The following is a 57,671-nucleotide window of genomic DNA, read 5'->3' on the forward strand; positions in this document are numbered from 1 at the left end:
GGATTCCGTCGGCTTCTTCCCCGACGGCCGCCCCCGCTTCGGCGCTGCGACCAAGGACGGGGAGGTGCCCGGTGGTCGCCAGACGCACGAGGCCACGTCCGCCCAGGCCCACGCCCCCGTGAGCGCGCCCGAGGCCTCGGCCCCTGCAACGAACAGCCCCGAGAGCGCGGCGTCCGCACATGAGGACGCCCCGGCCTCGTCCCCCGAAAAGGACCAGACCGAGGCGTAACCTCAGCGTCTTCGCGCGGCTCAGCGGGACTGAACGCGCGCGATCCACTCCTCGACGTCGGCGATCGTACGCGGAATGTCCTCGGAGATGCGCGTGACGGTGCCGTCGGCGTTCACGACGACGTCGTCCTCGATGCGCACGCCGATGCCCCGGTATTCCTCGGGGATCAGCAGGTCGTCGGCGCGGAAGTACAGGCCCGGCTCGATCGTGAAGACCATGCCCGGCTCCAGCAGCGCGCCCTGGTAGAGCTCCGCGCGCGCCTTCGCACAGTCGTGCACGTCCAGGCCCAGGTGGTGGCTGGTGCCGTGCGGCATCCAGCGACGGTGCTGCTGGCCCTCGGGTGCCAGGGACTCTTCCGGGGTGACGGGCAGGATGCCCCACTCATACAGGCGGGCGGCGATGACCTTCATGGCGGCGTCGTGCACGTCCTTGAAGCGGCAGCCCGGCTCGTTGGCGCGGGTCAGGGCGGCCTCGCAGGCGTCGAGGACGGCCTGGTAGACGCGGGCCTGGACCTCGGTGAAACGACCGTTGACGGGCAGTGTGCGCGTGATATCGGCGGTGTAGAGGGAGTCGACCTCGACGCCGGCGTCGACGAGCACCAGGTCGCCCTCGCGGACCGTTCCGTCGTTGTCGATCCAGTGCAGGGTGTTCGCGTGGTTGCCCGAGGCCGCGATGGTCTCGTATCCCTCGCCGTTGCCCTCCTCGCGGGCGACCGCTCGGAATGCGCCCTCGATGACGCGCTCGCCGCGGCGGTGACCCACGGCGCGGGGCAGGACGCGGATGATGTCCTCGAAGCCGGCCTTGGTGACCTCGACCGCGCGGATCATTTCCTCAAGCTCGAAGGCATCCTTGATGAGGCGAATCTCCGAGAGATGTTCTTCGAGGGCCTCGTCCTCCTTGCGCGCATCCTCTCCCGCGGGCAGCGAAGCCTGCGTGCGCACCTCGTTGACCATCGCCTCGACGTTGGCGTCGACGCCGCGCACGATGCGCAGCTGCACGGTCCCGGCGTCCTTTGCCAGCACGTCGCGCAGCGTGTCGATGTGGCGGGTCTCCAGGCCGGTCTGCGCGCTCAGCTCTTCGAGCGAGGGGCGCGCGCCCACCCAGAATTCGCCGTAGCGGGCGTCCGCGTAAAACTCCTTGGAGGAACGCGAGGCGCGGGGCTTGAAGAAGAGCAGGGGAGTGTGGGTGCCGTCCTCGTTCGGCTCGAGCACCAGGACGGTGTCCGGCTCCTTCTCGCCGCCCAGGCCCGACAGGTGCGCGAAGGCGGAGTGCGCGCGGAAACGGTAGTCGCAGTCGTTGGAGCGGACCTTGTAGGGGCCTGCGGGTACGACGAGGCGCTCGCCCGGGAAGGGGGCGCCGGCCTTGAGCGTGCGGTCGTGCAGGAAGTCGGCAACGCGCTCACGTGCAGGCAGTTCGGAGGGGCGAGGCCCCCATCCGGTGCCGATGAAATCGCGGAATGCGGAGGACTGGGGCTGGCGGGAGCGGTTTTCGCCGCGATCGGCCATGGACTGGGAGGCTTCTTCACTCATGGTCACTATTCTACGGCTCATCGGCCCCTCGGGCGGGCCCGATGGTCATGACAAACCCCGGCCTCATGTCCCTGTGGCGCGCTTAGCGCCGGGAACGAGGCCGGGGCCGTGTCGGGTGGAAGAGGCTCAGTCCTGGAGGGTGAGCTCTCCGGCGATGGACAGATCCATCCAGCGCTTGAAGTCCGCGCCGCGCTTGCCCTGCGAGAGCAGGAAGACAGTCTTAGCGTAGAGGGCCTCGAGCGTCATGTCGTGCGCGCCGATCGCACCCAGTTGCGCGAGGGCGTTGCCGGCCTCGTAGTGGCCGAGCATGACCTCCGCCTGGTAGCACTGGGAGGCGACGATGATCGGAACCTCGGCCTGCGCGAGCTCGGCCAGGACGTCCACGAGCCCCGGCTCGGAGGCGGGGATGTTGCCCACGCCGAAGGTGCGCAGGATGAGGGCGTCCGGATGGGGCGTCGTCATGGCGCGCAGTCGCGCGGCGCTCATGCCGGGCACCACGTCGATAACGGCTACGTCCTGGCGCGTGTACGGGCTCGGATCCTGCCAGCCGGTGCCCGCGCTCGGGGCGCCGTACCAGCGCCACGGGGCGCCCGTGCGCGCCATGGGGGACACGGAGGGCGACTCGAAGCCGCGGAACGCCCACGACGAGGTCTTGGTGGCGCGGTTGCCGGCCAGGAGCTTATGCCCGAAGAACAGCATGACGCCTCGTGCGCGGTGCGAAATCGCGGCGCGCAGCGCGCCCGTGACGTTTGACGACGCATCCGAGCCGACGACGCCGAGCGGGTACTGGGAGCCGGTCAGGACGACCGGCTTGCCCATGCTCGCCAGCGAGTACGACAGGGCCGCAGCCGAGTAGGCCATCGTGTCCGTGCCGTGCAGGACCAGGAAGGCGTCCGCCTCGTCGGCGTGCGCGTTGATGTCGTCGATGATGGCCTGCCAGTCCTCGGGGGTAGCCTCCGAGGAGTCGATGAGCGGGTCCAGCGTCGACATCGTGATGTTCGAGGCCAGCTCGATGCCCTCCAGCTGGGAGCCGAACCACCCCTGCAGGTCCGCGCCGGGGCGCAGACCCTCGGGGGAGTCGACCATGCCGATGGTGCCACCGGCATACGTGACGTGAAGACGCACTGTTCGTCCTTTCTCAGTCGCCCGCCACCAGGGTTTCCTCGCCCTGCAGCGAGGCGGCGGCCTCGTCGGTCAGGTTACCGACGCGATCGCGCACGTAGTACCAGCCGGCGACCATGAGGACGACGACCACGGCGAAGAGCGCGAGGGTCCAACGGCCCGATTCGGAGGTCACGTTGGAGCCAACGACGACCGCGAAGAAGAGCAGCGCAAGGTAGTTGGTGTAGGGGGCGCCGGGCATGCGGAACTCCGGACGCTGTGCCTCGCCGCGCTTGACCTTGCGCAGGAACGCCAGGTGCGAGATGAGGATCATCGCCCAGGTGCCGGCGATGCCGATGCCCGCCAGGTCCATAACAATCTCGAATGCGTTCTTAGGGACAAGGGCATTGAGAACGACACCGAGCAGACCCAGCGACGCGGTGATGATGATGCCGCCGTAGGGGACGTGGTTCTTGTTGAGGCGAGCGGCGAAGCGCGGGCCCTCGCCCACGAGCGCCATCGAGCGCAGCGTGCGGCCGGTCGCGTACAGGCCGGCGTTGAGCGAGGACAGAGCGGCGGTCAGGACGACGACCTGGATGATGTCGCCCGCGTGGGGCACGCCGAGGCCGGAGAAGAAGGTCGTGAAGGGAGACTCATCCTTGGAGTAGGCGGTGTAGGGCAGCGCGAAGGCGAAGAGAACGACGGAGCCAACGTAGAAGAAGAAGATACGAACGACCATCGAGTTGATGGCCTTGGGCAGGATCTTGGCGGCGTCCTTCGCCTCGCCGGCTGCAACGCCCACCATCTCGGTGCCGCCGAAAGCGAAGACGACGCCCAGTGTGAGCGCGAAGACGGGGGCCAGGCCCTCAGGGAACCAGCCGCCGGACTCGGAGATGTTGTGGACGCCCGCGGTGTACTCGCCGACGTGAGCCTGGGTGATGATCGCCCAGATGGCGACGCCCATGAAGATGAGGATCGTCGCGACCTTGATCATCGCGAACCAGAATTCGGCCTCGCCGAAGGCCTTGACGCTCATCATGTTGAGGACAAAGACGAGTGCGAGCGCGATGAGGGCGATGACCCACTGGGGGACGCTCTCAAACATGTTCCAGTAGTGCATGTAGAGCGCCACGGCGGTGATGTCAGCCATGACGGTGACCGCCCAGTCCAGGAAGAAGAACCAGCCGGTGATGAACGCACCCTTTTCGCCCAGGAACTCGCGGGCGTAGGACACGAACGCGCCCGAGGAGGGGCGGCGCACCGCCAGCTCGCCGAGGGCTCGGACCATCAGGAACGCGAAGATGCCACACACCGCGTAGGCGAAGGCCAGTGCGGGGCCGCCCTGGGCCAGTCGACCGCCGGCACCCAGGAACAGGCCGGTGCCGATCGAACCGCCGATGGCGATCATCTGGATGTGTCGGTTTTTCAGAGCCTTGTTGTACCCGGCGTCTCCCGCGTCAGTCGCGGTGGACACCTGGGTCTGATCCTTGTCAGACACGTGTGTACTCCAATCGGTGTTGAGGGAGGCCAAATGGCCGTGTGATGCCAGTTTCCTACAGTCGACAGCTCGTCGCTGCAGGTGAGCGGTTAACCGAAAAGGGTGGTGTCGAGACGGGAGAACGTGCAGAAAACAGGGTCAAGACCGGTCAAAAATGGGGTTTTTGTGAGGCCTCCTGACGCGCGCGGGTGGTGTTCGTCCGCGCGGTTGTGTGATCGGATTAATGGGGTAGTCTCAAATGGTGAAGCGAATTGACCCCCACACTCATAGCGCGTATTCAGACGGGACGGATACGCCCGCGCAGCTCCTGTTTATTGCTGCTCAGGCCGGGCTGGATGCCATCGCGCTGACGGACCATGACACGACGACCGGATGGGACGAGGCCGCGGCCGCCGTTGCGGACACCGGCGTGAGCCTCATCCGGGGCGCTGAGATGTCGTGCTCGTCCTCGGGGATCACCGTGCACCTCCTGGCCTACCTCTTCGACCCGGCCAGCCCCAGCCTCGTCGATAATTTCCGACGCACGCGCGAGGACCGCGAGACGCGCGCCGCGCGCATGGTCGAAAACCTGTCGGCCGACTACCCGATTACGTTGGACGACGTGCTCGCCTTCGCGCCTGAGGGCGGCCCCGTGGGGCGCCCGCACATCGCGGACGCGCTCGTCGCTGCCGGCGCATTCCCCGACCGCAGTGCCGCCTTCGTCAAGGCCCTGCACCCGTCCGGCCCCTACTACGTGCACCACTGGGCGCCCGACCCGGTCGAGGCCGTGCGATGCGTGCGCGAGGCCGGGGGAGTGCCGGTCCTGGCCCATCCCCGAGCCCGTAAGCGCCAGCACCTGCTGCCCGAGGCAGTCATCGCCGACATGGCGGCGGCCGGCCTCTTCGGCATCGAGCGCGACCACCGCGACCACGCCCCCGAGGACCGCGCCGACGTCGAGCGCATCGCCCGCGAGTTGGGCCTGGCGATGTTCGGCTCCTCCGACTACCACGGGACGGGCAAGCCGAACCGTATCGGCGAAAACACGACGGACCCGCAGGTGATCGCCGAGGTCATCGCGCAGGGCGCCATCGAGGTGATCGAGCCGTGAGCCTCTTCGACGTCACACTCTTCGCGACTGCCTTCGCGACGCTGACGGTCATCATGGACCCCATCGGGACCGTGCCCGTCTTCCTGGGCCTCACCGCCCGATACTCCCAGCCCAAGCAGCGCCGCGCCGCCATCCAGGCCACCTCCGTCTCCTTCGGCGTCATCCTAACCTTCGCGATCCTGGGTGGGCAGATCCTGCGCCTCCTGCATATTTCGATGGAGGCCCTCCAGCTCTCCGGCGGCGTCCTGCTCTTCCTGGTCGCCATGGAACTCCTCATGGGCACTGATTCGTCCTCTCCTGACACGGGGGACGAGGGCGTGAACGTCGCGCTCGTCCCGCTGGGGACGCCGCTGCTCGCCGGCCCCGGCTCGATCGTCGCCGTCATGGTGGCCGTCGGACAGGCCGGCACGAACGTGGGGTCGTGGATCGCTGTCATCGTCGCCGTCGTGCTCGCGCACATCGTGATGTGGCTGACGATGCGCTTCTCACTCATGCTGTCCAGGATGCTCGGCCCCGGCGGCATCATGCTGCTGACAAAGATCTCCGGCCTGCTGCTGGCGGCCATTGCGACGCAGCTCATCATGGAGGGAATCTTCCAGTTCATTGCGACCGCCAAGCTCTCCTGACCTGGTTGTTCTCCCGCGCAGCGGAGCCGAACAAAGCCCCGCGAAAAAGTGGGGTGCGACTCGCCGATGCGTGATTTTCGAAAATCTGTGCGTAATGGTCAGGAAGTGTTGTAGGGTGGGTGAGAACGCCGTGACGCGACACGGCCCGCACTGGTCAGGGTCACGCATTCATCCCTCACCACAATTGTTCCAGGAGAAACAATGAAGAAGACGACCTCGTCTCTGTTCGCCGCCACCGCGGCGCTTGGTCTGATCGCCGCTTCGGCCGGCGTTGCTTTCGCCGCCGAGCCCGTCACCGATCCCTCGACCCCGGCCACCGAGGCCCCGGCCACCGAGGCCCCGTCCACCGAGACCCCCTCGACCCCGGCCCCCGAGGCACCCGCCGAAGAGACGCCCTCGACCCCGGCCCCCGAGCAGCCCTCGACCCCGGCCGACGACAACACCCCGGGCGACAACAACACCGGCGGCTCTTCTGAGACCCCTGCTGTCTCCGATGATTCTTCGGTCCCCGCCGCCGATCAGGGTGGCGCTGGCGCTGCCTCCGGCCCCGTCGGCACCACCGGCGTGACCACCCGCGGCCAGATCTCCACCGGCAACGGCCCGGCCCCCGTCTCCGCTCGTGGCGGCATCCGCAACACGAACGCCCCGGCCGGCACCCCCGCCGCCTCGAACCCGACGCTCGCCAACACCGGCTCCGTCGCTTCGATCGCCGCTGGCGCTGGCGTTATCGCGCTGGCCGGTGGCGTGACCCTGGTGGTTGCTCGCAAGCGCCACTGAGGCATTTTCGCCTGACAAGTAACGCGGGCCCGCTCGATCCGAGCGGGCCCGCGTTTTGTCTAGTTTGCGCAGATCACGTGATAGTTGTGCACGAACGTGCAGTTAAAAACCGCGAATTTGCACCGAAAAGTCATCGTTTCGCCTTGAAATGATGCGTGCATCACATGCACAATGGAACTACCGAAAGTCACCATGAATTGAGCCCTCATGATGAACCGGTGATGGGAAGTGGCACCACTCATCAAGAGCGGTGCCACTTTCCTGTTGATGCGTCCCTGCGGAGCGTGCCCCCCGCAGGGACGCGCCCTGCGGGGGATGGTCCGTCAGTGCTGACGGCGGCGCAGAGCCAGAGCTCCCAGGCCTGCCAGACCCGCCATGATGGCCGCTCCGGCCAGCATCGGGGTGTCAGCGCCCGTGCGAGCAAGGTTGCCGCTCGGGGTTGCGGACGGGGCGGGAGTGGGGGTCGTCGGCTCGGGCGTCGGGGAATCCGACGGCGCCGGCATGGTCGGCTCTTCGGTGGGAACCGTGCACTCGCTGTCCGTGCCGGTCAGCCAGTTGTGCAGGACGATCGGGGCCAGGACCGGGGAGTCCTTGAGGGTCTCGCCGGTCAGAATGCCGTTGATGTTGAAGGAGAAGCCGGAGTTGGCCGGCATGTGCTTGATCGTGACGGTGATGGTCTTGCCGTCCTCGCTGACCTTGATCTCGCCCAGGCCCTCGACGGTGTTCGTGAAGCCGTTACCCTGCAGCGCGCCAGCGCCGGGGTTGGAGATCGTGTTGATCGTGGAGGCGTCGAACTTCAGGCCCTGGACGGCCTTGATCGTCAGCGTCGCGTTGGTGAGGTCCTTGTGGGTGGCGCCGTACAGGCGCAGGGTGCGCGAGTCGCCGACCTTCGGGTCGGTACCGGTGGCGACGAACCAGCCGTCAGCGTTGGCCTCGCCCCACTTGGGCTCCTCAGAACCCCAGGAGCCCGCGTACTTGGAGCGCTCGTTGATGTCGCGCGAGTAGGGGCTCCACACGGTGCGGTCCACGGTCGTGGCCTGGCACTTGGTGAGTTCGGGGGTCTCGGGGGTGGGCAGGTCGCCGCACACCTGGCCGTCGGCCGGGAACTGGGCGCCGACCAGGTTGGCGGACGCGGTCGAGGACTCGGCGCCCTCGGGGAAGGTGCCCGTGAACTGGAAGACAGTGCCGGTGTTGGCGTCGAGGCCCTTGTTCAGCGTGATGGTCCAGATGTTCTTCGCGGCGTCGGTCAGAATGGCGGTGAAGTCACCGTCGTTCCACGTGTACTCGGCTTCACGAGGGCCCCAGGACTGCATGAAGGCGTTGAGGCCCGCGCGGGTCTCAAGCTTGCCGATGAACGTAGTGTCGGCCATGTCGTCGGGCAGGTCGACGGTGATCGTCGTGCCGGCGGCCAGCTTGTTCTTCGTGGCCACGGGGAAGCGCCAGTTCTGCATGGAACCGGCGATCCAGTGGTTGGCCTCGAACATACCCGGGGCCTTGTAGGTCTCGGTGTTGAAGTTCGTCGAGATCTTCGAGGTGTAGCCGTTGTTCGAGCCGGTGGCGATCGTGTTGACGGAGCCGTCGGCGTTACGGGTGATGTCGGCGGGGTTCACCAGCTCGGGGTGGTGGGCCAGGATGTCCGTGTCGAGGATCGCCGCGGCGGTCCAGTCGGCGCGGCAGGCGGTGGACTTGTCGCCGTTGGCGGTGCCGGGGCCCGTGGGCTGGTTTTCGTCGGAGGGCGAGGCCATGGCGGGGCCTGCGATCAGGGCGGTCGCGAGCGTGGCGCTCAGAGCCGTCGCGATGGTCAACCTATGCGTCAGTTTCATCGTATTCCTCGTGTTGAAGGTGATTCAGTCTCAAGAATACTGGCCGTGTGGACTATTGTTAGCCCGGTCAGCATTGGTTACATGAGAACCTTAGTCCATGAACACTGACCGTGTCTCACGTTTGCGAAAAATCATTGAGGGAGTATTTCGCAACTTGCTGCAGGTGGGGATTAGTTGTCGTTTGTAAATGCGCGCCAACCTGGGCCTTTAGTCATGGGTGGTAATTGACAGGTGGATTCCGTCACGTGGCCGGGGGTGGGGTTTCTCCCAGTGCTGTGTCAGAGCAGGGAATTGGGCCGTGTACTCGCTACCCTCTAGAGTTGAAGCCATCCCCGACCCGGGGCGCTCGCCCCCGCGGCGGGCACGGCGCAGTTACACAAAAGGAAATCGTATGACGCTGGATCTGACGCAGTCGCTGCCCTCTCACGTGCGCGCGACCTCTGGACGCCCCGTTGAAGATTCGACCCTGATGGAAGTGTGGCAGGGACTCTCCGCCGCAATCGTCGATCAGATCGCCGATAACTGGGCCGCCACCACGGAGCGTTACGCCAAGGGCCGTCAGGAACACTACTTCTCCGCCGAGTTCCTCATGGGTCGAGCCCTGCTCAACAACCTGTCGAACCTCGGCCTCGTCGAGAAGGCTCGCGAAGCCCTCGCCGCCTACGGCCTCGACCTCGGCCAGGTCCTCGAAGAGGAGCCGGATGCTGCCCTCGGTAACGGTGGCCTCGGCCGCCTCGCCGCCTGCTTCCTGGACTCCTGCGCCACCCTCGACCTGCCCGTGCGTGGCTACGGCATCCTGTACCGCTACGGCCTGTTCAAGCAGCTCTTCGACAACGGCTTCCAGACCGAGCACCCGGATCCGTGGATGGAAGAGGGCTACCCCTTCGTCATCCGCCGCGAAGAGCGCTCCCGCATCGTCTCCTACGCCGACCTGACCGTGCGCGCCGTCCCCTATGACATCGCGATCACCGGCTACGGCACCAAGAACGTGGGCACCCTGCGCCTGTGGAAGGCGGAGCCCATCGAGGAATTCGACTACGACGCCTTCAACTCCCAGCGCTTCACCGACGCCATCGTCGACCGTGAGCGCACCATGGACATCTCCCGCGTCCTGTACCCCAACGACACCACGTTCGAGGGCAAGGTCCTGCGCGTGCGCCAGCAGTACTTCTTCTGCTCCGCCTCCCTGCAGGAAATCGTCGCCAACTACGTGCGTCACCACGGCACCGACCTGACCGGCTTCGCCGAGTACAACGCCGTCCAGCTCAACGACACCCACCCGGTCCTCGCCATCCCCGAGCTCATGCGCATCCTCATGGACGAGCATGGCCTCGGCTGGGAAGAGGCCTGGAAGGTCGTCTCCAAGACCTTCGCCTACACGAACCACACGGTTCTGGCCGAGGCCCTCGAGACCTGGGATATCCACATCTTTGATCGCCTGTTCCCGCGCATCGCCGAGATCGTCCGCGAGATCGACCGTCGCTTCCGCATCGACATGGCCGAGCGCGGCCTCGACCAGGGCACCATCGACTACATGGCTCCTGTCGCCGGCAACACCGTGCGCATGGCTTGGATCGCCTGCTACGCGTCGTACTCCATCAACGGCGTCGCCGCGCTCCACACGGAGATCATCAAGCGCGACACCCTCAAGGAATGGCACGCCATCTGGCCCGAGCGCTTCAACAACAAGACCAACGGCGTGACCCCGCGCCGCTGGCTCAAGCAGTGCAACCCCCGCCTGGCCGCCCTCCTCGACGAGGTCACCGGCTCCGACGCGTGGGTCCGTGACCTCACCGAACTCTCCAAGTTCACCGAGGCCGGCACCGACGAGGTGCTCGAGCGCCTGGCCGAGATCAAGCACGCCAACAAGGTTGACTTCGCCGCGTGGGTCAAGGAGCGTGAGGGCGTCGAGATCGACCCCGACGCGATCTTCGACGTTCAGATCAAGCGTCTGCACGAGTACAAGCGTCAGCTGCTCAATGCCTTCTATGTCCTGGACCTGTACTTCCGCATGAAGGACGACCCGACGCTGGACACCCCCAACCGCGTGTTCATCTTCGGTGCGAAGGCTGCCCCCGGCTACATCCGCGCCAAGGCCATCATCAAGCTCATCAACGCCATCGCGGAGCTGGTGAACAACGACGAGGACATCAACGGCCGCATCAAGGTCGTCTTCGTCCACAACTACAACGTCTCGCCCGCCGAGCACATCATCCCCGCCGCCGACGTCTCCGAGCAGATCTCGATGGCCGGCAAGGAGGCCTCGGGCACGTCCAACATGAAGTTCATGATGAACGGCGCCCTCACTCTGGGCACCCTGGACGGCGCGAACGTTGAGATTCTCGAGGCCGTGGGCGACGAGAACGCCTACATCTTCGGCGCGACCGACGATGAGCTGCCCGAGCTGCGTCGCCACTACGACCCCCGTTGGCACTACGAGAACGTCCCCGGCCTCAAGCGCGTCATCGACGCCCTGACCGACGGCACGCTCGACGACTCCAACTCCGGCTGGTTCCACGACATCCGCCACTCGATCCTCGAGGGCGGCTACGACCCGGCCGACGTGTACTACGTCCTCGGTGACTTTGCCGCGTACCGCGAGACCAAGGACCGCATGGCCGCCGACTACCGCGACCAGAAGGCCTGGAACGCTCGCGTGTGGGCGAACATCTCCCGCTCCGGCCGTTTCTCCTCGGACCGCACGATCTCCGACTACGCTCGCGAGGTCTGGCACATCGAGGGTGAGCCGATCGACTGACGCATTCGCGTAGGGGAGGCCCGGAACCGCACGGTTCCGGGCCTCCCTTGTTGTGTCAAGGCGTGTGGGTGTATCACCATGCGACCCAACTGTATTAGTGGGTTGACACAGTTAGGTATCTGTGTCATTGTATTAGTGTATTAATACAGCAAGACAGGAGGGACGCGTCGATGCGCATCGATGACACCCGCCCCATCTGGATCCAGCTGGCCGACAGCTTCCGCGCCCGTATCACCGACGGCACGTGGAAGCCCGGCCAGAAGATCCCCTCCGTCCGCGACCTCGCCATCGAGGCCGGCACCAACCCCAACACCGTCCAGCGAGCCCTCGCCGCCCTCGACGACGAAGGACTGACCGTCCCCAAGCGGACAGCCGGACGGTATGTCGCCACCGACGACTCTGCGCTGCATGCCCTCCGCCAGGAGGACGCGCGCGCTGCGGCCGACGCCTTCATCCGCGCCTGCCGAGCCCTCGGCGTCGATGTTGAAGGTGCCCACGGCCTCGTCGATGAACGCTGGAACGCGGACCTGTAAACCAGGAGGACAACTCTCATGACCACCCAACCCACAGGCGCTGCCGCGGCCGGCCCCGGCCTCGTCGAGGTCACCGGCCTGACGAAGAGCTACCGCTCGACCCCCGCCCTGCGCGACTACAACCTGAGCCTCGAGTCTGGCCACATCGTCGGCCTCATGGGCCCCAACGGCTGCGGCAAGACCACGCTGCTCAAGATCCTCGCCGGAGTCCTCTCCGACTATCAGGGCACCGTCACCATCGACGGGCACGCGCCCGGCGTTGCCACTAAGGCGATCGTCTCCTATCTGCCCGACGCCGACTTCCTGAACACCGACTGGACCGCTGCGGACGCCATCCGCGTCTACTCCACGTTCTTTGCTGACTTCGACGCCGACAAGGCCGCCTCGATGATCAACTTCTTCGGACTGCCCACCGACCGCCGCCTCGGCGAGATGAGCAAGGGCATGGGGGAGAAGCTCCAGATCAGCCTCATCATGTCCCGGCGCGCCCGCGTGTACCTGCTCGACGAGCCCATCAGCGGCGTCGATCCGGCGACTCGTGACGTCATCCTCGACGGCATCCTGCGCGAGTTCGACCCGGCCTCGCTGCTCATCATGTCCACCCACCTCATTTCCGACATCGAGCATTTCGTCGACTACGCGCTCTTCATGAAGGACGGACAGGTCTTCCTGCAGGGCGACGCCGACGACCTGCGGGCCACCCACGGCGATTCCCTCGACGCCATCTTCCGGAAGGAGTACCGCTGATGTACGCCAAACTGCTTGCCTACGAAATCCGGTCGCGCGCCGTGGCGGACGCGCGCTCCTTCGGGGCGTTCATCGTCACTATTGCCGTCGCGTCGGGAATCGTTGCCGCGGGGCTGCCGGGGATCAGCGGCTCCACCGCTGTCCTCGCCTACGCCCTCTGTTCTCTCACGCCGGTCGCCTGCGCGATCGCAGCGATGGCCGACTACTGGAAGACCCTGTATGGGCAGCGCGGCTACTTCACGATGAGCCTGCCGATCTCCGGAAAGGTCATCTTCTGGGCAAAGAACACCCGCATCATGATTGAGTGCCTCCTGGCCCTCGTCCTGGCCGTCGGCGGAATCCTCGCCGTCGCTTCAGCCGCCGCGTGGAGCGACGGTATCAGCCTCGCCGAGTACACGGCCGGACCGCGTTCGCTCGTGGCCGGAGTTCCCACCTCCACCGTGGCCCTCATGATCGCCGTTCAGGTCATCCTGTCGATGTCCTGGGTCGTACAGGCCTGCGCCGCCATGACGATCGGCGCTGAAGGACGCTTCAACCACCTCGGCTTCGGCGCGCCCATCATCGGTTTCGTCCTGCTGTACATCGTGAACCAGGTGCTTTCCACGGTTGGCACGTTCTTCCTTCCGCTGTCCGTCACGACTGATGGCCACTTCTCCACAGAGATCATGTGGACCTCGTACCGCGCGACGATGGGAACCGACGGTCACCCGAACGTCATCGGCATCGGCTCCTATGTCCTCGTGCCCCTGTTCGCCCTGATCCTGGGCGTGTGGGCCTCCCGCTCGATTGAGAAGCACACGTCCTTGCGCTGATGGTGTGATGCGCTGAGGGGCAGGCGGCGGTGGGATAGGGTTGTTGCATCCGATCCCGCCGCCGACTTGTCCGTGAGGAGCGCTTATGACCGCTGGAGGACCGCAGTTTAGCGCCACACCCCAGAATCCCGACCTGCTGCGGTGGGTCGGCATTCAGGTCCTGCTGCTCGTGATCGCATGGATGATCGGCGTGGTCGTGCGCCGCCTCCTGGCTTCGCGCATGACGATGTCCACGGCCTCGGCGACCCTCACCGGCCTCGGGGGCCTGTGGGGCGGCCTGCTGGTCGCAGGCTGGATCTTCTCGTCCTCCGACACGTGGCGTCCCGCGATGATCGGCGTGGCCGCCCTGGTGGCCGCCATCGTGGTCGTTATTGTCTCCCTGATCGTCGCCTACCTGCATCCGCGCCCCGGCCTTGAGCCCATCGCCGAGGTCGCCAAGCGCGGCGAATCCGACTCCCTCGAATTCAAGTCCAGCGCCCGCTGGAACATGCGCGCCGGCAAGCGCGACGACGCCATGGAAACCGTCATCGCGAAGACGGTCGCCGCGTTCATGAACTCCGGCGGCGGCACCCTCCTCATCGGCGTCGACGACGACGGGCGCCTCATTGGTCTGGGCCCCGACTACGCGACCCTCAAGACCCCGGACGCCGACCGCTTCGAGCTGTGGATCCGCGACCTGTGGGGCCAGCGCCTGGGCACCAACGCGGCCGCGCTGCCCCTCCTCGACTTCGCCGAGGCCTCGGACCCCCAGGAGGGCTACGAGCGTCAGGAGGTGTGTCGGGTGACGATCCCGCCGTCCACGCGCCCCGTGTATCTCAAGGGCCCCAAGGGTAAGGGCGAGGCCGAGCTGTGGGTGCGCGTCGGCAACTCGACGCGGCGCCTCGAGGTCGCCGACGCCGTGCAGTACGTGGCCACGCGCTGGCCCGAATCTGTGCGCGTTTCGCCGCTGACTCGCATCCGCCTGTTCCTCACCATGACCCGCCACCGCGACACCCCCACCCGCCTGCCGCGCGTCGTCGAGCGCGTCCTCACGGAGCGCGCGAAGCACGGTGTCGGGGTGTCTGAGGGGGAGTGAGCCGGGCTGTTCTGCGAAGCGGAGCTGGCGGTGGCGTGGGTGCGTTTGAACCCTGTTCTTGTCGAGACGGATTTGCCCGACGTGGGGCGGTGAGTGGGCTAGGTGTAAAGCTCGCGGCGGTACACTGTGAGCATGGGTAAACGAATTCTTGGGTGGCTGCGGCAAAGGCGAGTTGCAGTGATGTATGGAGTGTTATGGTGTTTCTCGTTCTTCGTTATCGCAGTGTTTTTTCATAAAACTCTCACTGATATCGCGCATCGTGCTGATGGGGAGATTGCTGAAGCCTGCGTGGTGATGTATGTGATTTCTGTTGTTCTCAGTGTGGCTTACGTTTTCTTCGGATTGTCGATTCGCCAGGGGAAACGACGTCTTTGTGTGACTATGCAATTGCTGGCATTTGCCATACTTGTGACAATATTTCGCTCTGTGTTTGATGTGCTTGGTGGTGAGGGGCTTGCGTTTTCCATTGGAACACCTACTTCTGGAGTAGTATCGGTCTATGAAGTGTTCTTTATGTGGGCGCTTTTTCTTGTGGGGGTAGGAATTCAAATTACTTTGATCTCCAATGAAGCTCGACGTGCTGAAATGAATATGCTTCATGGTGGAGTTCTTGTTATCGTAGGTATTCTGCTGCCTAAAATGCTCGATTCCTATTCACTGCTTCGTGCTCACTGCTACGAGGTGCAATGTGGTAATGGTGAGCTCGGTAGTATCGTGCTATTTGAAATGGCTGTCTCCTACGCTGCTGCTCTAGCTGTAATGTTCGTGTTTGGGATCGTCTCTCCTTCTATTCGTACTTCTATACGCAGAATTACTGGAGAAAATGAATTTGAATGCGTAATGCATTCTGATGATGTTCCACATCATTGTGATCATCCCGCCGCTTTTTGCGTAGAAAAGGAATCGTTTGACAAGAGTGCATTGGCAGGCTCTTCCACCGGCTTAAGTGGTGTTGCTCTATCCAAGCAGCTGATGAGTGCTGTTGTTGGTGGTCTCGTCGCCGGCGCGTGTTTCTCGGTTGTGAACCGTCTCTTCAGTCGCCGCTGAACTGCGTTGCCTTGCACTTTGACTGGTGAATCGAGGAGTGTTCCCACATTGTGGCTTGTTACTAAGTGGTGTTACACCACTTAGCGGGGTATTACACCAGCTCGGAGGTGGTGTAATGCTCCCTAACTGGTGTAATGCTCCCTAACTGGTGCAGGGCTGTCTGCTGCGGCTCGGTTGGACGCTAGTTGGAGCTACTACGGAGTAGCTCTTACCGCGACGGAGCTTGTTGGACAGTGGCATTGCACTAGTTAGCGCAGCGTTGCACTGGATAGTAGGCAGTGTAATGCCCTCCTATCTAGTGCATTGCTGTCGTATCTAGTGCAGTGCTGCGCGGCCCGGGCCTGTTAGTTGTTTGCGGAGGACGTTGCGACGTCCGGTTCCATAACGATGCTTGTTACCGATGAGGCGGTGCACCCGATCCGTAGGCATTACACCCCTTCTGATCGGGTGTATCGCGACGGATCGGGTGCAGCGCTGCCTGGCCAGGACCTGTCGTACGCCGGCATGTGCAGTGTCAGCGAGGATACCCACGTCCAAGCTTGTTACTGATGAGGTGTTGCACCCGATCGGGAAGATTCAACCCGATCAGAAAGGGTTGAACCTTCCCCAACGGGTTGAATGTTCCCGATCAGGTTGAATCTTGTCGCGCCCTGAGGTCCCAAACAGGGGAGGGGCCCAAGCCTCTCGGCTCGGACCCCTCCTCACGTCACATCAACGCAGCGCGCTATCGCCTCACTCGCCGCCCTTGCGGCGGCGGATGCGCTTGCGGGCGCGGGGCGCGCCCTCAGGTGCCTCACCCGAACGCTGCGAGTGCTCGCCGCGGCCACGGCCACGCGTGCCGCGGTCAGAGCGGCCGCCCTTGCCGGCGTTCAGCGTGCGATCGCCGTCTTGGGAGCCTCGACGCGACCCGCGCGAACGCGACGCGTCGGAGGAAGCAGCCGAACCACCACGCGACGAACGACCGCGGCCGCCACGCGAGCCACCACGCGAGCCACCGGAACCCGAACGCGAGCCGCCACGGCCTCGTCCCTCGGAACGGGGAGCGGAGCCGCCCAGGTCCTCGAGGACCTCGGCGTCCAGGCCTGCGCGCGTGCGCTTGGCGCGCGGCAGACGACCGGTCGTGCCCTCCGGGATATCCAGGTCGGTGAACAGGTGGGGGGAGGTGTGGTAGGTCTCGAGCGGATCCGGCACGCCCAGGCCCAGTGCCTTGGAGATGAGCGACCAGCGCGGCGTGTCGTCCCAGTCGACGAAGGTGACGGCCGTGCCCGAGTTGCCCGCGCGGCCCGTGCGGCCGATGCGGTGGATGTAGATCTTCTCGTCTTCGGGGCACTGGTAGTTGATGACGTGCGTGACGTCGTCGACGTCGATGCCTCGCGCGGCGACGTCGGTGGCGACCAGGACGTCGACCTTGCCGTTACGGAAGGCACGCAGAGCCTGCTCGCGGGCGCCCTGGCCCAGATCGCCGTGCAGTGAGCCGACCGCGAAGCCGCGGGCGGTCAGGTCCTCGCCCAGGCGGGCGGCGGTGCGCTTGGTGCGGCAGAAGATGACGGTGCGTCCGCGCCCCTCGGCCTGGAGGATGCGGGAGACGACCTCCACCTTGTTCATGGCGTGAACACGGTAGATGACCTGCTTGACCGTGTTGACGGTCTGGTTCTGGTCGTCGGGATCCTGCGCGCGGATGTGGGTCGGCTGGACCATGAAGCGGCGGGCGAGGGCCACGACGGGGCCGGGCATGGTCGCGGAGAACAGCATGGTGTGGCGGTTCTCGGGGACACGGCTGAGCAGCGTCTCGACGTCGGGCAGGAAGCCCAGGTCGAGCATCTCGTCGGCCTCGTCGAGGACGACGGTCTCCACGCCGGACAGGTGCAGGTGGCCCTTGCGCAGCAGGTCGATGAGGCGGCCGGGCGTGCCCACGACGATGTCTGCGCCACGCTGGAGGGCCTCGATCTGGGGCTCGAAGGCGACGCCGCCGTAGATTTCGACGATGCGGGTCGACAGGTACTTGGCGGCCTCGCGCAGGTCCTGGGCGACCTGCTTGGTGAGCTCGCGGGTCGGCAGGATGATGAGCGCCTGCGGCTTGTTCGGGTTGAGGAGGTCCTCGTAGCCCTCTTCGTCGGGCGCGATGACGTCCTCGAGGACGGGGATGCCGAAGCCGAGGGTCTTGCCGGTGCCGGTCTTGGCCTGGCCGATGATGTCGTGGCGGTCCAGCGCGGGGCCGAGGGTGAGGGCCTGGATCGGGAAGGGGTGCGTGATGCCCTTGTCTTCGAGGGCGTCGACGATCGGGTCGGTGACGCCGAAGTCCGCGAAAGACTTCTTGTCGAGGTCCTCGCCCTTGCCGGTGATGTCCGGGGTGGCATCTTCGACCTCGGGGGCTGCGGGCTTGATGTTGCCGAGGCGGACGACGCCTGCGGAGTATTCGACGGACGAGGCCGGGGTGGCCTTCTCGGTGGCGTCAACGTCGGTGGTGGGCACAGTTGCCTCAGTGCTCGTGTTGGTCACGATCTACCTTGTCTCCCGGGCTTTTCCGGGGTTGGGGTCGGTGCCGATCGCGCATTATCTGGCGCGGGGAAACTCGTCCGCGCGTAGGTGTTATGTCTCAAGAATGCGACCGGTCTTCCGGTGGTCACCTTTCAGTGTAATGGTGTGTGACGAGTTCGCGGGGGAGGGGCTGGTCACAGAGACTGCCGACAATCGCGAAGAACAGGGTTCCATGCACCGGGCCGCGAGGCTTGTCAGGCACTATGCTGGAGTCATGGCACACGAGTTTGAATCCGTCCCCGCCGACGACGCCGAAGTCCTTGGTATTCTCGCCTATTCGTCGCTCGCGTTTATGACGCGCCTGGCGAAGGACGGCGAGCAGGCCCCCACGTTCGAGGCTCACGTGGAGCATGCGCGCATGGCCGCGCAGTGCTTCAAGCTCTACCAGCAGCTGGAGGTGTGGAGTGCGCACCGCCGCTTTGATCTGCTGGCGGCTGGTGATGCGTTCTCGGGCGCGTACGACGATCTGGATGCGCGCACGCGTCCGACGACGTTCGCGGAGCGCGCTGTCAAGACGTTTATTACCCGCGGCATGCTGGGCGACATGCTGATCCGCGTCGCGCAGGTGCACGGCCTGTTCGAGGGCATCGAGGACGTGTGGCCCTTCGAGCAGGGGCACTGGGTGCGCGCACACCTGGGCCCGCAGATTGAGGCTGACGAGCAGCTGTCGGCGCGCCTGTCCCTGTGGGGTCGCCGTGTGGCGGGCGAGGCCCTCGGCCTGGTGCGCGCGACGCTGTTCACCTACCCGTCGCTGGCTGCGTCCCCGGAAAACGTCGATGAGATCACGGAGTACGTGATTAAGCGCCACGGGGAGCGCATGAAGGACATTCACCTGAAGGCCTGAGGCCACAGGGTATAGACGAGGCCGGGGTTCCTCGGGCGGTATCGCGACCGCTCGGGTTCCCCGGCCTCGTTCGTCTGGGCGCGAATCAGTGGATCGCGAAGCCGACGCGGCGCTCGGTCTTGGCGGCGATCTGCACGTATGCGAGGGCGTGGGCGGGCACGATGGTGCGCTGGCCCTTGGTGTCGGTGAGGTCGAGGACGCCGTTGGTGGCGGCAAGGGCCTCGTGAACCTTGGCCATGAGCTCGCTTTCGGTCATGTCGACGTCGAGACCGAGCTGACGCGTGTTGTCGCGGATGCCGATGAAGATCTCCATGATGACTCCTTGCTGGTAAATATCGTCATGGCCATCATATGTGCCGCAGATGTGGGTGGGGTCTGCGAGTATTGCGTTATGAGCGAAATTCAGGTCAGGTTGCGCAGCCGCAGCGCCGATTGGTGGCGTCTGCCGGAGCTGAACGCGCGCCAGCGTGCGGTTGTGGACGCGGTGCGCTTGGGTGACGTGATTGCGCGCGGCGCCCCGTCCTCAGGCCGCTCGACGTGTGCCCTGGCCGTCTTCGAGGAGGCGGCCTCCCAGGGCCGCTCCGCGCTTATTCTCGCTCCCGATCGCACGCGCGCCGACGTGCTGACCCCGCGCGCGCAGGCGCTTGGCCCGGATTCGGTGCGCCCGGTGCGTACCCCCGCCTCTTTTGCCTATCAGGTGGTGGCTACGTGGCGCACCCAGCGCGACGTGCCGTTGGAGGGGGTCGAGCTGGTGACGGGCGCGGCTCAGGACCAGATGCTCGCCGAGGCCCTGGAGTCCGTGGAGGCACCGTGGCCCGAGGACATTGGCCCGCAGATGCGCGCGATGCCGGCGTTCCGCGCGGAGTTGCGCAACCTGGTGGCCCGCGCGGGCGAGGCCGGGATGGACGCGTCCTCCCTGTCCGAGGCCGGGGCCCGGTTCGGCCGTCCGGAGTGGCAGGGCGCGGGCGCGATCATTGCTGCGCTGGAGGAGGGGCCCGAGCGTTCCCCGGAGTATCCGCGCACCCTGCGCGTGGACCTGTCGCGTATCCAGGCGCTCGCGGCCGATCTGATCGACGCGTGGGAGCAGGACGCGCCGAAGCGCGGCGTGCAGGCGCCGTGCCCGGTGCCCGACGTGGTGATCATCGATGACCTGCAAGATTGCACGCCTTCGACGCTGAGGCTGCTGGAGGCCTGCCGCGACGCGGGTGCCCGGATCGTCGCCTTCTCGGATTCCGACGTGGCCGTGGCTGGGTATCGCGGCGGCGAGCCGCACATGGACCGCAGGCTTGCCAGTGCTCTTGGTGTCGAGATCGCTGAGCTGGGCCAGGTCTACGACATGTCCCGCGCCGTGCGGGAGCTGGCGCGCCAGGCATGCGCGCGCATCGCCCAGTCCGGATCGCCCGCCCGGCGCGAGGCCGACGTTGCGGACGATGCTCCTGAGGGCACTTTGGTGACCCACTTGGGCGCCACGCCCTCGCAGATGGGGGCCCTCATCGCGCGTGCCCTGCGGGCCCACCACCTGCATGATGGCATCGACTTTTCGGAGCAGGTTGTCATCGTGCGCAGCTCCTCGATGGTCGCCGAGACACGTCGCTACCTGGAGCGCGGCGGCGTGCCCGTCGCGGGAGGCAGTCGCGCCTTCGACTTTGCAACACAGCCGACCACGCGCCTGCTCCTGGACCTCGTGACCATGCCGACGGGCCAGAGCGACACGGACGTGGCCGTGCGCCGCGAACTCGCCGAGCGCCTCCTGCCTTCGCCCCTCGTGCGCGCCGACGCGCTCGCGGTCCACCGGCTGCTGCGCCGCCTGAACGCCGCACGCGCCCAGGCCGCGGAGCAGGCCGGAGACGAGACCGCGCCGATCCCGCTGACGGCTGCCGACCTTGTCAGTGACCCGCAGGCGTGGAGGCCTGTCATCGAGCAGGCCGAGCAGGCCGGCGGCAAACGGGCCCGCGCCGCCGCAATGCTCGCGCGCCCACTCGAGACCGCCGCGCGCCTGTGGGAGCTGGGTATGAGCGGGAGTGCGCGCCCCCAGGAGCGCTTGTGGTCCCTGTGGGAGGCGTCCGGGGTGGCCAGCGAGTGGCGCTCGCGGGCCATCGCCTCGGATGACTCGTCGGGCTGGTACGACGATCAGCTGGACGCCGTCGTGGCGCTCCTGCGCGTGGCCGACGTGTGGGAGCAGCGCAACCCCGCCGGCTCCGCCGTGGGCTTCGCATCGGAGCTGCTGGCCGGCTCGGTCCCCATCGACACGATTTCACGCGTGGGCGTGCGCCCGGGCGGCGTCGAGGTCCTCACCCCCGCGCAGGCGATGGGTCGCCACTGGCAGGTCGTCGTCCTCGCTGGCCTGCAGGATGGGGCATGGCCGAACCTGCGCCTGCGCGACCGGATCCTGCGCGCTGACCTTCTCGCGGACGTGGGTGCGGGCCGCGTCGCCGTGGGCGAGGATGGGCGCGAGGAGCTCATCGACTCGACGAGGGCAGCTCGGCGCGCGGTGACGGACGACGAGTATCGCCTCTTCGTCGCGGCCGTGACGCGCTCGCGCAGCATCGTGCACGCCGGTGCGGTGCGCTCGGAGGACGCCGCGCCTTCGGTCTTCTTCGATCTGGTTGCGCGCCTGGCGGGCACGCATCGAGAAAATGACATTGTGCCGGTGGATTCGGTGGAGGCACCGCTGTCCCTGTCCGGTCACATCGCGGACCTGCGGGCGCGCGCGGCGAACCCTGACGATCCGGCCGACGCTCAGCTTGCCGCCACTCTGTTGGCTCTGATGGCGCGCGAAGACGTACTCTCTGCGCAGCCGCAGCGGTGGCTGGGGGCGGGCGGTACGCCCACGACTGACGCGGAGTACGCGGGTGAGCTCACGCTGTCTCCCTCGCAATTCGAGCGCGCGCTGGCGTGCCCGCTGCGCTGGTTCCTCACTACGATCGGAGCGGATGGCCCATCGAACGCGGCAGCCAGCCTCGGTACCCTGATTCACGCCGTGGCCGAGGAACACCCGCACGGCACGCCGGAGGAACTCACCGAGGCACTCGAGGCTCGCATCGAGGAGCTGGGCTACAACCTGGACACGTGGGCGGGGCGTGTCGCCGACCGGCACGCCCGCGACATCGTGAACAACCTGGCCTCCTACGTCGTCGGCGTACCCGGTGAGGTCACGGTGGAACAGACGGTGTCGGCCGAGGTTGAGGGCGTGACCATCCGGGGCCGGATGGACCGCCTCGAGCACGTCGACGAGGGGGTGCGCGTCACCGACCTGAAGACCGGAAAGAGCGGATATTCGGCGAAGACCGTCCCCGATAATCCGCAGCTGGCGGCGTACCAGATGGCCTTGCTTGCCTCGGGCGAGAGGGTCGCGGGAGCGCGCATTGCCCTGCTTGGCGACGATAAGCTGAAGTATTTCGATCAGCCGCGCCTTGAGGGGCAGGCCCTGGAGGATTGGCACGATAAGCTCCGCTCAGTCGCGGTGGATGCGAGAGGCCCCTACTTTGAGGCGCGTCCCTCGGATGCGGCCTGCGCGTACTGTTCTTTCGATCGGCTGTGCCCGGCACGCGAGCGTGGCCACAAGGTGGTGGAGTGACGTGGAAAAGGACAGAGCGATGAATCTTGGTGCCCTGCAGATCCAGGCAATCGTTGACGCGACGAAGACGCCGACGCCCGAGCAGGTGCGCGTGGTCGAGGCTCCGCGCCGCCCGCTCCTCGTCGTGGCGGGCGCCGGGTCGGGCAAGACCGAGACCATGTCGATGCGGGTCCTCTGGCTCCTGGCGAACCATCCGGACCTGACCCCGTCGTCGATCCTTGGCCTCACCTTCACGCGCAAGGCCGCCGGCGAGCTGGGGGAGCGCCTGCGTGAGCGAATCCGACTGCTCTCTCGCGAGATGCCCCAGCTGCGTGAGCGCCTCGACGAGGACCCGGTGGCGCTGACCTACAACTCCTTCGCCGAACGCATCGTGTCCGAGCACGGGATGCGTATCGGGATCGACCCGGACTTTTCGATGCTGTCCGAGGCCGGGGCGATCGACCTCATGACGCAGATCGTTGAGTCGTGGCCCACCGACCTGGATGATGAGCTCACCCCGGCTGGCGTCGTTGGAAAGGTCCTGCACCTCGCGGGCGAAATTGCGGAGCATGGCTACACGGTGGAGCGTGCGCGCGAGGTCTTGGAGGAGTTTGGGCGCGAGCTCGAGCAGGTGGGGCGCGGGAACAAGGAGTCTCGCAAGGCCATGGACGTGAATTCGCGTCGCATCGCCTTCTTGGGTCCGATCGCCGCCTACCAGCAGCGAAAACGCGAGATGGGCGTCCTGGATTTTTCCGATCAGTTGGTTCTGGCCACGCGCATCGTGCGCGAGGCACCGGCGGTTCGTGCGTCCCTGCGCGAGGAATTCCGCGCGGTCCTGCTCGACGAGTTCCAGGACACCTCGGTGATCCAGATGGACCTGCTGTCAATGCTCTTCGCAGATCATGCGGTCACCGCAGTGGGAGACCCGAATCAGGCGATTTACGGTTGGAGGGGAGCCTCGGCCTCGTCCCTTGAGTCCTTCTTGGATCGGTTCCAGACGGGTGAGACGGAGGAGAGGCAGACCCTCACCCTGTCGACTGCCTGGCGAAACGACGTGTCGATCCTGGATGCTGCGAACAGGGTGGCGGCGCCCCTGCGTGAGGTGCCCTCCTTCCAGGTGGGCAAGCAGCAGCTCAAGGCGCAGTCCCCCGTCCTGGTTCCCAGGGGTGGGGCGGGGCCCGGAGCCGTCGACATTGCTTTCACGCAGGACTACGACGAGGCGCTCGGCGCGATGGTCGATTTCGTGCAGCGGGTGCGCTCGAAGCCGGTTAAGGACGGCAAGCGGCGCAGCGTCGCCGTGTTGAGCAGGCAGCGTCGGGACTTTCCGTTGATCGACGATGCCCTGCGTGAGGCTGGCATCCCCACGGAGATTGTGGGCTTGGGCGGGCTGCTCGATCAGCCTGCCGTGCAGGATGTGCGCGCCGCCTTGGAACTGGCATACGACGTGGAGGCATCCCCGTGGCTGGCTCGTCTGCTGGCTGGTATTGACCTGGGCGCGGCCGACCTGATGGCGCTGGGTGACTGGGCGCGTTTCCTGGCACGTCAGGAGGGCGTTAACCCTCATCAGGCGATCCTTTTGGATGCGGTGGATTCCCCTCCGAAGCCCGGGTGGGCGGCCGAGGGGCGGCCTGCGATCAGCGAGGAGGCGGTGCGCCGCGTGCGCCTGTTGGCTGAGCGCCTGCGTCAGGTCCGTGAGGGGGTGGGGCGTTCGATCACCGAGCAGGTGGAGCGGGCGATCCTCATCATGGGCACCCTGGATGATGTGATTGCGGATCCGCTGTCGATGGGTGGGCGTGCGGCGCTCGATGAGTTCATTTCTGTGGCTGCTGCCTACGAGCAAGAGACTCCGGGTGCGTCCCTCGGGTCTTTCCTGGCGTATCTGGACATGGCGGAGAAACGTGAGGATGGGCTGGATGCTCCGCTGGGCGAGCCGGACCCGAACGCCGTGCAGATCCTGACCGTCCACGGCTCGAAGGGCCTTGAATGGGATGGGGTTGTGGTGTTTGGGCTGGCCGATGGCTCGTTCCCCCTGCATAAGAGCAAGAGCCGGCCGTGGACGGATGATCCTCCCGCGAACAAGGCTTGGGTGACCGACGCCGGCTCGTTGCCGCATCCGTTGCGAGGGGATCGAGCAGATCTGCCGCCTTTTGAGTTCGACGTTGAGGGGGCAAAGAATCCGTCGACTGCCTTCAAGCAGTGGCTGGAGGGCGAGTACGGTGCTTCCCTCGGGGAGCACGCGGAGCGTGAGGAGCGTCGCCTGGCCTACGTGGCCATGACACGTGCGCGCAGCGCTCAGCTGCTGGTGGGCTCCTGGACGTCTGGGTTCAATAAGAAGGTGACGCATCCATCGCGCTATCTGATGGATGCCAGCGCCCAGCTCTTCGAGCACACGCCTGGCGCCTCGTCGGGCACGGTCGGTGCCATTGAAGACCCGCAGATGTGGTCCAACGGGCGGTGGCGTGACCACGCCGTGAAGTCCTCGGTGGGGGAGGGCAGGTGCTTGATGATGCCTGTCCCTCAGGCCGAGGAGGGCAGTGAGCAGGGCGCGGTTGCGCGGGTGTTCGAGACCTTCCCACAGGCGCCTGGCCCCTCGCGTCAGCGCGTTGCGGCTGCCGCTGCAGCAGTGCAGGCTCAGATCGACGCGATGCCTCAGGATCAGGATGTGTACGAGGCCTTGGCACAGTTGGGGGATAACCCCGCGGTGCGCGATACGGTCGCACTCATTGAGGAGTATCACCTCAGCCTGGAGACGCCGGTTGTGGACCTATGGGCCGAGCGTGTTCCCGCGACGTCCGTGTCGGCCCTCCTTCAGGATGCTGATGAGTTCGCGCGCGACATGCGGCGCCCGATGCCGACTCGTCCCAGCTCGTTCTCCGCGCTGGGCACCGCGTTTCATGCGTGGGTGGAGCGCGAGCTTCACCTCGCGAGCGCGGATCCGGCCTCGGAGATCACCGCGGGTAACGAGGTGGGTGCGGGTGAGGATGCCGCGCTCGCCGGCGGTGACGACGCGGCGGACGAGGCCCTGCTGACGGACGGTGAGCGCGAGCGCCTGGAGCGGCTGCGCGCGAACTTCCGCGCCTTTGTCGCGAACGAGCTGTCGGACTACCGGGCCGTCGCGATCGAGGAGGCCTTCTCGGTGGAGGTAGGCGGCGTGTCCGTCCAGGGCCGCATCGACGCCGTGTTCGAGCGCGTGCGCGGCGATGGTCCCCGCTACCTGGTCGTCGACTGGAAGAGCGGACGCCCGGTGACCGCCACGACCAAGCCGGACAAGGTCGCGTACTTCGTGACTCAGCTGCGCCTGTACCAGCGCGCGTGGGCGACCCGCATGGGCGTGGATGCATCCGAGGTGGGCGCGATGGTCGCCTTCCTGGCGGGCCCCTCGCACCACACGCTCGAGAGCCTCGAGGCCATGCTGGGGACGGGGGCGTCGTCCCTGGACGAGGCGCTGCGCCATGTTTTGGATTTTTAAAATCCCTGTTTATTCAAACTGGATGGGTGACAGGCTGACAAGGGTTTGACAAAAACGCTTGCAAAGCCTGTCATCCTCGCCCTCAAAAGCCTTCACAGGCTCGTCAGACTTAATCGCCCCCTGTGGCGAATGCGCAATTCTCCCTTGTGTGCCCTGCTCAGAGGATGGTACAGTTGTCCTGTCAATTTCAATGACGAGAGACGGCACTTTCGGGAACGTTCCCGGAGTCGCGTTACAGAGAGGCAACGCGATCAACGGAACCCCGGTGCCCCTGACAAGGAAGGAGCGCAGCGTGCGCCCCACTATCTCCAAGTACCTCGCACTCGGTGCGACCGCCTCGGCCTTCGCCCTGCTCGCAGGTGCGTGCGGCTCGGGAAGCGCCAGCTCTGGCGGTGGTGCTAGCTCGGACCAGGTCCACCAGATGTACACCTGGGTCTCCACGGACAACGACCGCGCCCAGTGGCAGTCCTTCGTCGACGCGGCCAAGGAGAAGGATCCCAACTTCACCCTGACCTTCGACGGCCCCGCCTTCAACGACTACTGGACCAAGGTCAAGACCCGTATGGTTGCCTCGGACGCGCCCTGCATCCTCACCACGCAGGCCGCCCGTGCGCAGGAGCTGTCCGGCCTGCTTGAGCCTCTCGACTCCTACATGGAAGCCGCCGGCATCAAGGCCTCCGACTACAACGCTGCGATGATGCAGGGTATGACGGTGGACGGACATGTTCTGGCTCTGCCCTACGACGCTGAGCCCGACGTCCTGTACTACAACCGTGAAATGTTCGAGAAGGCTGGCCTGCAGGCCCCCTCGACCTCCTACACGACCGAGCAGTTCCTCAAGGATGCCAAGGCCCTGACGGGTGATGGTAAGTACGGCATGGCCGTCAAGCCGCTCCTCCTGGGCAACGCCCCCGGCGACTTCGGCATCGCCTTTGGCGGCCAGGTTTCTGCGGACGGCAAGAACACCCTGACGGATCCCAAGTTTGTCGAGGGCGTCCAGTTCGCCTTTGACCTGGTCCACAAGGAGCAGGTTGCGGTTGCCCCGAACGCCGCCGACAACGATGGCCCCGCGCAGACCGCCTTCACCTCCGGCACCGCTGCGATGATCGTGGACGGCCCGTGGATGTACGGCTCCTTCGAGAAGGAGCTGGGCGATAAGCTCGGCGTCGCCGTTATTCCGACCCCCACGGGTCAGCCCCGTGCGGTCATCCAGGGTTCCGGCTTTGGTATCGCGAAGTCCTGCCCGGACAAGCAGGCGGCCTTCGACGTGCTGAAGCAGCTCGTGACCCCCGAGGTCATCGGCACCGTTGCTGACAAGCAGGGCACCGTCCCCTCCGTCGAGTCCGCGATGGACAAGTGGGCGGCCAACAAGCCCGAGGACAGCGCCGAGGCTGTTCGCGTCCTCCTTGAGAATGGCACCCCGCTGGTGACGACCACGACGTGGAACCAGATCAACACGTCCTTCCAGCAGTACTCGCCTGAGGGCTTCCGCGGCACCAAGACCGCTCAGGATATCCTCACCGATCTGCAGAACTCCGCTGGCTGATCCCAGCTCACCATGAACGAGGCCGGGGCTACCTTCTCGGTTCCCCGGCCTCGTTTCGTGGGTTTCTTTCCGTTAGCGCTAACGGCGGCGTGAGCGGGACTGTGGAACCCACTGACATTCGACGGAAAGGTGTGCATAGCTTATGAGCGTTGACACTGTGAAACCCGGTCGCGAGGCGCCCTCGGGCGCGGCGGGCGCGGGGGAGGCGAAGGCCTCCAAGCGCGGCAAAAACTCCGCGCGCGCTGAGGGTCGGCGGGGCGATGGCCTGCGCGCCCTCGTCTACCTGTCGCCCGGAATGATGGGCTTCCTTCTCTTCATCGTCCTGCCTCTGATCGCGTCCCTCGTGATCTCCTTCTACGACTGGTCGATCTTCGGCGGCGGCCGCTTCATCGGAGTGGAAAACTACCGGCGCATGCTCAGCGGCGAGGACCCGGCGTTCTGGACGGTCATGCGCAACACCGTCGTGTTCGCCGCCTGCTACACGGCGCTGAACCTGGTGATCTCGATCGGCCTGAGCTACTGGCTCCAGCGCGTTCCCGAGTGGCTCAGCCGCGTCCTGCGCGTCATCTTCTTCATCCCGGTTGTCACGCCGATGGTCGGTAACGCGCTGATCTGGCGCCTCATGCTCTCCGACAACGGCGTGGTCAACTCGGCCCTGGCCGTCTTCGGGATCGAGCACATCCCCTTCCTGAACCACCCGGCTCTTGCGATGGGTTCGCTGCTCATGATGAGCCTGTGGCAGGGCCTGGGCTACAACATCGTCGTGCTCACGGCAGGCCTCAACGGCCTGAATACCTCGGTGCTCGAGGCCGCGACGATCGACGGCTGCAACGGCGTTCAGCGCTTCTTCAAGGTCGTATTCCCGATGATTTCCCCGACCGTCTTCTTCTGCACGGTCATGACGATCATCGGCGCCTTCAAGGTCTTCGCTCAGCCCTACTTCCTAACGCTGGGCGGCCCGGGCGAGGCGACCAACACGATCGTGCTGGCCCTGTACCGCAACGGTTTCTCTTTCGACAAGCTCGGCTACGCGTCCGCGATGGCGTGGGTGCTTTTCGTGATTGTTATGACGGTGACGGCCCTGCAGTTCGCTGGCCAGAAGAAGTGGGTGAATTACGATGCATAACAAGAAGCGTCTTTCCACGATCATTTCGGTTGTCCTGCTCGGGATTATCGCGGTCGGTTTCCTGTTCCCCTTCGTGTGGATGGTCGCGACCTCCCTTAAGCCCACAACAGAGGTCTTCAGCCTGAGTCCGACCGGCAGTCGAATCGCCTGGGATAACTATCCGTCTGCTCTTAACTCTATTCCGTTTGGCCGAGTTGTCCTCAACTCCTTCATCGTTTCGCTGGCAGGTGCGGCCCTCGTGGTCGTCGTGTCGGTTCTGTCCGCCTACGCGTTCGCGCGTCTGCGCTTCAGGGGTCGCGATCACCTGTTCATGCTGTTCCTGGGCACGCTGGTCCTGCCCCAGGAAGTCCTCGTGATCCCGCTGTACATCGGTATGCAGCGCATGGGCCTGGTGAACTCCTACTTTGCCCTTATCGTGCCCTTCGCGTTCGGCGCTTTCGGCGCGTTCCTAATCCGGCAGTTCCTCATGTCCCTTCCCCTCGAGTTCGAGGAGGCGGCTCGTATTGACGGCTGCAGCGACTGGAAGATCCTGACGAAGATCCTGCTGCCCCTGCTCAAGGCTCCGATCACTGTGGTGGGCGTGTTCGCGTTTATCGACTACTGGTCCGCGTTCCTGTGGCCCCTCATCGTGGTTAACGATTCGTCGCTGGCGACGATCCCGCTGGGCCTGCAGATGTTCTCGGGTGAGCGCGGCACCGACTGGGGCCCGCTGATGGCCGCGGTGACGATGACGACGATCCCGTCGATCCTGCTGGTCGTGTTCCTGCAGAAGCAGCTGGAAAAGGGCGTCACCCTGGGCGCCTTCGGAGGACGATGACGAACATGAGTGACACGATGACCGATACCGAGCGCTGGAGTGCGCTGTCCCGCCCGACCCCGCAGTGGTTTGAGGACGCCCCGCTGGGTATCTTCGTCCACTGGGGTCCCTACTCGGTCCCCGCGTGGGCCGAGGACCACGGGGAGCTGGGTGTCGAGGAGGACTGGGAGGCCTGGTTCACCCACAACTCCTACGCGGAGTGGTACTTCAACACGATTCGTATCCCGGGTTCCCCGGCCGCGCTGCGCCACAAGGACCTGTACGGGTCGGCCTCGTACGACGCGTTCCTGGATGCGTGGGACCCCGACGCGTGGGATCCGGCTGAGTGGATGCGACTCTTCCACCGTGCGGGTGCCGGCTACGCGGTGCTCACGACGAAGCACCACGACGGCGTGACCCTGTGGGATGCCCCTGAGACGGGCACGCGCAACACCGTGCGCCGAGGCCCGTGCACAGACCTCGTGGCCGGTTTCGCGGACGCCGCGCGCGACGAGGGCCTGCGGGTCGGCCTGTACTACTCGGGTGGTCTGGACTGGCACTACCGGCCCGCGCGTCCGATCCTCTCCGAGGACGACTGCAAGGACCTGTGCCGCCCGAAGGACGCCGACTACGCGCGCTACTGCTTCGTGCACGTGCGCGACCTGATCGACCGCTACCAGCCCGACGTCATCTGGAATGACATCGACTGGCCGGACGAGGGGAAGGACTTCGGCCCCTACGGCCTGGGGACGCTCTTCGAGTATTTCTACGCGGCGCGCCCCGAGGGTGTGACGAACGACCGCTACGGCGGCGTCCACGCGGACTACCTGACCAGCGAATACCAGCACATGGGCGACTCTGAGACGAGCGGCAAGCCGTGGGAGAACTGTCGAGGCGTCGGCCTGTCCTTCGGCTACAACCGTGCAGAGGGCGAGCACCAGTACCTCAGTGGCGCGGCCGCGGTCCGTCACCTGGTGGACGTGGTCTCGCGCGGTGGGCGACTCCTGCTTAACGTGGGTCCGCGTGCCGATGGCACGATCCCGCGCGAGCAGCGTGAGTGCCTCGAGGGCCTGGGTGCCTGGAATGACCTGTACGGCGAGGAGCTGCGCGGCGTGCGTGCGCTGTCGGCCAAGGACTTCGAGGTCGTCACCGCGCAGTCCGCAGGAGACGAGGCCTGGGTCCGCCTCCTCGTTCACGAGGACCACGTCGCCGTTGTGGCGGATGCGTCCGTGATGCAGGTGTCGGGTCTGCCGAGCGGATTCGACTACTCGCGTTCCACGATTCTGACGCCGGGCGCGACGTGCTCGTGGGATGGGCAGAGCCTGACCCTGCAGGCGGGGGAGCAGCCTCCGAGCGATGCTCGCGGCGATGCTTTGCCGCTGGTCATCACAGCCCCACGGGCCTGAGATGAGGTTGTCGGCGCGGGCCTTGGGCTCGCGCCGACAACTTTTTTAAAGGAGCAGCGGCAGCGTCGCGACTATCGTCGTCGCGATGACGAGGGGTTCGAAGATGCGCAGGGGGATGCGGGTTGCCAGGCGGCGCCCCGCCCACGCGCAGGCAAGGACAACGGGTGCCAGCAGCCCGATGAGGGGCAAGTGCTCGAGGCGTAGCAGGCCCATGCCGATCGTGAAGGGTGCCTTGATGACGTTCACCGTGAAGAAGAACCATGCCGTGGTGCCCAGGAACTCGCTCACCGAAAAGCGTGAGGCCAGGAAGTACATGGAGGTCACCGGCCCGCCCGCGTTCGCCGCCATCGTCGTGAAACCCGCGAGCGTCCCGTAGGCGGCTCGAGCGACGCGCCCCTGGCTGACGCGCGGAGGCCCCCAACGGCGCTGGGCGAGCGTCACGATGACGAGGAGCAGGAGGATTGCTCCGATGGCACGGCGCATCTGCGCCTGCGTGGTCACCGCCAGCAGGAGAGCCCCGAGCCCCACGCCGGCCAGCACCGACGGGACGAGACGCCGCAGGACCGCCGTATTTGCGTCGCGCCGGTACGCCCACAGGGCGATCGCATCACCGATGAGGAGCAGGGCGAGCATGACGCCCGTCGACTCTTTCGCGGGCAGCACCAGGGCGAAGAGCGCCGCAGCGACTGAGGCAAGCCCGGGCACGGCGGTCTTCGCCAGCCCGGTGAGGGCTGCGGCCGCGATGAGGGCGACCCAGGTGAGGGCGGTCAGCGTCGACAGATCCATGAGCATTCCTTGCAGGCTAGGGAGAGAGAATTACGCCGAACCACCTCAGTGGGAGCGTACGTCACGCGCAGCATGTTGCGTGCCACGCCGCTGGAGAGCAGCGGGGGTGGAAACGAACGAGTCGCTTCCACCCCCATATGATTCGCGCGGGAAGTTGAGGAACCGCGCGAAGCTGCTCACTGACCCAGCAGCGTGCCCTTCACGTAGTCGCGTGCGATGTGCGCGTACTCGAGCGGAGGAGCGATCTTCGGATCCTGCTCGGCCTCAACCAGGATCCAGCCCTTGTATCCGTGCTCAACGAGGAAGGCGTAGGGCTCGGTGAAATCGATGGTGCCGTCGCCGGGAACCGTGAACATACCGGCGAGGAAGGAATCCAGGAAGGAACGCTTGGCCTGGCGGGACTCTTCCATCTTGGCGGGGCGTACGTCCTTGAAGTGCACGTGCTTGATGCGGTCGATTGCGCCACGCAGCAGGCCCATGACGTCGCCGTCGCCCACGAATGCGTGGCCCGTGTCGAAGAGCAGGGAGACCTTGTCCGGGTTGGTCAGCTCGAGCAGGCGCAGCGTCTCGTCCTTGGTCTGAACGACGGTGCCCAGGTGGTGGTGGTAGACCAGGTCAAGGCCGTACTCGTGGGCGATTTCGCCGAGCTTGTTCAGGCCCTCGGCCAGGACCGGCCACTCCTCATCCTTGAGGACGGGCTTGTTCTCGAAGATGCAGATGTCGCGGACGCCCTGCACCGAGCCGGTCTGCTCGGAGACAACAACGCGGGTCGCGCCCAGGAACTGCAGGTACTCGCAGGTGGTGCGGAAGTCCGGGATGACAGCCTCGACGCCGTCGCGGACGATGAAGCTGGAGAACCACTGGGCGACGATCTTCAGGCCCGCGGCGTCGGCCTTTTCCTTCGTCTCTTCCTTCGAGGGGTACCAGCCGGCGACCTCGGTGCCAGCAAAGCCGGCCTCGGCCAGGTCGTCGAACATGACGTCGATGGTGTTCCATTCGCCGACCTCGGGAATGTCGTCGTTGCGCCATGCGATGGGGTGCATGCCCCAGGTGATGCCATTGGGGTCGTTGATCGCGGTTGCGGGATCGTAGACGTGAGTCATTGCAGCTCTCCTATGAGTCGCGGTGTTGCATCGGCCAGTGTGCCGGTGTCAGTGATTCTAGCAGAAAATGGATGTTTGTTCAGACAAATCAAGGGGTTAGAGGAGGGCGGGGACGCCCCAGCGCCCCCGCCTCATCGATCAGGAGAAGCGTTCCTCCATCTCCTTCTCGATCTCCTCCAGCGACTTACCCGAGGTCTCGGGCATCACGCGGTAGAGGATGACGGCAACCACGAGGTTGACGACACCGTAGATGGTGTAGGTGAGGCCACCGCCCAGGCCCTCGATCATGACCGGGAAGGTCCAGCCGACGATGGCGTTGACGATCCACAGGCAGAAGACGGCGGTGCCGTTCATGACGCCACGGACGTTGTTCGGGAAAATCTCACCCATCATGGTCCACACGATCGTGCCGTTCGAGGACTGAACGATCAGCATGAACACGGCCATGAGGCCGAGGATGACGTAAGCGGCCCACGCCGGAGGCGTCTGCTGCGCGTTCATGTAGGGGGCGATCATGAACTGGAAGACCGCGGCGATCGTGAGGAGGCAGATGCCCACGCCGATGACGTCCGCGATGAGGATCTGACGACGGCGGAACTTCAGGATCAGCCAGATGCCGAGGGCGGAGCCGACCACGGACATGACGCCGTTAGCGACCTGGGCGATAATCGCGGAGGACGTATCCATGCCCGCGTACTGCAGGACCTTGGGGGCGTAGTACATGACGGTGTTGACGCCCGTCAGCTGGTTGGTCGTGCCCAGGAAGATGCCGACGATCATGAGCTTGCGCAGCCACGGGGTACGCCACACGTGGCCGAAGCCCTTGTGCTCGCTGGCAGTCTCGGCCTGGTGGACGGCCACGATGTCCTTGAGCTCATCCACGATGGGGCCATCGACGGCCTCGTTGCGCACGCGCTTGAGAGCGCCGATTGCCTCGTACAGGCGGTCCTTGGCCACGTACCAACGCGAGGACTCGGGCATCAGGCGGATGCCGATCCACAGGGCGATGGCAGGGATCGAGCACAGGACGATCATGTAGCGCCACGTGTCACCATTGCCTGCCGTGACGGTCAGCTGCGAAAGGAACTCGTGGTATTGCGCGGTGCTCAGGGTGCCGCCGCGCGAGGCCTGCATGAGGGCAAGGGTGTCGAAGTTGATCGTCTGGCCGATGTACTCGGCGGGGAGCAGGCCGGAGGGGTCAGCGGTGACGGTCAGCTCGGGGCCGCCGCGCATCGTGGCGATGAGCGCGTTGATTGAGAAGGCCAGGAGCTGGCCGGTGACGATCATCAGCTGGTCGACGGCGACGATAGCACCGCGGATACGCTTGGGCGCGGTCTCAGCGAGGTAGACCGGAACCGTGGCGGAGGCGCCACCAACGGCGAAGCCGAGAATCGCGCGGAAGATGTACATCACCCACACGTTGGGGGAGATGGCGTTGCCGACGGCACCGAAGAAGAACAGGATCGCCAGGAGCGTGATGTTGTGGCGACGGCCCCAGCGGTCGGACATGATGCCACCGAACAGGGCGCCGAATGCGGCGCCGAGGAGGAGAACGCCGGAGATGCCGCCCTCTTCCAGAGCCGTCAGGCCGAGGCCGTGAGCACCGAAGGGCATGTACATGTAGGGCAGCGCGCCGGAGATAACGCCCGTGTCGTAACCGAAGAGCAGGGAGCCGAGGGTGGCGACGGCAGCGATGGCGAAAACGCCACGGCGGGGCCCGGACGCGGGTGTCTTCTCAACTGCGTCATGCAGCTGAGCTGGTGTCACCGTCGTGAGCGACAGGTTTTTGCTGGACATGGAATTCCTTAACTACGTTGTTGGAACAGGGTAATTACCGATCGAAGGTGGTGGGGGCCGACACGCGAGGGACCGTGTGCCAGGCACCGTCCGCTGCGGAAGCCACCACTGCCTCGTCGACTTCCGCGGCGCACCACGCGTCCGCGGCTGAGGGGGCAAGCTGGGTGGAGGTGGCAATCGAGGAGAGGAACTGCTGCGCCTCGATCACCTTCATGTCGTCAAAGCCCATCGAGGTGCCGATGGCGGGCTGGAAGTGAGCCCACTGGCCCCACGCCGGGTTGGCCATGGCGCGCGTGTAGCCGTGGGTGGGGCCACCGTCGCCGATGCATACCTCCAGCTCGTTGAAGCGCTCGAAATTCCAGCGCACGCTGCCCTCGGTGCCGTACACCTCGACAACGTATTCGGCGCGCGGGCCGACGCTGACGCGAGACGATTCCAGGGTGCCGACGGCACCATTGTCGAAGCGCACCAGTGCCGCGACGTAGTCTTCGTTTTCGACCGGTCCGACCTCGTCGCCGATCTCAAAGCCGGAGTGGCCCACACCCATCTTCGTGGGGATCGGGCGCTCCTTGATGAAGGTATCGGTGATGGCGCTGACCGAGTCGATGCGGCCCACGACGTACTGGGCCAGGTCCGCTCCGTGGCTCATCAGGTCGGGCACGACACCGGCGCCGGCCTTCTCGCGCGATGCGCGCCACGTGAGGGGAGAGAGCGGCGAGGAGTTGTAGTCGGCGATGAACCACACGCGCACGTTCGTGATGCGGCCCAGCGAGCCGTCGCGCACGAGGGTGCGCATGTATTCGATGGCCGGCGTGTGGCGGTAGTTGAAGCCGACGGCGCTCACCAGGCCCGCCTTTTCGGCGGCAAGCGCGATCTCGCGGGACTGCGCGGCGTTCACGCCCATCGGCTTTTCGATCCAGAAGGGCTTGCCGGCCTCGATCGCAGCCATGGCGATCTCGTGGTGCAGGAAGTTGGGGGAGGCGATGGAGACTGCGTCGACCTCGGGGTCGGCGAGCAGGTCTCGGTAGTCTTCGTACGCGCGCTCGAATCCGAGGATATCGAGAGCGTCTTCGCGTGCTTGGGGGACCGGGTCGGCGGCCGCGACCAGGCGGGGCGCGACCTCAAGGTCGGGGAAATGCTTCGTGACGTTGGCGTAGGCACGCGAGTGAAGGCGTCCCATCCAACCCAAAGAGATGACACCGATGCCGAGAGGCTTTCGTGTTGTCATAGGTTGCTCCTTGCTACATTGCGGGGAAGGCGCGTATCGGCTCTGAAAACGCGCGTTACCATTTGGCATGACAAACTCTAGCCTAATTTCTTTGTCCTGACAAGGGGAGGACAAGGGGTGACATGCGAAAAGGGCTAGGCACCTCGTCGAGTCGAAGATTGACGCACGATGAGACGGGGAACAGTGCTCAGAGTCGTCGCCTCATGAGAGGGTGCAGAGAGTACCGATGAGACGGTCGCCTGTGCGAGCTTTTGGGGATTCTGATTGATCGACGAGATCTCGAAGCCGGGGCGGCGTGCCAGGTCGATGTCGTCGTAGCCGACGATGCCCAGGTCGCTCCCGAGGACGAGGCCGTGGCGGTAAGCGGCGGTCGCGGCGTGCGTCGCGACCATGTCGTTAAAGGCAATCAGCGCGGGAGTCGGCATCTGTGCCGCGGCCGCGACCGACGCCTCCACGTCGGCGCCATCCAATTCGAGCAGGTCCATGCCCTCGCGCGCAGCTGCTCGCCGGCACTGTGCAACGCGCTCAAACACGATGGCCTCCCGGTGAGACGGGGGAGGGGAGAGGTAGCACAGGGATCGGTATCCCTGTGAGAGCAGGTGAGAGACGATGGCCCGGGCTGCTGCGGCCTCGTCGATTCGAACCGCCCAGATCGTGCCGTCAGGAACGCTGCGATCCAGCGTGCAGACCGTGACGCGGCGCGACAAAGTGACAAGCTCGTCGGTCGACTGCGACGTGCCGATGAAAATGATGCCGGCGGGATGCATTCCGATCGCTTCGGCGATCGTGTCGCGCTCGACCTGAGACGACCTCGTCAGGTCCGACACCATCACGATGAGCGAGTAGCCGCGCGCGGATGCCGCAACGCGCAGGTTGCTGGAGAGCTCATCGAAATACGGGTTGGTCAGGTACGGGAGAATGAGGACGAGGCGCTTCGAATGTCCACCAGCCAGCTCGGCTGCTGCGGAATGTGGGTAGTAGCCGAGTTTTTGTGCTGTGTCGCGAATGTGGGCGCGCGTCGCCTCGCTCATGCGACCACCGCCGGATAGTGCCTGAGAGACGAGGCCTCGGGAGACGCCCGCCGCTTTGGCGACGTCGGACTGCGTCACGGGACGCTCGCGTGCGGCCATGGCCACCTCCTTTACTCGCACACTATACGAAAGTCCCGGCGGGGAGGGAACCCCGCCGGGACTTTCGAGACGCTATCAGGCGAGCGACACGGGCTTTCCGGTCTTTGCCGACTCCGTGGCGGCCTCGGCCAGGCGCAGAGCCTCGATCGCGTCGTCGATGGACGGCGTGGGCTTGGTGCCCGCGACAACCGCGTCGATGAAGGCGGTCAGCTCAAGGCGGTAGGCGTCCGCGTAGCGCTGCAGGAAGAAGTCCAGGTACGGCTCGGCCGCATCCGTGACCTCGGCGTTGGACAGGCGCACGGTGGTGGCGCGGATGTTGTCCGCGTTGAGCGTGCCCGTCGAACCCTGGGCTTCCAGGCGCTGGTCGTAGCCGGCCGAGCACTTGCGGTTGTTGACGATGGTGGCGACGACGCCGGCGGCGTTCTTCAGGGTGACCACGGCGGCGTCGAAGTCGCCGGCTTCCCTGATCTCCTCGTTGAAGTTCTGGCCGAAGGCGTGCACCTCGACGATGTCGCCCAGGAAGAAGCGGGCCATGTCGAAGTCGTGGATGGTCATGTCGCGGAAAATGCCGCCGGAGACCTTCACGTACTCAGCCGGGGGAGCGGAGGGGTCGCGCGAGATGATGAGCAGGTTCTCCAGGTCGCCGATCTTTCCCTCTTCAAGCTGGGCGTGAACCGCGGCGAAGGAGGGGTCGAAGCGGCGGTTGAAGCCGAACATGACGGGCACGGACACAGCGCCCAGCTCGTCGCGAGCGGCCTCGACGTCCTTCATGTCCAGCGCGATCGGCTTCTCGCACAGCACAGCCTTGCCGGCCTTGGCGGCGGCGAGCAGGTGCGGGATGTGCAGCGGCGTGGGAGAGCCGATAACGACGGCGTCGACGCCTTCGTCGGTGAAGACGGAATCAACGTCGGTCGTGTGGTGGGCGCCGTAGACCTCGGCCAGCTTCTGCGCGGCGTCACCGAACGGATCGGCAACGAGGGCGAGGGTGGCGCCGGGGTGGGCGGCGATGGTCTTGGCGTGGACGTGGCCGATGCGGCCGGCGCCGATAACGGCAATGTTGAGCATCTTTGCTTCTTTCTAGGTGAGAGGGGTGTACTGGGCAGCAGAAAACCGTGACCGGTGGTGGCCCCACACGCGACGTGCGGGGTCACCGAGTGGATCACGGAGCGGGCATAATGACGTCGCGCACCAGTGCGTCGAGGTCAGCGTCTGCCTGCAGGAAGCCGCGCAGGGTCCGGACGGTGCCACCGAAGGTGTCGAACTCCTCCGGGGTCATGCCGTCGGGCTCGTAGGCGCGGACGAACTCGGGGATCGAGAGCAGGGTCTTCATGATGTCCTCGCGCACGGGGATGTCCATGCGCTCTTCCACCTTGTAGTCCGAGTCGTTGATGAGCTTGGCCCACTTGAACGGCGGGGAGACGACGACGTCGCCACCGACGAACTCGGACCAGTGCATGACGTTACGGAAAGCGGCGGAGAGCATGCGGGCGCGCAGGCCGCGCTTCTGGAACTCCTGGTAGGCGCGCTTGAAGGCGGCGACACCGCACCACTCGAGGTGACCCGGATCGATGAACAGGCGATCGCGCTTGGCGACCTCCTTGATCCAGTCGTCGAGGCGGCCCACCATGAGGGTGACGACCGGGCCCATCTGGGAGGTGTCCTTGCCCTCGGCCTCACGGCGCTTGAGGCCGCGCTCGATGGCCTCGCCGGTGACGACGGCCTGAGCGACGGAGAAGGACACCGTCACGTTGATGGAGACGCCGCGGTAGGTGGCCTCTTCGATGGCTTCGACGCCCACCGAGGTGGCGGGGATCTTCACGATGATGTTCTTGGCGAGGTTGTGGAACTCCTCGGCCTGGTCGGCCAGGGCCTTGGCGCTGCGGGCCAGGCGCGGGTCCGTCTGCATGGACAGGCGGCCGTTGCGGCCGTTCTCGGCCTCGAAGATGGGCTCGAGGAGCTTGGCGGCCTCAAGGGACAGTTCGCGCACGACCTGCCAGCCGATCTCAGACTCGGTAGCCTCGGGCATTTCCTTGGCGAGCTCGGCGATGCGGGGCAGCCACACGTCGCGACGCTGGTTGATGCAGGTGTAGGCAATGGTCGGGTTGCAGGTAGCACCGACGCCACCGAAGGAGATGGACTGCGCCAGCTCGCTCGGATCCGACGAATCGTTCCACAGGGCGGTGGGCGTGTTACGCGCGGCGTCCAGAAGGGGGCCGGGGGTGTACTCGATGGACATGGCGGGAAGCACTCCTTTGTGATTGCTTTCGACTTTCTCCGTCGGGAATAAGTCTACGGCGAGCGCATCCGCCTGTCAACAGTTTGTTAGGACAAAGTGTCAATACCCTGTCACTGGGCGAAAAGGCTGGCCTCGAAGGAGTATCGCGATGCGCGGTAGATGTGGTTGCCGTACTCCACGATGCGCCCCGAGGGGTCGTAGGTGGTGCGCTGAGTCGTCAGTAGGGCGGCGCCGCGGTGCTCGGACAGGAGCTTGGCTTCCTTCGTTGTCGCGCTGCGGGCGCCGATCACCTGGCGGGCCGAGGCCAGGGTGACCCCGCGCTCGCGCATCAGGTCGTAGAGGGACGCGGACTCGAGCTCCTGCATGGTCGGCGCGATGTCCGTCGGGATGAAGTTGGTGAGCACTGCGATCGGCTCGTCGTTGGCGAAACGCGTGCGCTCGATGTGAACGATGAGGGTTCCCTCGGTGATCTTGAGGACGTCGGCTTCCTGGGCGTTGGCCGGGCGCGCCTCGTAGCGCTGGATCGTCGTGTGGACCTTGTGGCCGGCGTTGACAAGGTCGCGCATGAGGGAGGTGAGTTCCATGGGGCGGTGGACGTGGCGCGGGGACACGATCGTGCCGACGCCGCGGCGGCGCGTCAGGAGGCCGCGGTCAACGAGGCGCTGGAGCGCCTGTCGTGCCGTGGGGCGGGAGACGTGCAGGCGCGCAGCCATCGAGAGTTCGTCCTCCAGGCGCGTGTCCGCGGGCAGGGCGCCGGAGTTGATGAGCTGTGCGATGGGCTCCGAAATCTGAAAGTACAGCGGCACGGGGGAGGAGCGGTCCAGCGTGATGTCCGGAACGTAGGGGGTGTTCTCCGAGGTGGTCGATGCTTTGGACATGTCAAACCTTCGTGTGCGGCGCGATGGCAGTGTTAATTAAATACGGTTACATAGTATCAGCGTTGATGTCAGGAGGAAGTATGACGCGCTGTTACATATTGTATGGACAAAGTTTGACGATTGCCTGCTGATGGTGCATCCTTGGAGCGAAAGGTTTACGGGCCACCCCAATGGAGAGGAAGGAGGCGCCATGTCTCTCGAGCGCCGCTATGTCGACATTCTGACAATGGGTCGTTCCGGTATTGACATTTTTCCTCTCCAAGTTGGCGCCCACCTCGAAGACGTCGAGACCTTCGGAAAGTTCCTCGGCGGCAGCCCGACGAACGTCGCCGTCGCCGCCGCGCGCCTCGGGCACCGTGCCGGCGTCATCACCGGCGTGGGGGACGATCCCTTCGGCCGTTTCGTGACCCGGGAGCTGGAGCGCCTCGGCGTCTCCTCCGATCATGTCGTCACCGTGCGCGACTTCCACACCCCCGTGACCTTTGCCGAGCTATTCCCGCCGGACTCCTTCCCGCTCTACTTTTACCGCGAACCCAGCGCCCCGGACCTGGAGCTGGGGGAGGATCAGGTGGATTGGGACGCTGTCGAGCGCGCCGGGATCTTCTGGTTTACCGTGACCGGCCTGTCGCGCGACTCCTCCTTCGGCCTGCACCTGCGCGCCCTCGATCATCGCGACCGCTCCAATGGCGTCACGATCCTCGACCTTGACTACCGCTCCAACCTGTGGAGCGGCATGGCTCAGGCGCGTTCGCGCGTCGCAGCCGTTCTGTCCCGCGTGGACGTCGCCGTCGGTAACCGCCAGGAATGCGAGATGGCCGTCGGCGTCTCCGATCCCGAAGGCGCTGCTGATGCCCTCCTCGAGCGCGGCGTTCGACTCGCGATCGTCAAGCAGGGGCCCAAGGGTACCCTCGCTAAGACCGCCGACGAGCGTGTGTGGGTCGATGCCTGGGACGTGGACGTCGTTAACGGGCTTGGTGCGGGGGATGCCTTTGGAGGCGCACTCATTCACGGCCTCGTTGAAGGGTGGGACCTCGAGCGCACGATCCGTTACGCCTCGGCCGCGGGAGCCTACGTGTGCTTGCACATCGAATGCTCGACCGCCATGCCCACCCTTGAGCAGCTGAGCACCTTCGTCGAAACGGGGGGCCTCCCGTAACCCACCCGACCCGCCCCAGCCTCGTCCCCCTTTTCACCCAACGGCACCGATGCCCAACTTTCAGGAGACTACGATGACTCTTCCCGATATCTACGTTCCCGCCGGTTCCTCCGGCCACGGCAATTTCACCGTCGACATTGACCCCCAGCGCGCCGGTTGGGGATTCTCGGGCCTGCGCGTCCTGGTCCTCGAGGCCGGCGCCTCCCAGATCGTCGAGACCGGCGAGGCCGAGCTCCTCGTGCTGCCCCTCGCCGGCGGCGCGACCGTCGAGGTCGACGGGCAGACCTACGAGCTCGAGGGCCGTCGCGGCGTCTTCTCCGGTGTCACCGACTACCTGTACGTCGGGCGAGGCAAGAGCCTGACCATCACCTCGGCCGACGGTGGCCGCTTCGCCTTCCCCTCCGCGATCGCCACCCGCGACATCCCCGTCGCCTACTATCCCAAGAGCCAGGTCCGCGTCGACCTGCGCGGCGCCGGCGACTGCTCGCGCCAGGTCAACAACTACTCCCTGGCCGTCGAGGGCGTCACCACCTCCCACCTGCTGGCCTGTGAGGTCATCACCCCCGGCGGTAACTGGTCCTCCTACCCGGCCCACAAGCATGAGCAGGACTCTGAGGACGAGCGTGAGCTCGAAGAGATCTACTACTTCGAGATCGAGGACGGCCCCGAGGGCTCCAAGGGATTCGGCCTGCACCGCACCTACGGCAGCCCCGGCCGCCCGATCGACCTGTGCTGCGAGGTTCACGACGGTGACGTCGCCCTCGTGCCCCACGGCTACCACGGCCCCTGCGTCGCGGCCCCCGGCTACGACATGTACTACCTGAACGTCATGGCCGGCCCGAACGAGGACCTCGTGTGGCTAGCCCCCGACGATCCGGCCCACCACTGGATCCGCGCGACCTGGGAACACCAGGAAGTGGACCCCCGTCTCCCGATGAACAAGTAAGACAGCCCCGAAAGGATCACCCATGAGCAAAGAAGCCTACAAGGGAACCGTGCGCCTGACGGTCGCACAGGCAATCATTCGCTTCCTGTCCAACCAGTACACCGAGCGTGACGGCGTCGAGCACCGCCTCATCGCGGGCGCCTTCGGCATCTTCGGCCACGGTAACGTTGCAGGCATCGGTCAGGCCCTGCTGCAGAACGAGATCGCGCCCGCCGAGGGCGAGAACCCGATGCCCTACATCATGCCCCGCAACGAGCAGGGCGCCGTCCATGCGGCCGCGGCATTTGCCAAGACGACGAACCGCCTGCAGACCTGGATGACGACCGCGTCGATCGGCCCGGGCTCGCTCAACATGGTCACGGGTGCCGCCACGGCGACGACGAATCGCCTACCCGTCCTCATCTTCCCCTCCGACCAGTTCGCGACCCGCATCCCGGACCCGGTCCTCCAGCAGCTTGAGGATCCGACCTCGCTCGACGTGACCGTCAACGACGCATTCCGTCCCGTCTCTCGCTTCTTCGACCGCATCAATCGTCCCGAGCAGCTGATCCCCTCGCTGCTCAACGGTATGCGCGTCCTCACTGACCCGGCTGAAACCGGTGCCGTCACGATCGCCCTGCCCCAGGACGTCCAGGCCGAGGCCTACGACTGGCCGGTCGAGTTCTTCGCCAAGCGCGTGTGGCACGTGCGCCGTCCTCCCGTCGAGCGCGCCGCACTCGAGCGCGCGGTCGCCAAGATCCGCGCCGCCAAGCGTCCCCTCATCATCGCCGGCGGCGGCACCATCTACTCCGAGGCCTCGGAGGAGCTGCGCGCGTTCGCGGCCGCGACCGGCATCCCGGTGGCGGACACGCAGGCCGGTAAGGGTGCCATCAACTGCGATCACCCCTGCTCCGTGGGTGGCGTCGGTTCGACCGGCGGCGACTCGGGCAACCACCTCGCCGACAAGGCTGACCTGATCATCGGCGTGGGCACGCGCTACTCCGACTTCACGACGGCCTCGAAGACGCAGTTCAAGAACCCCGACGTCTCCTTCGTCAACATCAACATCACGCCTTTCGACGCCGCCAAGCAGAGCGCAGAGATGGTCGTGGCCGACGCGCGCGAGGCCCTCGTCGCACTGACCGAGGAACTGTCCGACTACCGCGTCGATGAGTCCTACACCGCCGAGATCGCCGCCGAGCGCGAGGCCTGGGCCGCCAAGGTGGAGCAGTGCTACCACGTGGGCAACGCCCCGCTGCCCGCGCAGACCGAGGTCTTCGGTGCGCTCAACGAGCTCATGGGTGACGAGGACGTGGTCATCAACGCCGCCGGTTCGATGCCCGGAGACCTGCAGGCCCTGTGGCAGGCGAAGACCCCCGTCCAGTACCACGTCGAATACGCCTTCTCCTGCATGGGCTACGAGGTTCCGGCCGCCATGGGCGTCAAGCTGGCTCGCCCCGAATCCGAGGTCGTCTCGATTGTCGGCGACGGCACCTACCAGATGCTCCCGATGGAACTGGCCACGGTCGCCCAGGAGGGCATTAAGGTCATCTACGTCCTGCTGCAGAACTACGGCTTCGCGTCGATTGGCGCCCTGTCTGAGTCGCGCGGCTCCCAGCGCTTCGGCACGAAGTACCGCCAGCGTGGAGAAGGGTCGCACCTGGAGGATACGGACACGATCGCTGGAGTGGACATCGCGGCGAACGCTCGCTCGTGGGGCATCGACGTGCTCGAGGTCCACACGATCGAGGAGTTCAAGGAGGCATACAAGGCGGCCGCCGCCTCGGATCGTGCGACCATGATCCACATCGAGACCGACCTGATGGGCCCCAACCCGCCCGGATCCTCCTGGTGGGACGTGGCGATCTCGCAGGTTTCCGCGCTCGAGTCCACGCAGCGCGCCTACGAGGATTACCAGCGCGATCGCAAGCCGCAGCGTCACTACCTGTGATGAGCTGAGCGCGTGAGGGGGCGGCCCCGGAGAAATCTGGGGCCGCCCCTCACGTGTTTGTTCGTGGTGCGCGTCGGCATTCGTCGTGAAACGCTCCGTGAAACTGTGGTGCCGTTGATGAGACGGTGATCGCGGTGGGGGAGTGTGTCCGATAGACGGGACAAATGTGTGTTGGTATGTGCTGGAGCTGCTGATATCGCGACATAGGTCCCAGAAACATGCTACTGTTTGTCCTAACAAAGTTGTTCCACCATTCGTGGATGAATGGGAAGAAAGGTAAAACCAATGACAATCAACCTGTGGGTCAATGGCGAAGAGTATGTCGCCCACTCTGACAAGACCATCGACGTCGAGAACCCCGCCACCGGCAAGGTCGTCGATCAGCTGGCCCTGGCTGACAAGCACTGCCTCGACCAGGTCGTCGAGATCGCTCGCCAGGCGCAGAAGGAATGGGCTCGTACCGCCCTGGCCAAGCGCGTGGACATCATGTTCAAGTTCCGTCAGCTCGTCATCGAGCATCAGGATGAGATCGCCGATGCCATCGTGCGCGAGGGCGGCAAGACCCACGGCGACGCCCTCGGTGAGATCGCCCGTGGCCGCGAGACCGTCGACTTCGCCTGCGGAATCAACGCCGCCCTCAAGGGTGAATTCACCGACCAGGCCTCGACCGGCGTGGACGTGCACACCCTGCGTCAGCCCGTCGGCGTCGTCGCCGGCATCTGCCCCTTCAACTTCCCGGCCATGGTCCCCATGTGGATGCACCCGGTCGCTCTGGCCACCGGCAATGCCTTCATTCTGAAGGTTGCCTCGACTGTCCCCAGCGCCTCGCTGATTATCGCACGCCTCTACAAGGAGGCCGGCCTGCCCGACGGTCTGTTCAACGTCATCGCCGGCGACCGCCACCTGGTGACCGACATTCTCACCCATCCTGGCATTGATGCCATCTCCTTCGTCGGTTCCTCCCCGGTCGCGCACATCGTGCAGGACACGGGTGTGGCCAACGGTAAGCGCGTTCAGGCCCTGGGTGGCGCGAACAACCATGCGATCGTCATGCCCGACGCGGACATCGAGTTCGCCGCGCAGCACATCAGCGCCGGCGCCTTCGGTGCGGCCGGTCAGCGCTGCATGGCCCTGCCCGTGATCGTCGCCGTCGGCGGCGTCGAGGAGAAGCTGGTTCCCGCCATCAAGGCTCGCGCCGAGAAGATCGTCGTCGGCCCCGGCACCGACCCGGCCTCGGAGATGGGCCCGGTCATCACCCGCTCGTCCCAGGAGCGCATCACCAAGTGGATCGACGAGGCCGAGGCGAAGGGCGCGACCGTCGTGCTCGACGGCCGTGGCTACCGTCCCGAGGGTGAGGAATACGCGGACGGCTTCTGGCTGGCCCCCACCATCCTCGACAACGTGGATCGCGACCTGAGCGTCTACTGCGAAGAGGTCTTCGGTCCGGTCCTGGTCGTCGTGCACGCCGACACCTATGAAGAGGCTATCGAGATCGTCAACTCCTCCGAGTTTGGCAACGGCTCCGCGATCTTCACCTCCGATGGTGACACCGCCCGCCACTTCGTCGTCGACGTCGAGGCCGGCATGGTCGGCGTCAACGTGCCGATCCCGGTTCCGGTTGCCTACTACTCCTTCGGTGGTTGGAAGGAGTCGCTGCTGGGCGATACCCACATCCACGGCCCCGAGGGTGTGCGCTTCTACACGAAGGCCAAGGTTGTGACGACCCGCTGGCCCAAGCGTGGCGAGAAGGTTGGCTACGTCGGCATGAACTTCCCGACGAACGCCTGAGTCCGATAACTCTGCGAGCGGAGGGGTGGGTGCAGTGTGCCCGCCCCTCCACTCTTTGTATCTTTGTTAGAACAAAAATATTGTGGATGTCAATTGAAAACGTGGATAACGCGGGTTATCATTGTTATATCAACGAAGTGGCGATGCTCAATTGAATGTTTGTACGGTCAAAGGTCTGATTGGGTGAGTGCCTGTCTGGCACGATAGACACATCCGCGCCAGTGGATAGCACGAAGCCTTTTCGACGAAGAAAGAGACGACGATGTCACAAGCAGTCAACACGGAGAATCCTCGCTACTCCAAGCTCACCATCGGTGTGTGCCCCGACCAGTGGGGCGTCTGGTTCCCCGAGGATCCCAAGCAGATGGATCCCCGTCAGGCCTGGCAGGAAATGGCTGAAGCAGGCTTCTCGGTCATCGAAACCGGTCCGTTCGGATACTTCCCGACCGACCCCAAGGAGCTTCAGAAGTGGTGCGATGAGTACGGCATGCGCGTCGTCGCCGGCACCGGCTGGGGCATCCTCCACAAGCAGGAGGCCTGGGCGGACACCATCAAGACGTTCCGCGCGATCGCGGAAACCCACGCGGCCGTCGGCGCCGAGTACATCGTGCACCTGCCTCCGCTCTACCGCGACGACAAGACCTGGGAGTGGACCGATGACCGCGTCCTCTCCGACGATGCCTGGAAGCTCTACGTCGACCATGCCAACGCCCTGGGCCAGATGCTCCTCGACGAGTACGGCCTGAAGATGGTCCTGCACCCCCACGGCGACTCTCACATCGAAACCCCCGAGGAAATTGGCCGCATCTTCGACGCCACGGACCCGACCTACGTCAACCTCTGCCTCGACTCCGGACACGTCGTCTACGGTGGCGGCGACCCGATCGAGCTGTGCCGCAAGTACCCCGAGCGCATCACCTACGTCCACATCAAGGCCTTCGACGAGGACATCACCCGCGAGGCGCACGAGAAGGACTGGCCCTTTGGTGAGGCCGTCACCAAGGGTGCCTCCGTCTGCCCGCCCAAGGGCCTGCCCGAGATGCACGCCTTCGTCGACGCGCTCGCGGACCTGAATAAGGACATCTACTGCATCTGTGAGCAGGACTGCTACCCCTGTGAGCCGTCCTTCCCCAAGCAAAACGCCATCAACATGCGCAAGTACCTGGCCGAGTGCGGCCTGGGCCTGGCCTGAGACACGCTCGACGCATCGTAAGGAGAGAAAGCAATGACTGTTCGTATTGGCCTCATCGGCGCCGGCGGCATGGGCCGCGCCCACGTGGAACGCATCGAGAAGGAACTGGCAGGCGGTAAGGTTGTGGCCGTCGCCGACCTCAACCTGGAGGGCGCGAAGGCCGTTGCCGAGCCCCTGGGCGCAACCGCCTACGGCAGCGGCGCCGAGCTGATCGCAGACCCGAATGTCGACGCGGTCCTCATCGCCACCTTCGGCAAGGTCCACGCCCCCGACGTCATCGCCGCCGTCAAGGCCGGCAAGTACGTGCTGTGCGAGAAGCCCCTGGCTACCACCGCCGAAGACTGCATCGCCATCATGGAAGTGGAGCAGGAAGCCGGCAAGAAGCTCGTGACCGTCGGCTTCATGCGCCGCTTCGACAAGGGCTACCAGGAGATGCGCGCTCTGCGCGAATCCGGAGAGCTCGGCTACGCCACCCTCGTGCACTGCCGCCACCGCAACCCCACGGTTCCCGAGGGCTACACGACCCGCAACATGATCGACGACACGGCGATCCACGAGATCGACGCGTGCCGCTACCTGCTGGGCGAAGAGATCGTCTCGGTGCGCATCGACACCCCGCGCGCCACCTCCCGCCGCTTCGAGCACCTGCAGGATCCGCTGGTCCTCGTCGCCAAGACCGAGTCCGGCGTCCTCATCGACGACGAGGTCAACGTCAACATCCAGTTCGGCTACTCGATCGAATGCGAGCTCGTCCTCGAGGCGGGCACGATCCGCCTCGGCGACCAGGAGCACACCTACGTGCGCGACTCCCTGGGTAACCGAAACGCGATCTGCTCCAGCCACATCGACCGCTTCCACGACGCTTTCAACGCGGAAGTGCAGCAGTGGATCCGCGCCGTCGAGCGCGACGAACACACCGGATCCGACTCGTGGGACGGCTACGCCGCCACCGCAGTCGTCGACGCAGCCATCGCCTCCCTCGAGGATGGCGGCCGCGAATACCCGGTGACCCTCATCGAGCGCCCGTCCCTGTACGAGCGCTGACAAAACTCGAGGTCGGGGCTGGCCCGATCGGATGCGGATACCCAGCCCCGGCCTCGTCCCACGAACCTAGAAAGGAAGACATCATGGTGGATATCGCCCTTGACCCGAACATGTACTACCCGACGCACAGCCCGACGCAGGTGCTGTACAAGGCGGCGGAACTCGGTTACGAATTCATCGAGATGTCGCCCCTGGCCCCCGTGCACTTCTGGCACCACTACCCGAAGGCCGACGACGCCCTCATCGTGGACCTGAACCGCGCCCAGCGCGACTCCGGCGTGCGTATCCGCACCCTGAACCCCGTGTTCAACTGGTCTTCCACCGACGAGGCCGAGCGCAACGCCCAGGTGCGTAACTGGCGCCGCCTCCTCGAAATCGCCGACCAGCTCGACGTGCGTGAGATTACCTCGGAGTTCTCGGGAGACCGCAACACTCCGCGCCAGTGCGAAGCCCAGTGGTACCGCTCCATCGAAGAACTCACCCCCGACTTCGAGCGCTACGGCATCCGCCTCAACATGGAGGCGCACCCCTATGACTTCATCGAAACCCACGACGAGGCCATGCTCCTCGTGCGCGGAGCCAACAAGGACTGGATCGGATACGAATACTGCTGCCCGCACACGTACCACCTGTCCAAGGGGGCCGGAGACGTGGAGCGCATGATCCGCGACGCCGCTGACGCCGGCAAGCTGCGCGAGGTCCACATCGCCGACGTCTTCAACCATGCCGCGAACGATGGCAACCGCTACATCGTCAACCCGCCCGGTGCCGACGTCACCGTCCACCAGCACAACGAAATCGGTTTCGGTGAGGTGCCGTGGGAGACGGTCTTCTCGACCCTGCGCGACATCAACTTCGACGGCGTCCTGTCCGTGTGCGTCTTCGGATGGCACGAGCGCGCGGATGAGATCAACAAGAAGGTCCTCGCGCGACTGCAGGCCGAACTGGGCTGATCACCCTTTTACTTAGAAAGCTCCAACGACGAAGCAATAGGAGAACCACATGTCACACGGTCCAACGATTGACGAATACACGCCCGATAAGGTGCGCGAGCTCGTCGAGACGACCCCTGCCTCCGGCAAGAAGCGCTCCCTGGGCGCGATCGCTGCCGTCGCCACGCTGGGTTCGCTCCTCTTCGGCTACGACACCGGCGTAATCGCTGGTGCCCTGCCCTACATGTACATGCCGGGTCACGCCGGTGGCCTTCAGATGACCACCTTCGAAGAAGGCTGGGTCGGCGGCCTGCTGTGCATCGGCGCCGCCGCCGGCGCGTTCTTCGGCGGTCGCCTGTCCGACCGATACGGGCGTCGCCACAACATCACGCTGCTGGCCATCGTCTTCCTGTTCGGCGCCATCGGATGTGCGATCGCCCCGAACATCTGGGTTCTCTACCTGGCGCGCATCATCCTTGGCTTCGCCGTCGGTGGAGCCTCCGCGACGGTTCCCGTCTTCCTCGGCGAAACAGCGCCCAAGCGACTGCGCGGCGTCCTCGTCGCGACCGACCAGATGATGATCGTTTTCGGCCAGTTCCTGGCCTTCTCCATGAACGCCGTCATCGCCCGCCTGCAGAGTGGCCCCACCGTGCACCTGACCGGCGACGCCGTGGATGCCTCCGGTCACGTGCTCGGACAGGCCGGAACCTCCGTCGCATGGGAAACCGTCCAGGCCGCCGTCAACATCGCCGACGTTACGGGCGGCGGGAACGGCATGACCTGGCGCTACATGCTCATCCTGTGCTCGCTGCCCGCCATCGCCCTGTGGGTCGGCATCCGCATGATGCCCGAGTCCTCCCGCTGGTACGCCGCCAACCTGCGCATCGCCGATGCCATCGGCTCCCTCAAGCGCGTGCGTGACGAGAAGAAGGACGACGTTGCCGGCGAGCTCAATGAGATGCTCGAGGTCCAGCGCGCCGAGTCCAAGCAGGAGAAGTGGTCGCTGTCCCAGATCCTCAAGGTCAAGTGGGCCCGCAAGCTCCTCTACATCGGAATCATTCTGGGTATCGCCGACCAGCTGACCGGTATCAACACGGCCATGTACTACACGCCGAAGATCCTCAACGCCGCCGGCGTTCCCATGGAAGACGCCATCACCCTGAACGTCGTCTCCGGTGGTATCTCCGCGATCGGTTCCGCCGTCGGCCTGTGGCTCGTCGCCCGCTTCGCGCGCCGCCACGTCGGCATGTACCAGGAGCTCGGCATCACGATCTCCCTGGCTGCCCTGTCCGCAGTGTTCGCCTTCTTCATCAGCCCCTACCTGGATGCCGACGGCAACATCTCCGGCGCTCCGAACTTCGCGCCCTGGCTGGTTCTCGGCATCGTCTGCCTCTTCGTGTTCATCAAGCAGTCCGGCACCGTGACCTGGGTTCTTGTCTCCGAGATCTACCCGGCTGCCGTCCGTGGCAGCGCCCTCGGTATCGCGGTGGGCACGCTGTGGCTCGCCAACGCGCTCGTCTCCGTCATCTTCCCGCCGCTCATGGCGACCGTCGGTGGCGCCGGCACGTACGCGATCTTCGCGGCCATCAACTTCCTCTCCTTCCTCTTCTACTGGAAGGTCGTCCCCGAGACGAAGTTCCACTCGCTGGAGGAACTGGAGCTGAAGTTCCAGAAGGACTACTCCTGATCGGGATTCATCCACGTCCGTGAGCCCGGTGGGGCGGCCATGCCGCCCCACCGGGCACTCGCGCACGATGAGGGAGAGGAGAGGCGATGACGAAGCAGAAGCAGGCAGCCCAGTCCCGTACGTCGCGGCCACCGGTCGGCCGCGGCGAAGTGCGCATGCGTGCCTTCGCGTACCTGACGGGCATCACTGTCGGCCTTGTCGACGGCGTCCTGGCCATTCATATCTGGTCCGCGGGGTTCACCCATGCCGTCGCCTTGTTCATCGCCGCCTTGTCGCTCCCGTCGTTGCTGTCCGCGATCCTCACCCCGCGTCTGTCCGAGCACATTGGGCGTCGCATCCCCAATTGCGTGGGAGCCGTGACTCTTGCCGCGGGTTCACTCGTGATCGCCTCGACCTGCGCCGTCGCGGTCGGCTCGGATGGAACTGGGACGGGCGTCGTCGTTTCGTACTGCATCGGTTACGCCCTCCTGGGGCTGGGTTACGGGGCCCTGTGGTCGCTGCTGCCCCGCACGGCGCACGAGCTGTCCCTGCGCGGTCATGCCCGCCTTGTGCCTCGTGCCAACTCCCTCCTCGGCGTTGGCGGGGGAGTGGGGATCGCCCTCGGCTTCGTGCACGGGGTTGGGCCCCTCCTGCCGTCCGTGACGCTCGTCGGATTCTCTCTCGCGCTCCTCATCGCTGCCTCGCTCCTGCCAGAATCTCCCGCCTGGTACGCCTCCAAGGGGCGCGAGGTCGACGCCTTCCTCGCGCTCAAATCCCTGCATGGCGCGCTCGAGGCCTCGGTCGAGATCGATCACGTACGCCTCGACGCGGAGATGGCGCGCGAACAGCACCCCCTGCGCCTGCGTGACGTCGCGATCCCTCAGGTGCGTTCTGCACTGCTGACGGCCCTCGCCCTCGTGTGTGTGCAGGAGGCGCCCCTCGTCGTTGCGATCATTATCTTTACGCCGGCGCTGCTCGCTGGTGTGGGCGCGGCCGGGTGGATGCAGCTGACCTTTGCCGCTGGCGTCGTGCTCATCGCGCTGGCGACGCTGACCGCTGTCAGCCGCGTTGGTGCCCATCGTTTCCTGCGTGCGTCGCTGGGGTCCGTGGGGGCTGTGCTGTCCTCGATGATTGGTGTCGCCGTATTCTCCGTGAATGGGGAGATTGGCCCCGTCGCCATGCTGATCGTTGCCCTCCTCATGATGGCCGCGCAGCGCATCTGGATCTACCCCGCCTGCCATGGTGCCATTGACCCGCGCATCCCGCCGTGGCTGGTCACCTGGCAGCGCCAGTCTGTCATCACCCTCAACGTGGTGGCGCGCACCTTCGCGCTGATCCTGGGTGGTGTGACCGTCTTCCTGCCGGGTGGCGTGGCCCTCGGGGTCTACTTTGGCCTGCAGTGCATCGCCCTGATTCTCCTGCTGGTGCGCCTGCCTCACGAGTATGCGGAGTAGGGGCCTCGGCCTCGTTTATGTCCGGTCATTACCCTCACCTAGGCCATTTGTCCTGACAATTGGTGCGCTCCTCGGCTAACATGAGAGTGTCCGTGATCGACGAAGTACGCGGCATCCAACCACTACGAGGTGAAGCCCATGAGCACCGAAACTCCCGTTATTCCTGACACTATGCGCGCGGCCGTCCTGCGCGACTACGACAAGGGCCTCCAGGTCGAGACCATCCGCACGCCGCGCCCCAAGGCCGGTGAAGTCCTTATCAAGGTGACTGCGTGCGGCCTGTGCCACTCCGACCTGCACGTCATCGGAGGTGCCATTGCCTTCCCTTTGCCCGCCGTCCTCGGTCACGAGGTTGCCGGCATCATCGTTGAACTCGGTGCCGGTACCGAGCACACTGGCCTTGAGGTTGGCCAGCAGGTTGCCGGCGGCTTCCTCATGCCCTGCGGTCAGTGCCGTCACTGCGCCGCCGGCCACGACGAGCTGTGCGAGCCCTTCTTCGAGCTGAACCGCCTCAAGGGTGTCCTCTATGACGGCACGACCCGCCTGTACTCCCTCGATGGTGAGCCCATTCAGATGTACTCGATGGGTGGCCTGGCTGAGTACTCGGTCGTCCCCGCGACGGCCCTGGCTCCCGTGCCCGAGGGTGTCGATCCCGTGTCGTCGGCGATCCTGGGCTGCGCCGCCATGACCGGCTACGGTGCCGTGCGTCGTGGCGCCGATATTAAGTACGGTGAGACGGTCGCCGTCGTCGCCGTGGGTGGCGTGGGTTCCAACATCGTCCAGATCGCGCGTGCCTTCGGTGCCTCGCAGGTTATTGCCATCGACGTTGCCGACGATAAGCTCGAGGCCGTCAAGGCCTTCGGCGCGACCGCGACGATCAACTCCATGACCCAGGATGCGCGCGAAGAGGTCCTTAAGCTGACCAATGGCCGCGGCGTTGACGTCTCCTTCGAGGCCCTGGGCATTCCTTCCACGTGGAACACCGCGCTCGATGTCCTCGCCGACGGTGGCCGCATGGTTCCGATCGGCCTGGGTGCTGGCCGCCAGACTGCTGAGGTGGAGATTAATCGCACCGTGCGTCGCTCGCAGTCGATCCTCGGCTCCTACGGTGCCCGCACCCGCCAGGATCTGCCCGCGGTTGTCGATCTGGCCGCGCGCGGCATTATCAACTACGACGACCTGGTCACGCGCCGCTTCTCGCTCGACGAGGCGGCCGCCGGATACGAGGCCCTGCGTAACCGTGCCGTCCAGGGCCGCGCTGTTGTCGACATGTCTCTGTGAGACCTGACGACGCAACGAGTCAGGCCCACTCGCCCGGGGGGCGGGGGAGTGGGCCTGACTTGTTGTTTGTGGTGATCCGCGTGGGATCGATCTGACGTGAGGGTCAGCGCGTCATCATGTTGAGGATGCCGTACACGCCCACGAAGGCGGCGACGGTCGTGATGATGATGGCGGAGCTGAGGATCACGGTCGAGGCCGTGGCGGCGCCGACGATGGCCATCGTGATGCCCGCGATGAAGACGGCGGTCAGTGCGAAGGCGAAGCTCAGGGTGTTGGTGAGGGAAGTCTCGGAGGCCTGCTCGGAACGGACGGACTGAGCGGCGATCGTGGTCTCGCGGACGAGGGTTTCCATGGTGTCTCCTGTGTGTGATTGAAAGTCAACGTGTGCGGGAGACACGGATAAAGGCCGTGTGCGCCCACACGGCCTTGTGAATTGAAGGGTGTTGAACCGGTTTGGCTCGTTCCTTCCGACGTGTATAAGCCTATTCGCCGCGGCGGTTAATTGTCTATACAAAAACGAGTGAACTGTGGAATGGACAAAGTCGTCACTTTGTCAGTAATTCTCATGTTGGTCGGCAGCTTGATCTGCGGATACGTGGTTGCTCGGCTGGGGTGGCGCGAGGCCTGCTGGGGTGGAGGTGGCTGCGGTGCCGGTGGGCGGCGGCAGGGCAGGCCTCGCGCCGCACGGAGGTCTGGCGGCGGGAGGGCGCGCGGCGGTTTGGCGGCGGGAGGCCGAACGGAGGTCTGACGGCGGGGGCCTGTTGGGTGGGTGGCTGCGGCGCCGGTGGGCGGCAGCGGAGCGGAGATCCTCATGCACGTGGATAGGTTGTGTTGTTACGGATAGGTTGTCCGTATCCGGATAGGTTATTTGCCTATCCGCACCGCGATAACCTGTCCACGCAGCGATAACCTATCCGCATATTCTCGTCACGGGCGTCGTTGTCTAAGCGGCATGCGGTGGTCGTCCTCTGGCGGACGTGGGGCAAGACGCTACCCAGGTGTGGGCGGGTTTAGTGAGAGTGGGTGGAGCTGCCGGTCACTGTAGGCGAGGTGGCCCGGTTGTCTGAAACCGCTATCGCCTTTGCTTGCGTGTGCCTGTGTGGGGTTGGAACCGCTATCGCCTTTGCGGGCACCGGCCGAGCCTCAACTGAAACCGCTATCGCCTTTGCGGGCGAGAAAAGGGCGTTTTTGGTGCAGTTTCTGGGAGCAGAGGTGACGCCGGTTTCAGCGATCCCTTGTTGGGGGTGCGCAGTGGTGTTGTTGGTTTCAACGTCGCCACGTTGTCGCGCCTCGATAAGTTCTGCGGAGTGGCGTCATCGTTTTGTGTCCTTCGGGTTGGTTATACGCTGAGTTGGAGTGGGGTGTCCTCCACGGGTGTGGGTTGGGGAAGATACCGAGGGAGTCGGTGCGTCGGCGGATTTCGCGGTTAAGGCGCTCGCGCGGGGCGTTGTAGCAAATCTGGGTCCATACCCCGGTAGGGAAGGACGCGAACGCGAGGACGTCTGCCCTGGCTTGATCGAGGTGATCACACACGGCGGGGAGCTTGTCGTGGACGTAGTCCATGAGCCGGTTGGGCTGGCAAGGCAGGTGCTGCTAGCCGTCCGACTGGAGGGTGGCGCGAGGCCTGCTGGGTGGAGGTGGCTGCGGTGCCGGTGGGCGGTGGCAGGGCCGGTGGGTAAGAGGCCGCCCGACTGGAGGGCGGCGCGAGGCCTGCCGGGCCTGGCCGGGCTTCGAGACGACGCGCCGAGCGAAGCTCGCAGCGCGGGCGGGCAGGCCTCGCGCCGTGCGGAGGTCTGGCGGCGGGAGGCCGCACGGAGGTCTGGCGGCGGGAGGAGGCGGGGAAGTTAGCGCGCCACGGCCTCGTCGATGACGGAGGCGACCTCTTGGGCCACGGACTGCCACGTGAAATGCTCGCGCACGCGCGCGCCCACAGCCGCCGCGCAGGACGCGCGACGCACGGGGTCGGTGACGGCCTCGCGCAGGGCGGGGACGAGCGCATCCGTGAGCTCGGCGGACGTGCGTCCGTCTACGATCCATCCGAGTGCGGGAGAGGTGATGACCTCTTCAGTGCCGCCGCGAGGTGTCGCCACGATCGCGCAGTCGCCCAGGGCCGCCTCGAGGATCGAGGTGGGCAGGCCCTCGGGGTACATGGACGGGTAGACGAACACGTCGGAGCGGCGGTATAGGCTCATGACGGCGGGGAAGTCGAGCTTGCCCAGGAAGGACACGGCGGGGTCGCCTCCGTAGCGCTCGTGTAGCTCGTTCTCGATGGGACCAGAGCCGGCGACGGCGAGGCGCAGAGGTACGTCGGGGAGTTCGGCGCGCAGGCGCGCAAACGCGTCCAGGAGCGCGACGATGCCCTTCTCAGCGATGAGGCGGCCGGCGTAGGAGATGACGATTTCGGAGTCGGCACCGCCGCGCGGCCACTCGCGCTCGTAGCGGTCGTCAGCGACGGCCGTATCCTCTGGGGTGACCGCGTTGTACCACACGCCCGAGGCCTCGATCCCGAAGTGGCGTAGCCACTTGTTGCAGTTGCGCGATACTCCGTAGTAGGAGGTCACGTGCTTCTTGACGAAGTGGGTGAGGCCGTGCTCGTAAATGCCTCCGAAGAAGTCCAGCACTGGGTTGCCGACGCTCATGTGCGCGGTGCCGTGCTCGATGAGCGCGACGGGGCGGCCCAGGCGATGTGCGAGGCGTGCGCCGAGCAGGCTGGTGAGGTGGAAGCGCGTGTTGACGATGTAGAAGTCGGCGTTCTCGGCCTCCACCGCGGCCATCGTCTCCTTGAAGCGCTCGTCGCGCTTGAAGAAGGGGTAGCGCTGCTTGAAGAGGCCCTTGGTGGGCAGTCGGTAGATGCGCAGGCCGTCCTTGTCCTCGAAACGAGGCAGGGACTCGTCGTGCAGGGACGTGACGATGAACAGGTCGTAGCCCAGGGCGCGCAGCTGCTCGCTGAGACGATCCTGGTAGCGCTCGATCCCGCCCAGGTAGGGCAGGAAGAACTCCATGAAGATGCCGACCTTGACGCGGGAGTGGGGGCGATCAGTCATTGACGGGCTCCGTTTTGTTGGTCGCGCGAGGGACGGGGATGAGCATGAAGACGACGAAGAGGATTGCGAGCAGCCCCATGGTGGCAGCATAAGCGAGCGAGGCGCCCATCATGGCGTGGGACTTCGTGAGCATCGGTGCGATCAGGTAGGCCGTCCCGCCAGCCACCGCGTAGGCGACCAGGACCGCGCGCAGTCGGCGCATCGTCGCGAGCGCGTAGTAGAGGATGACGCCGGCGGCGTTGAGTGCGCCCGCAAGGACGAGCACCATGAGCTCACCGACGTAGCCCGACACGTCCGTGCCGAATACGAGGGTGAGGAGCGGAGCGCCGATCACGTAGGTAACCGCGGCGACGACGACGAACGCTGCTGCGGTCGTCAGCAGGCCCTTGCGCACGATCGACAGGAACTCCTCACGCTTGCCCTCCGCCCACCGCAGCGCCATGCGGGTCAGGAGGGGGCGGAATACGAACAGCGACAGCATGTTGATCGCGACCGCCGGCATGTAGATGATCGCGAAGACGCCCAGCTCTTCGTCGCCGAGGCTCGCGTGGATAGCAAAACGCGGCGCGTTCGCCAGGTACTGGTTGAGGAACGCGGCGATGAACAGGGGCAGGCACTCCCACAGGATCCCGGTGATGCCTCGAAGATTGAGGGAGGGCAGTAGTGAGAACACGCCGCGCGCGGGCAACCCGTAGGCCACCACGAGCACCACGCAGGTGACCACGAAGGTAATGATCGTGGATACGAGGAGGTCCTGGGTGTACCAGTAGAGTCCCGACCACAGGAACGTTGTCGTGAAAATGCGCGCGAAGCAGGCCTTGCCCGCGATGTCGAGGCGACCCGAGCGCTGGAACTCCGAGTAATACACGTCCTCGAAGGCGTCGAAGATGCGCAGGAGAGCCATCGCTGCGATGACCGTGAATGCGGGGTAGGGGTCTTTTGTCGACGCGGTCCACGAGTGGTAGGCGATGAGGCCGACCATGACCAGGCAGGTCAGCAGGCGTGTCGACAGGTAGGTGCCGAAGTCGAAGCGGCGACGCACGTCCGTCACGTGGAAGGTGCGCACCTCGTACAGGCCAACGGTCTGGTACTGCTGGCCGATCGCCAGCGCGAGGGTGAATAGGCCGTACTGGGCGCGCGCGAAGGAATCTGTGGCA

Annotated in this window: 44 protein-coding genes and 1 pseudogene (2 of these 45 running past the window's edge); 27 read left to right on the forward strand and 18 right to left on the reverse strand. The window is 65.5% G+C overall.

The window, feature by feature from the left end; translation table 11 throughout:
- A protein-coding gene (locus tag FBF35_RS02740) for a general stress protein (protein ID WP_060566512.1) crosses the window boundary here: on the forward strand, positions 1-229 show its 3' portion. Its footprint begins 512 nt before the window's first position; 229 of the gene's 741 nt are visible here — the last part of the coding sequence; its start codon lies beyond the left edge, outside the window; it ends in the stop codon at positions 227-229.
- A gap of 20 nt (positions 230-249) precedes the next feature.
- Here FBF35_RS02740 and FBF35_RS02745 read toward each other — a convergent pair whose 3' ends face one another.
- The 3 genes from FBF35_RS02745 to FBF35_RS02755 form a co-directional block, all read right to left on the reverse strand.
- Positions 250-1,758, reverse strand: a complete 1,509-nt coding sequence (locus tag FBF35_RS02745; RefSeq protein WP_060567157.1) for an aminopeptidase P family protein — start codon at positions 1,756-1,758, stop codon at positions 250-252.
- A gap of 126 nt (positions 1,759-1,884) precedes the next feature.
- The gene (locus tag FBF35_RS02750; RefSeq protein ID WP_060566513.1) at positions 1,885-2,883 is read right to left on the reverse strand and encodes an asparaginase; all 999 of its coding nucleotides are present in this window, start codon (positions 2,881-2,883) and stop codon (positions 1,885-1,887) included.
- 13 nt (positions 2,884-2,896) lie between these two features.
- Complete coding sequence (locus FBF35_RS02755) at positions 2,897-4,357, reverse strand: amino acid permease (protein WP_060566514.1); 1,461 nt, start codon at positions 4,355-4,357, stop codon at positions 2,897-2,899.
- Positions 4,358-4,595: 238 nt separating this feature from the next.
- On the opposite strand from FBF35_RS02755, the gene FBF35_RS02760 reads away from it, so the two are divergent.
- From FBF35_RS02760 to FBF35_RS02770, 3 genes are all read left to right on the forward strand, one after another.
- Positions 4,596-5,444: a PHP domain-containing protein gene (locus FBF35_RS02760; RefSeq protein WP_060566515.1), complete on the forward strand. Its 849-nt coding sequence runs from the start codon at positions 4,596-4,598 to the stop codon at positions 5,442-5,444.
- A complete protein-coding gene (locus FBF35_RS02765; protein WP_060566516.1) occupies positions 5,441-6,070 on the forward strand; it encodes a MarC family protein in 630 nt (209 codons plus the stop codon). The genes FBF35_RS02760 and FBF35_RS02765 overlap by 4 nt, the downstream gene beginning before the upstream one ends.
- A gap of 201 nt (positions 6,071-6,271) precedes the next feature.
- A complete protein-coding gene (locus FBF35_RS02770; RefSeq protein ID WP_060566517.1) occupies positions 6,272-6,847 on the forward strand; it encodes an LPXTG cell wall anchor domain-containing protein in 576 nt (191 codons plus the stop codon).
- 323 nt (positions 6,848-7,170) lie between these two features.
- Here FBF35_RS02770 and FBF35_RS02780 read toward each other — a convergent pair whose 3' ends face one another.
- Positions 7,171-8,670, reverse strand: coding sequence for a hypothetical protein (locus FBF35_RS02780; RefSeq protein ID WP_060566518.1), 1,500 nt, complete (start codon positions 8,668-8,670; stop codon positions 7,171-7,173).
- A gap of 391 nt (positions 8,671-9,061) precedes the next feature.
- On the opposite strand from FBF35_RS02780, the gene FBF35_RS02785 reads away from it, so the two are divergent.
- The 6 genes from FBF35_RS02785 to FBF35_RS02810 all read left to right on the forward strand — a co-directional run bounded on the left by FBF35_RS02785 (position 9,062) and on the right by FBF35_RS02810 (position 15,642).
- Positions 9,062-11,428: a glycogen/starch/alpha-glucan phosphorylase gene (locus FBF35_RS02785; protein ID WP_060566519.1), complete on the forward strand. Its 2,367-nt coding sequence runs from the start codon at positions 9,062-9,064 to the stop codon at positions 11,426-11,428.
- A gap of 170 nt (positions 11,429-11,598) precedes the next feature.
- Positions 11,599-11,961 (forward strand): GntR family transcriptional regulator, encoded by a 363-nt coding sequence (locus FBF35_RS02790; RefSeq protein ID WP_060566520.1) that lies wholly within the window; start codon positions 11,599-11,601, stop codon positions 11,959-11,961.
- Positions 11,962-11,979: 18 nt separating this feature from the next.
- Positions 11,980-12,708, forward strand: a complete 729-nt coding sequence (locus tag FBF35_RS02795) for an ABC transporter ATP-binding protein (protein ID WP_060566521.1) — start codon at positions 11,980-11,982, stop codon at positions 12,706-12,708.
- The gene (locus tag FBF35_RS02800) at positions 12,708-13,520 is read left to right on the forward strand and encodes a hypothetical protein (RefSeq protein WP_060566522.1); all 813 of its coding nucleotides are present in this window, start codon (positions 12,708-12,710) and stop codon (positions 13,518-13,520) included. Before FBF35_RS02795 ends, FBF35_RS02800 begins: the two co-directional genes overlap by 1 nt.
- An 85-nt stretch (positions 13,521-13,605) precedes the next feature.
- Positions 13,606-14,595 (forward strand): helix-turn-helix domain-containing protein, encoded by a 990-nt coding sequence (locus tag FBF35_RS02805; protein WP_060566523.1) that lies wholly within the window; start codon positions 13,606-13,608, stop codon positions 14,593-14,595.
- A 132-nt stretch (positions 14,596-14,727) separates the two neighbouring features.
- Positions 14,728-15,642: a hypothetical protein gene (locus FBF35_RS02810; RefSeq protein WP_131726634.1), complete on the forward strand. Its 915-nt coding sequence runs from the start codon at positions 14,728-14,730 to the stop codon at positions 15,640-15,642.
- 732 nt (positions 15,643-16,374) lie between these two features.
- On the opposite strand, the gene FBF35_RS02815 is transcribed toward FBF35_RS02810, so the two are convergent.
- Entirely contained in the window at positions 16,375-18,141 is a 1,767-nt protein-coding gene (locus FBF35_RS02815) for a DEAD/DEAH box helicase (protein WP_060566524.1), read from the reverse strand.
- A gap of 253 nt (positions 18,142-18,394) precedes the next feature.
- Here FBF35_RS02815 and FBF35_RS02820 point away from each other — a divergent pair, with 253 nt between their 5' ends.
- Positions 18,395-19,024, forward strand: a complete 630-nt coding sequence (locus FBF35_RS02820) for a ferritin-like fold-containing protein (RefSeq protein WP_034465519.1) — start codon at positions 18,395-18,397, stop codon at positions 19,022-19,024.
- An 85-nt stretch (positions 19,025-19,109) separates the two neighbouring features.
- Here the strand turns inward: FBF35_RS02820 and FBF35_RS02825 are convergent, their stop codons facing one another.
- Positions 19,110-19,337 carry a DUF3107 domain-containing protein gene (locus FBF35_RS02825; protein ID WP_034465521.1) on the reverse strand — a complete coding sequence of 76 codons (228 nt, stop codon included), beginning with the start codon at positions 19,335-19,337 and terminating at the stop codon, positions 19,110-19,112.
- Between the two features lie 78 nt (positions 19,338-19,415).
- On the opposite strand from FBF35_RS02825, the gene FBF35_RS02830 reads away from it, so the two are divergent.
- The 6 genes from FBF35_RS02830 to FBF35_RS02860 all read left to right on the forward strand — a co-directional run bounded on the left by FBF35_RS02830 (position 19,416) and on the right by FBF35_RS02860 (position 30,923).
- Positions 19,416-22,601: a UrvD/REP family ATP-dependent DNA helicase gene (locus FBF35_RS02830; protein WP_060566525.1), complete on the forward strand. Its 3,186-nt coding sequence runs from the start codon at positions 19,416-19,418 to the stop codon at positions 22,599-22,601.
- Positions 22,602-22,620: 19 nt separating this feature from the next.
- On the forward strand, positions 22,621-26,049 hold the full coding sequence (locus tag FBF35_RS02835; protein WP_060566526.1) for an ATP-dependent DNA helicase: 3,429 nt from the start codon (positions 22,621-22,623) through the stop codon (positions 26,047-26,049).
- 292 nt (positions 26,050-26,341) lie between these two features.
- A complete protein-coding gene (locus FBF35_RS02845; protein ID WP_241772552.1) occupies positions 26,342-27,595 on the forward strand; it encodes an ABC transporter substrate-binding protein in 1,254 nt (417 codons plus the stop codon).
- Positions 27,596-27,737: 142 nt separating this feature from the next.
- Positions 27,738-28,721 carry a carbohydrate ABC transporter permease gene (locus FBF35_RS02850; protein WP_060566527.1) on the forward strand — a complete coding sequence of 328 codons (984 nt, stop codon included), beginning with the start codon at positions 27,738-27,740 and terminating at the stop codon, positions 28,719-28,721.
- Positions 28,714-29,538, forward strand: coding sequence for a carbohydrate ABC transporter permease (locus FBF35_RS02855; protein WP_060566528.1), 825 nt, complete (start codon positions 28,714-28,716; stop codon positions 29,536-29,538). Before FBF35_RS02850 ends, FBF35_RS02855 begins: the two co-directional genes overlap by 8 nt.
- Positions 29,535-30,923 carry an alpha-L-fucosidase gene (locus FBF35_RS02860; RefSeq protein WP_060566529.1) on the forward strand — a complete coding sequence of 463 codons (1,389 nt, stop codon included), beginning with the start codon at positions 29,535-29,537 and terminating at the stop codon, positions 30,921-30,923. Before FBF35_RS02855 ends, FBF35_RS02860 begins: the two co-directional genes overlap by 4 nt.
- Positions 30,924-30,968: 45 nt before the next feature.
- Here FBF35_RS02860 and FBF35_RS02865 read toward each other — a convergent pair whose 3' ends face one another.
- From FBF35_RS02865 to FBF35_RS02900, 8 genes are all read right to left on the reverse strand, one after another.
- A complete protein-coding gene (locus tag FBF35_RS02865; protein WP_060566530.1) occupies positions 30,969-31,709 on the reverse strand; it encodes a sulfite exporter TauE/SafE family protein in 741 nt (246 codons plus the stop codon).
- A gap of 176 nt (positions 31,710-31,885) precedes the next feature.
- A complete protein-coding gene (iolE, locus tag FBF35_RS02870; RefSeq protein WP_060566531.1) occupies positions 31,886-32,812 on the reverse strand; it encodes a myo-inosose-2 dehydratase in 927 nt (308 codons plus the stop codon).
- 138 nt (positions 32,813-32,950) lie between these two features.
- Positions 32,951-34,609: an MFS transporter gene (locus FBF35_RS02875; protein WP_060566532.1), complete on the reverse strand. Its 1,659-nt coding sequence runs from the start codon at positions 34,607-34,609 to the stop codon at positions 32,951-32,953.
- Positions 34,610-34,643: 34 nt separating this feature from the next.
- Positions 34,644-35,837: a Gfo/Idh/MocA family protein gene (locus FBF35_RS02880; protein ID WP_060566533.1), complete on the reverse strand. Its 1,194-nt coding sequence runs from the start codon at positions 35,835-35,837 to the stop codon at positions 34,644-34,646.
- Positions 35,838-35,971: 134 nt separating this feature from the next.
- Entirely contained in the window at positions 35,972-36,967 is a 996-nt protein-coding gene (locus tag FBF35_RS02885; RefSeq protein ID WP_060566534.1) for a LacI family DNA-binding transcriptional regulator, read from the reverse strand.
- A 75-nt stretch (positions 36,968-37,042) separates the two neighbouring features.
- Positions 37,043-38,032 (reverse strand): inositol 2-dehydrogenase, encoded by a 990-nt coding sequence (iolG, locus tag FBF35_RS02890; RefSeq protein WP_060566535.1) that lies wholly within the window; start codon positions 38,030-38,032, stop codon positions 37,043-37,045.
- A gap of 94 nt (positions 38,033-38,126) precedes the next feature.
- Positions 38,127-39,203: a transaldolase family protein gene (locus FBF35_RS02895; protein WP_060566536.1), complete on the reverse strand. Its 1,077-nt coding sequence runs from the start codon at positions 39,201-39,203 to the stop codon at positions 38,127-38,129.
- A 110-nt stretch (positions 39,204-39,313) separates the two neighbouring features.
- A complete protein-coding gene (locus FBF35_RS02900) occupies positions 39,314-40,081 on the reverse strand; it encodes a GntR family transcriptional regulator (RefSeq protein WP_060566537.1) in 768 nt (255 codons plus the stop codon).
- A gap of 190 nt (positions 40,082-40,271) precedes the next feature.
- Here FBF35_RS02900 and iolC point away from each other — a divergent pair, with 190 nt between their 5' ends.
- The 10 genes from iolC to FBF35_RS02950 all read left to right on the forward strand — a co-directional run bounded on the left by iolC (position 40,272) and on the right by FBF35_RS02950 (position 53,470).
- Positions 40,272-41,237: a 5-dehydro-2-deoxygluconokinase gene (gene iolC / locus FBF35_RS02905; protein WP_060566538.1), complete on the forward strand. Its 966-nt coding sequence runs from the start codon at positions 40,272-40,274 to the stop codon at positions 41,235-41,237.
- Between the two features lie 73 nt (positions 41,238-41,310).
- A complete protein-coding gene (gene iolB / locus FBF35_RS02910; protein ID WP_060566539.1) occupies positions 41,311-42,183 on the forward strand; it encodes a 5-deoxy-glucuronate isomerase in 873 nt (290 codons plus the stop codon).
- 22 nt (positions 42,184-42,205) lie between these two features.
- Positions 42,206-44,113, forward strand: coding sequence for a 3D-(3,5/4)-trihydroxycyclohexane-1,2-dione acylhydrolase (decyclizing) (iolD, locus tag FBF35_RS02915; RefSeq protein ID WP_060566540.1), 1,908 nt, complete (start codon positions 42,206-42,208; stop codon positions 44,111-44,113).
- 285 nt (positions 44,114-44,398) lie between these two features.
- Entirely contained in the window at positions 44,399-45,901 is a 1,503-nt protein-coding gene (locus FBF35_RS02920) for a CoA-acylating methylmalonate-semialdehyde dehydrogenase (RefSeq protein ID WP_060566541.1), read from the forward strand.
- Positions 45,902-46,163: 262 nt separating this feature from the next.
- The gene (locus FBF35_RS02925) at positions 46,164-47,093 is read left to right on the forward strand and encodes a sugar phosphate isomerase/epimerase family protein (RefSeq protein WP_060566542.1); all 930 of its coding nucleotides are present in this window, start codon (positions 46,164-46,166) and stop codon (positions 47,091-47,093) included.
- Between the two features lie 33 nt (positions 47,094-47,126).
- Complete coding sequence (locus FBF35_RS02930) at positions 47,127-48,137, forward strand: Gfo/Idh/MocA family protein (protein WP_060566543.1); 1,011 nt, start codon at positions 47,127-47,129, stop codon at positions 48,135-48,137.
- An 83-nt stretch (positions 48,138-48,220) separates the two neighbouring features.
- Positions 48,221-49,090 carry a sugar phosphate isomerase/epimerase family protein gene (locus tag FBF35_RS02935; RefSeq protein WP_060566544.1) on the forward strand — a complete coding sequence of 290 codons (870 nt, stop codon included), beginning with the start codon at positions 48,221-48,223 and terminating at the stop codon, positions 49,088-49,090.
- 49 nt (positions 49,091-49,139) lie between these two features.
- Positions 49,140-50,756: an MFS transporter gene (locus FBF35_RS02940; protein WP_060566545.1), complete on the forward strand. Its 1,617-nt coding sequence runs from the start codon at positions 49,140-49,142 to the stop codon at positions 50,754-50,756.
- 86 nt (positions 50,757-50,842) lie between these two features.
- The gene (locus tag FBF35_RS02945; protein WP_060566546.1) at positions 50,843-52,189 is read left to right on the forward strand and encodes an MFS transporter; all 1,347 of its coding nucleotides are present in this window, start codon (positions 50,843-50,845) and stop codon (positions 52,187-52,189) included.
- Between the two features lie 138 nt (positions 52,190-52,327).
- Entirely contained in the window at positions 52,328-53,470 is a 1,143-nt protein-coding gene (locus FBF35_RS02950; RefSeq protein ID WP_060566547.1) for a zinc-binding dehydrogenase, read from the forward strand.
- A gap of 103 nt (positions 53,471-53,573) precedes the next feature.
- Here FBF35_RS02950 and FBF35_RS02955 read toward each other — a convergent pair whose 3' ends face one another.
- From FBF35_RS02955 to FBF35_RS02975, 4 genes and pseudogenes are all read right to left on the reverse strand, one after another.
- Complete coding sequence (locus FBF35_RS02955) at positions 53,574-53,822, reverse strand: hypothetical protein (protein WP_060566548.1); 249 nt, start codon at positions 53,820-53,822, stop codon at positions 53,574-53,576.
- Positions 53,823-54,850: 1,028 nt separating this feature from the next.
- Positions 54,851-55,048 (reverse strand): annotated as a pseudogene (locus FBF35_RS02965) (transposase); the annotation flags it as partial.
- Between the two features lie 266 nt (positions 55,049-55,314).
- The gene (locus FBF35_RS02970) at positions 55,315-56,514 is read right to left on the reverse strand and encodes a glycosyltransferase family 4 protein (protein WP_060566549.1); all 1,200 of its coding nucleotides are present in this window, start codon (positions 56,512-56,514) and stop codon (positions 55,315-55,317) included.
- Positions 56,507-57,671, reverse strand: partial view of a lipopolysaccharide biosynthesis protein gene (locus tag FBF35_RS02975; protein WP_060566550.1) — the 3' portion only. It continues 185 nt past the right edge of the window; 1,165 of the gene's 1,350 nt are visible here — the last part of the coding sequence; its start codon lies off the right edge, out of view; the stop codon is at positions 56,507-56,509. Before FBF35_RS02975 ends, FBF35_RS02970 begins: the two co-directional genes overlap by 8 nt.

It is taken from the genome of Schaalia odontolytica (genome assembly GCF_005696695.1).
Classification (GTDB): Bacteria; Actinomycetota; Actinomycetes; order Actinomycetales; family Actinomycetaceae; genus Pauljensenia; species Pauljensenia odontolytica_C.

What these genes read in the sequence shown, in the direction of transcription:
- FBF35_RS02745 (WP_060567157.1), bottom strand. Translation starts at nt 1,758, where the DNA reads ATGAGTGAAGAAGCCTCCCAGTCCATGGCCGATCGCGGCGAAAACCGC.
- FBF35_RS02760 (WP_060566515.1), top strand. Translation starts at nt 4,596, where the DNA reads ATGGTGAAGCGAATTGACCCCCACACTCATAGCGCGTATTCAGACGGG.
- FBF35_RS02770 (WP_060566517.1), top strand. Translation starts at nt 6,272, where the DNA reads ATGAAGAAGACGACCTCGTCTCTGTTCGCCGCCACCGCGGCGCTTGGT.
- FBF35_RS02780 (WP_060566518.1), bottom strand. Translation starts at nt 8,670, where the DNA reads ATGAAACTGACGCATAGGTTGACCATCGCGACGGCTCTGAGCGCCACG.
- FBF35_RS02785 (WP_060566519.1), top strand. Translation starts at nt 9,062, where the DNA reads ATGACGCTGGATCTGACGCAGTCGCTGCCCTCTCACGTGCGCGCGACC.
- FBF35_RS02790 (WP_060566520.1), top strand. Translation starts at nt 11,599, where the DNA reads ATGCGCATCGATGACACCCGCCCCATCTGGATCCAGCTGGCCGACAGC.
- FBF35_RS02795 (WP_060566521.1), top strand. Translation starts at nt 11,980, where the DNA reads ATGACCACCCAACCCACAGGCGCTGCCGCGGCCGGCCCCGGCCTCGTC.
- FBF35_RS02800 (WP_060566522.1), top strand. Translation starts at nt 12,708, where the DNA reads ATGTACGCCAAACTGCTTGCCTACGAAATCCGGTCGCGCGCCGTGGCG.
- FBF35_RS02805 (WP_060566523.1), top strand. Translation starts at nt 13,606, where the DNA reads ATGACCGCTGGAGGACCGCAGTTTAGCGCCACACCCCAGAATCCCGAC.
- FBF35_RS02810 (WP_131726634.1), top strand. Translation starts at nt 14,728, where the DNA reads ATGGGTAAACGAATTCTTGGGTGGCTGCGGCAAAGGCGAGTTGCAGTG.
- FBF35_RS02820 (WP_034465519.1), top strand. Translation starts at nt 18,395, where the DNA reads ATGGCACACGAGTTTGAATCCGTCCCCGCCGACGACGCCGAAGTCCTT.
- FBF35_RS02825 (WP_034465521.1), bottom strand. Translation starts at nt 19,337, where the DNA reads ATGGAGATCTTCATCGGCATCCGCGACAACACGCGTCAGCTCGGTCTC.
- FBF35_RS02830 (WP_060566525.1), top strand. Translation starts at nt 19,416, where the DNA reads ATGAGCGAAATTCAGGTCAGGTTGCGCAGCCGCAGCGCCGATTGGTGG.
- FBF35_RS02835 (WP_060566526.1), top strand. Translation starts at nt 22,621, where the DNA reads ATGAATCTTGGTGCCCTGCAGATCCAGGCAATCGTTGACGCGACGAAG.
- FBF35_RS02850 (WP_060566527.1), top strand. Translation starts at nt 27,738, where the DNA reads ATGAGCGTTGACACTGTGAAACCCGGTCGCGAGGCGCCCTCGGGCGCG.
- FBF35_RS02855 (WP_060566528.1), top strand. Translation starts at nt 28,714, where the DNA reads ATGCATAACAAGAAGCGTCTTTCCACGATCATTTCGGTTGTCCTGCTC.
- FBF35_RS02860 (WP_060566529.1), top strand. Translation starts at nt 29,535, where the DNA reads ATGACGAACATGAGTGACACGATGACCGATACCGAGCGCTGGAGTGCG.
- FBF35_RS02865 (WP_060566530.1), bottom strand. Translation starts at nt 31,709, where the DNA reads ATGGATCTGTCGACGCTGACCGCCCTCACCTGGGTCGCCCTCATCGCG.
- iolE (WP_060566531.1), bottom strand. Translation starts at nt 32,812, where the DNA reads ATGACTCACGTCTACGATCCCGCAACCGCGATCAACGACCCCAATGGC.
- FBF35_RS02875 (WP_060566532.1), bottom strand. Translation starts at nt 34,609, where the DNA reads ATGTCCAGCAAAAACCTGTCGCTCACGACGGTGACACCAGCTCAGCTG.
- FBF35_RS02880 (WP_060566533.1), bottom strand. Translation starts at nt 35,837, where the DNA reads ATGACAACACGAAAGCCTCTCGGCATCGGTGTCATCTCTTTGGGTTGG.
- FBF35_RS02885 (WP_060566534.1), bottom strand. Translation starts at nt 36,967, where the DNA reads ATGGCCGCACGCGAGCGTCCCGTGACGCAGTCCGACGTCGCCAAAGCG.
- iolG (WP_060566535.1), bottom strand. Translation starts at nt 38,032, where the DNA reads ATGCTCAACATTGCCGTTATCGGCGCCGGCCGCATCGGCCACGTCCAC.
- FBF35_RS02895 (WP_060566536.1), bottom strand. Translation starts at nt 39,203, where the DNA reads ATGTCCATCGAGTACACCCCCGGCCCCCTTCTGGACGCCGCGCGTAAC.
- FBF35_RS02900 (WP_060566537.1), bottom strand. Translation starts at nt 40,081, where the DNA reads ATGTCCAAAGCATCGACCACCTCGGAGAACACCCCCTACGTTCCGGAC.
- iolC (WP_060566538.1), top strand. Translation starts at nt 40,272, where the DNA reads ATGTCTCTCGAGCGCCGCTATGTCGACATTCTGACAATGGGTCGTTCC.
- iolB (WP_060566539.1), top strand. Translation starts at nt 41,311, where the DNA reads ATGACTCTTCCCGATATCTACGTTCCCGCCGGTTCCTCCGGCCACGGC.
- iolD (WP_060566540.1), top strand. Translation starts at nt 42,206, where the DNA reads ATGAGCAAAGAAGCCTACAAGGGAACCGTGCGCCTGACGGTCGCACAG.
- FBF35_RS02920 (WP_060566541.1), top strand. Translation starts at nt 44,399, where the DNA reads ATGACAATCAACCTGTGGGTCAATGGCGAAGAGTATGTCGCCCACTCT.
- FBF35_RS02925 (WP_060566542.1), top strand. Translation starts at nt 46,164, where the DNA reads ATGTCACAAGCAGTCAACACGGAGAATCCTCGCTACTCCAAGCTCACC.
- FBF35_RS02930 (WP_060566543.1), top strand. Translation starts at nt 47,127, where the DNA reads ATGACTGTTCGTATTGGCCTCATCGGCGCCGGCGGCATGGGCCGCGCC.
- FBF35_RS02935 (WP_060566544.1), top strand. Translation starts at nt 48,221, where the DNA reads ATGGTGGATATCGCCCTTGACCCGAACATGTACTACCCGACGCACAGC.
- FBF35_RS02940 (WP_060566545.1), top strand. Translation starts at nt 49,140, where the DNA reads ATGTCACACGGTCCAACGATTGACGAATACACGCCCGATAAGGTGCGC.
- FBF35_RS02945 (WP_060566546.1), top strand. Translation starts at nt 50,843, where the DNA reads ATGACGAAGCAGAAGCAGGCAGCCCAGTCCCGTACGTCGCGGCCACCG.
- FBF35_RS02950 (WP_060566547.1), top strand. Translation starts at nt 52,328, where the DNA reads ATGAGCACCGAAACTCCCGTTATTCCTGACACTATGCGCGCGGCCGTC.
- FBF35_RS02955 (WP_060566548.1), bottom strand. Translation starts at nt 53,822, where the DNA reads ATGGAAACCCTCGTCCGCGAGACCACGATCGCCGCTCAGTCCGTCCGT.
- FBF35_RS02970 (WP_060566549.1), bottom strand. Translation starts at nt 56,514, where the DNA reads ATGACTGATCGCCCCCACTCCCGCGTCAAGGTCGGCATCTTCATGGAG.